The sequence below is a fragment of the Pseudomonas sp. MDT1-17 genome (assembly GCF_054898105.1).
This window is the reverse complement of record NZ_JBUBVM010000001.1, coordinates 4,060,800-4,117,431: the sequence shown is the minus strand read 5'-3', so window position 1 is coordinate 4,117,431 and position 56,632 is coordinate 4,060,800. Positions and strand designations below refer to the sequence as shown.

The following is a 56,632-nucleotide window of genomic DNA, read 5'->3' as shown; positions in this document are numbered from 1 at the left end:
CGTCTGCGAAAATCCATCTCAGTGACGAAATCGATGTGCTGCAACATCGGCTTTGGGAAAACATCAGCCTTTTAGATTCTTTTACGGACAACCGTTTGCTCAACGCCGGTACTCAATCACCTGTCAGAGGAGCCTTCTTTGAAACGGAGGAGGCGGGATTGCAGGCTGCGATAACCCTGCGCGACCAAGGCATGCTGCTCTTCCCGGTATTTTATCCAATCATTGCCAAAGGCAAAGCGATGCTGCGCTTTGCAATTTCAGCAGACCACAGTGGCAAAGACATCAAGTTATTGGGGGCTGCTCTAGGGGCTATGTCGCGCAAAGGGTTATGGACACCTGCTGCCAATGAGCTGGATCACGCCTGACTGACGATTTCTTCCAGAAATAGGCTATCGGAGGTGCAAAAAATGAAACAACAGGGACCGCTATCACAGACAGGCACGTCCAGCATTTTGCAGCCGCAGCGGGACCGGCTTGACTCGATAAATTTGCAAGTTGTCGACCTGCTATCTGAGCGAATGAAAGTGTGCATGGACATTGCCGAACTTAAAGCTGTCCATGGCATTGCGATGATGCAGCCCGGACGAATTTCCTACGTACTCGATATGATTAAGTTTAGATCGGAAACAGTAGGGTTGAGGCCGAAATACATCGAGTCAATATTCAAACTGATTATAGAAGAGACGTGTATTCAAGAAGACGTCCTGATCAATAAGCGTCTGGTCCTAGGGCGATCCTCATGAAAATATTGCTGATCGATAACTTTGACTCCTTCACGCAGAACATCGCTCAGTACTTGTATGAGGTGACAGGTTCTTGCGCGGATGTAGTTAAAAATACCCTTCCATACGATGAATTGGACATCGAAAAATATGACGCTGTAGTGCTATCGCCTGGTCCAGGACACCCTGGAGAAGAGGGGTATTTCGGTGTTTGCGGTGACGTCATCCTACATTCTCCTGTCCCGTTGCTTGGTATTTGTCTAGGGCACCAAGGCATCGCTCAAGTTCTTGGAGGGACTGTGGGACACGCTCCCAATCCTGTGCATGGCTACCGCAGTCGCATTACTCATTCAGGTAAAGGGCTCTTTCGAGATCTGCCTGAGCAGTTCGAAGTGATCAGATACCATTCGTTGATGTGTACAAGCCTACCCGCAGAACTCAAATGTACGGCCTGGACATCTGAAGGTGTGATCATGGCAATCGAACACGTCACCCGACCGGTTTGGGGTGTCCAATTCCACCCGGAATCCATCGATTCAGAATATGGCCATGCGCTATTGAGTAACTTCGTACGCATGGCGCTTGAACATAACGTCGGCGTTAGAACTCGCCTAGAGTCCGATACGGAATGTATGTCGTCAAAAGATGCATACGTCGCAGTAGGGGGGATGCTGAATATGCAGCTTAACTATCGCGAGTTTTCCGAATGCACGGATCCACAAGCAGTATTTTCTACGTTCTATGCAGATGATCGATATGCTTTTTGGCTAGACAGCGAGAAGTCAGAAAGACCTAATGCCCGCTACTCGATCATGGGTAGCGGAGAGGCTCAAGGAGCGATAAGACTTGAGTACGATGTCAACGATGAGTGCCTAAAGGTTGAGGGTCCCAAGGGTAAAAAAACCATCAAAGGAGATTTTTTTACTCTGACTGCACAGATCTTCGAAGCTGTGCAGGTGGCAACTCCTCAGCACTTGCCGTTTGTTTTTAAGGGTGGTTTTGTCGGCTACCTCGGTTACGAGTTGAAAGCACTGGCAGGCGGGAGCAAAACTTATCGTTCGGTTTATCCGGACGCTTCATTCATGTTCGCGCCGCATTTCTTTGTCTTTGATCATCAAGAAAATAAGCTCTATGAATGCATGATGACTGCGATTGGCGATGCTGTTGCTTGGCCGTCCTTACCTGATTTTCTCCATCGTAATGATGAGTCACGTCATTGCAGTTCGTTTATTCCAGGTGCCGTAGATCAGCTGAAGCTCTCGCTTGAGGACGGGCCAGATGATTACATCAGTAAGATAAATCAATCTCTCAAGTACATCACCGATGGGGAGTCGTACGAGATCTGCCTGACCAATAGGGCAAAAATGGCGTACAGCGGTGCGCCTTTGAGTGCTTATTGGCGAATGCGCCAGGCTAGCCCCGTACCCTACGGTGCCTACCTTTCGTTTGCAGGGTTTTCAGTATTAAGCGCTTCGCCAGAAACCTTTCTCAGAATCGATGACAGCGGATTGATCGAGTCCAGACCGATCAAGGGAACGAGGCCGCGTAGTAAACAATTCGCAGAGGACCAAATACTGTGCGATGAGCTACGTAACTCGGCAAAGGACAGGGCCGAGAACCTAATGATTGTCGATTTGGTGCGCCATGATTTGAATCAAGTGTGCCGTCCAGGGAGCGTTCATGTTCCTGAGATTTTCTCAGTGGAAAGCTTTTCTTCGGTTCACCAACTTGTCTCAACGATTCGTGGGCACCTTCGCTCGGATATTTCAACGATCGAAGCTATTCGAGCCTGTTTCCCCGGTGGCTCAATGACGGGAGCTCCGAAGAAACGCACGATGGAAATTATTGACGTATTGGAGGCTTCCGCCCGTGGTGTCTACTCTGGCGCATTAGGCTGGTTATCTTTCAGTGGAGGGGCGGAGCTGAGTATTGTCATCCGAACGGCAGTGCTCCAGGGTAACGAGGCGAAATTTGGAATTGGTGGCGCGATTGTTGCGCACTCCGATCCACAGCAAGAGCTTGAAGAAACTTTGGTCAAGGCTAGCGTGCCTTATTACAGTTTTGTCGTAGGGAGCGAATCATGATGAGCGACACGGTTGTCGTGTTGGGGGGAGCGGGTTTGGTTGGCTCATTGATCAGCCGCATTCTTATGCAATATGGATACGATGTCCGGGTGGTGGATCGCAGGCCTTCCGAACAGGAATGTGGCTTCTATGAAGTCGATGTCACAAGTCCGTTCAGCAATACCGGGCACATCTTCCAAGGAGCGGTGGCAGTGGTCTTTGCGTTGCCCGAAAGCGTGGCTATCCGGGCAATACCTTGGGTTGTTGGCTCCGTTTCGAACGATGTTGTATTCATACCGACTTGTTCTGTTCAGGAGCCATTTTACAGAGCATTGAAAAATGCTTCGTCCCAGCAGCCTTTAGTCGGCGTCAACCCAATGTTTTCACCCAAGCTCTCCGTTCAGGGACGCACCGTCGCAATTTGTCTTGAAGATGGCGACTCGCCTTCGACTTTCATCGAACAGCACTTGATGGGGGCTGGGATGAAGATAAAACGAATGACGCCGGTGGCCCATGATGAGCTCATGGCGCTATGTCAGGCGCTTCCCCATGCCGCAATTCTCGGGTTCGGTTTGGCGCTGGCAAGGTCTTCACTTGATCTGGAAAGTGCTCTTGAGGTGATGCCACCTCCGATGCGGACAATGATGGCGTTGCTGTCCCGGGTTCTGGTCAATCCGCCTGAAGTTTACTGGGATATACAGCTAGAAAATGATCAGGCTAACCACCAGCGCGCCGCGCTGGCGGAAGGGATGGAACGCTTGATGAATAATGTCTCTAGTCAAGATTATGACGAGTTCAGACGCGACTTACAGGGCGTTTCAAATGCTTTGGGTAGTCGTTTGAACTCGGGGGCTGTCGATTGTCAGCACGTTTTTTCATTACTGAACTAACCGAGTCCTCGACATGGAAGTGTGCTGGGTTCGTTTCACAGCGCATTGCAAAATCTCCTGTGAATTTTTTGAGGGTGATAAGGAGCTTGGCTGATGGCATTAGTAAGTAAGGCAGCACAACACAGAGCAAAATCAAAACGATGGTCAGCCCTAAGCGTGCTGATGCTGCCAGTTTTACTGGTGACAGTAGACAATACGGTGCTTGGATTCGCGTTGCCAAAGATTGCCGAGGCCCTGCGTCCGAGCGCTAGTCAGCAGTTATGGATGATCGATGCCTATTCGCTGGTATTGGCGGGATTGCTGGTGTCGATGGGCAGTTTGGGCGATCGAGTCGGTCATCGTAAGTTGTTATTGGCTGGGTCTTTGGGTTTTGTCATTGTGTCGGTGCTGACCGCCTATTCCGATACGGCTACACAACTGATTGCCGGGCGAGCTTGCATGGGGATTTTCGGTGCGATGCTGATGCCCTCAACGTTGGCATTGATACGTTCGGTGTTTGCAGATCGAGAGGAACGGAGAGTAGCTGTCGCGATCTGGGCAACAACGCTGACGGTAGGATCAGCACTCGGTCCTTTGGTAGGTGGAGTTTTGCTGGAGTTTTTCAGCTGGGAGGCGATTTTCCTATTGGCGATACCTGTATTGGTGCCGTTATTGGTACTGGGACCGGTGTTGTTGCCCGAGTCCGAGCAAGACTGTTCTGGGCCATTGGATCCTCTCAGTATCCTGCAATCGATGGTTGCCCTCAGTGCCATCGTTTACGGCATTAAACACAGCGCCAGTAACGGTCTTGACTGGATGGCGCTGACAGCATTTGTCATCGGCATGGTTGCTGGATGGATGTTTGTGCATCGGCAGTTACGTCTGCCTGTGCCGCTGATGGATCTGAGTCTGTTCCGAAGTGGCACCTTCAGCGGCTCAGTGCTGATCAATCTGATGAGCCTCGCGTTCCTCGTCGGCTTTGTGTTCTTCACCACTCAGTTCTTACAGATCGTCCTTCAAATGTCGCCCTTGAGGGCTAGCTTCGCGTTAGTACCTGGTCAGATCATGGCGATCGTAGTGGGAATGGCAGTCGTGCCTGTAGCGCGGCAAGTACGGGTGCATGTGCTGGTACCGATTCTGATGGCGTTTGTTGGGGCGGCGTTTTTGTTGGTCGCCAGCATCGGCAGCAGCCTGTTCGTTCTTGTGGTGGCTTTTGCCTTGCTGAACATTGGCGTGGGCGCGATCGCGACGGTATCCAACGACCTGATTCTATCCTCCGCACCGCCGGAAAAGGCGGGTGCGGCGTCGGCCATTAGTGAAACAGCCTATGAGGTGGGTGTGGTTTTGGGGACGACAGTGCTCGGTGGTCTCGTCACTGCCTACTATCGCGGTGCATTGCAGCTTCCGGGTTTTTTGAGCGAGGTGCAGACGATGATGGCAAGTGAGACGCTATCGGGTGCTAATCATGTGGCGGTGCAGTTGTCAGGAGATCAAGCAAGAGCGCTGATGGCGCAGGCGGGAAGTGCCTTCGAGGGTGGAATTAATCTGGTTTCGTGGGTGACGTTCGGCTTGGCACTCATGGCGATTTTAATTGCCTGGCGCGCTCTGCGGACACCGATGACGGAACTTGCTGAAGAGCAGTGATCGAGAACGGACGTCGGGCCGTTTACCACGCGGCCCGACTATTTCAGCGCTCAGCTCAAATCCGTTCGGCTCAGCTCAGGCATTGCGCGCCGGCTTTGGCGATTTGTGCGTCCTGCTCGGCTTTGACACCGGACACCCCGACCGCGCCGATCACCTGGCCGTCGACGATGATGGGCACACCCCCTTCAAGCGAGGTCAGTAATGGCGCCGACAAAAAGGCGTGGCGGCCGCCATTGACCATCTCTTCATAGCCTTTGGATTCGCGCCGACCGAGGGCCGAGGTGCGGGCCTTTTCGGTGGCGATGTAGGCGCCAATCGGAGCGCAACCGTCGAGGCGTTCGAGGGCCAGGGGGTGGCCGCCGTCATCGACAATCACGATGGTCACCGCCCATTGGTTGTTCTGCGCTTCGGTGCGTGCAGCTGCGAGGATTTGGCTGACTTCGGTCTGGCTCAGTACGGCTTTGCTTTTCATGACAATTCTCCAGTGCTCGGTGATGGCAAGGCGGCTTCGACCAGTTCGATCCAGTGCCTGACAGGGGTTCGGCCCGCACCGTCGAGGTGGGACTGACAGCCAATATTGGCCGTGACGATGACTTCGGGATGTCCGCTTTCCAGCGCGTTGAGCTTGTTGTCGCGCAGTTGCCGGGACAGTTCGGGTTGGGTCAGCGAATAGGTACCCGCCGAGCCGCAGCACAGGTGACTGTCGGGAACCGGCGTGAGGTTGAAGCCCAGGCTCGTCAGAATTGCTTCAACCGCGCCACCCAGTTTCTGCGCGTGCTGCAACGTGCAGGGGCAATGGAACGCCAGGCGCTGGTCGCTATGGATGCCGAGTTTTTCCAGCGGTTCGTCGCGCAGCACTTCAGTCAGGTCCTTGGCCAGCGCACTGACCGTTCTAGCCTTTTCGGCATAGGCCGGATCGGTGCTGAGCAGGTGACCGTAGTCTTTGATAAAAGCGCCGCAACCGCTGGCGGTTTGCACGATGGCCTCGGCTCCTTTTTCAATGCTCGGCCACCACGCATCGATATTGCGGCGAGCGCGATCAAGGCCGGCCGCCTGAGCGTCGAGGTGATAATCCACCGCACCGCAGCATCCGGCTTCTTTGCTCGCGGTGACGCTGATCCCCAGTCGATCCAGTACTCGCGCGGCGGCCGCATTGGTATTGGGCGACAGACTCGGTTGCACGCAGCCTTCGAGCATCAGCACCTGCCGGGCGTGGCGAGTGGCCGGGCGCGGCTTGGCTGGATAGACGCGGCGGGGTAACTTTATTTTCAAGGTGTTGGGCAACAACGCCCGGAACACCTGGCCGCTGCTGACCAGTCCTTTGAACAGCGCAGGATTGGGTACGACGCTGCGCAATCCCTCGCGCAATAACCGCTGGCCGAGTGGGCGCGGCACCGCCGCATCGACCACGGCCCGGCCTATATCCAGCAAGTTGTGGTAGTCGACACCGGAAGGGCAGGTGGTTTCGCAATTGCGGCAAGACAGGCAGCGATCCAGGTGCTGTTGAGTCTTTTGCGTGACCTCGTTACCTTCCAGAACCTGCTTGATCAGGTAGATGCGGCCACGCGGTCCATCCAGCTCATCGCCCAGCAATTGATAGGTCGGGCAGGTGGCGTTGCAGAAACCGCAGTGCACGCACGTGCGCAGGATGCTTTCGGCTTCTTCGGCGCGAGGCAGTTGGCGTGCGTGTTCGCTCAAGGTGGTCTGCATGAGTCAAAGCTCCGCGTACAGGCGTCCGGGGTTGAAAATCACCCGGGGATCGAGTTGTTGCTTCAAGTTCCGGTGGTAGCGCATCAGTGCCGCAGGCAACGGTTGGAACGGGCTGTCGATCAGGCCATGGCTGTAGCAGGTCACATGCCCGCCGACTTCTTCCACGATCGAGCGAATGAACGTGGCCTCTGCATCGGATTTGAGCCAGCGCTGTGCACCGCCCCAATCGATCAGCTGACGGCCAGGCAGGGAAAGTCGAGGCGTGTTGTGAGGCACGGACAGGCGCCAAAGTGCTTGGTCCTCATCGAAAAAACTCAATCGGTGCTCGTTGAGATCAAGCCAATACGAGGAGTCGAGCAACTCGCCGCCCAGTCGCTCATGAGCCGCAGCCACCGAGCCTTCGCCACCCTCAAGTCGCAGGTGCAGGCGCTGTCCATCGTGGCACGCGGCGCTGATCGGCAGCGGTTGTTGCCCCCATTCAGCGAGGCGCAGCAAGGCGCGATCACTGTCCATTTCCAGGCTGATGCTCAAGGCTTGACGCGGCTTGGGCAGGACCTTGAGCGAGACTTCGGTCACCACGCCAAGCGAGCCGTAGCTGCCGGCCATCAAGCGCGACAGGTCGTAGCCGGCAACGTTTTTCATGACTTCGCCACCGAAGCGCAAATGCTTGCCATGACCGGTGATGACGCGTGTCCCAAGGACGAAGTCCCTGACGGACCCGGACCAGGGACGCCGTGGTCCCGACAACCCGCTGGCGATCATGCCGCCGACCGTGGCGCCGTCGCCGAAGGAAGGCGGTTCGCAAGGCAGCATCTGCTGCGCTGCATCCAGCACTTGTGCAAGCTCTGCCAGCGGTGTGCCACAGCGGACGGTGATCACCAGTTCGGTCGGGTCGTAGCTGACGATGCCTCGGTGGCTGCGCGTGTCGAGGACTTCGCCCGCCACGATGCGCCCAAGAAACGCCTTGCTGTTGGCGCCTTGAATGCGCAACGGCGTGGCGTTTTGCAGCGCCTGGTTGACCTGCTCCAGCAGCGCGCCGCTGTCGTCGACATCGTGTTCACTGCGCATCAGAAACGCTCCAGTTCAGGGAAGGGCATCTGACCCAAATGAACGTGCATGGCGCCAAACTCGGCGCAGCGGTGTAGCGTCGGGATGTTCTTGCCAGGGTTGAGCAAACCACTCGGATCGAAGGCGGCTTTGACGGCATGGAACACGGTCAGCTCATCGCTATTGAACTGCGCACACATCTGATTGATCTTCTCCCGGCCCACGCCGTGTTCACCGGTAATGCTGCCGCCGACCTTCACGCACAATTCGAGGATCTTGCCGCCCAGGGCTTCGGCGCGATCGAGTTCGCCCGGTTGATTGGCATCGAACAGAATCAGTGGGTGCATGTTGCCGTCACCGGCGTGGAAAACGTTGGCCACCCGCAGGTTGTACTCGGCCGACAACGCGGCAATCGCCTGCAGCACACCGGGCAGCTCGCGGCGCGGAATCGTCCCGTCCATGCAGTAATAATCCGGTGAGAGACGGCCCACCGCCGGAAAGGCATTCTTGCGTCCGGCCCAGAAACGCACGCGTTCGGCTTCATCGCGGGCCTGGCGCACTTCGGTGGCGCCGGCCAGTTCCAGCACTTGGCGGACGCGGTCGCAGTCATCATGGACGTCGGCTTCAACGCCATCGAGTTCGCACAGCAGGATGGCTTCGGCGTCGACCGGGTAGCCGGCGTGGATGAAGTCTTCGGCGGCGCGAATGGCCAGGTTGTCCATCATTTCCAGGCCGCCGGGAATGATGCCGGCGGCAATAATGTCACCCACCGCGCGACCGGCCTTCTCGACGGAATCGAACGCCGCCAGCAGCACTTTAGCGGTCTGGGGTTTGGGCAGCAGTTTGACCGTGACCTCGGTGATGACACCGAGCATGCCTTCGGAACCGGTGAACAACGCCAGCAGATCGAAGCCCGGAGAGTCGAGCGCTTGCGAACCCAGGCTCAGGTGTTCGCCGTCGACGGTCAGGATGTCGACCTTGAGCAGGTTGTGCACGGTCAGCCCGTACTTCAGGCAATGCACGCCACCGGCGTTTTCGGCCACGTTGCCGCCGATGGAGCAGGCGATCTGGGAGGAAGGGTCCGGCGCGTAATACAAGCCAAACGGCGCGGCTGCCTGGGAAATCGCCAGATTGCGCACCCCCGGCTGAACCCGAGCCGTGCGGGCGGCGGGGTCGATGTGCAGAATATTATTGAAACGCGCCATCACCAGCAGCACGCCTTTTTCCAACGGCAATGCACCACCGGACAAACCGGTGCCGGCACCGCGGGCGACAACCGCGACACGCCGCTCATGGCAGAGCCGAAGCACGCCTTGCACCTCGTCAATGTGGCGCGGCAGCACCACCAGCATGGGCGTGGTGCGATAAGCAGAAAGTCCGTCGCATTCGTACGGTTTGAGCTCTTCCTGTTGATGCAGGACTTCCAGATCCGGCCACTGCGTGTGCAGGGCCTCGAGCAAGGCAGCTCTGTCGACATCAGGCAGGACGCCGTCGACGCGTTCATCGTAGAGAATGTTCATAGTCGGTTGACGACCCTCAGTTGTTTTTATTGGAGGTCTGTGTCCGGTAACCACTGACTTGTATCATTGGCCCGAGGCGCTCTACTGTCTATGTGTTGTTTGATCGGTCGAACCCGTTTTTTATTCGGTGGTTCGGGCCACGCTGCGACTTGAGGGGGGCGTAAAACCTGCTGGTCAATTAAGGAAGTCTTGAGTCAGTGAGAGCTCTGTGGCGAGGGGGCTTGCCCCCGTTGGGCAGTAAAGCATTGCCACCATGCCCAGGCATTAAACCCGGGCATGGCTGACAGGTTTGCGTCAATCAATGCCCGCCGACAACCATACTGCTGAACGGCTCCACATACGCCTGCAACGTCACCAAACCACCGACCAGAATGGCCAGGATGATCGAGTGGAAAAACACGTAACGCAGGATTTCCCCTTCATGGCCGTACCAGCGGGTGGCGGTGGATGCCACCACGATTGACTGGGCGTCGACCATCTTGCCCATGACCCCGCCAGAACTGTTGGCCGCGGCCATCAACACCGGGCTGATTCCCAGCTGCTCGGCGGTCACCCGTTGCAAGCCGCCGAACAGCACGTTTGACGCCGTATCCGAGCCGGTCAAGGCCACGCCGAGCCAGCCGAGCAGGGTGCCGAACATGGGGTAGAAGATGCCCGTCGCGGCGAAGGCCAGGCCCATGGTGGCGTCCAGCCCTGAATAGCGAGTGAGGAAACCCAGGGCGAGCATCGCGACGATGGTGATCAGCGAGTAACGCACGACCCAGATCGTTCGCAGGTACTGGTGGATCAGTTGCGGGATGGAATAACCCATCAGCAGTCCGCCGAGGATCGCCGCCAGCAGAATGCCGCTACCGGTACTGGTGAGCCAGGTGAACTTGTAGACCGCTTCCTCGGTTTTAGAAACGGGCACCACGGGCGGGACCTTCTCGATCTGCTGGTGAATTGTGGTGAACGTCAACACCGGGGCGAAGATCGGGTTCGCTTCGCGCATCGGTTTGCCCTGAGGGTCGAGCTTCGCTGAGTTCGTTGCCGGATCAATCGCCGGGCGGGTATCGAACATGTTTTTGAAGCCCTGGGTGCCCCAGGCGAAGACGAACACCGTGAGGATGATCCACGGCATCCACGCGCGCATCACCGCAGGTTTGGTATCGCTGGCAAAGGTCGCGCTGGCAACGGGTTTTTCGTCATGCTCTTCGGCTATTTTGGAGTTGTCGACGCGCCCGGACAGCGCGGCGGAGGTATGCACGGTGGCCGGTTTCCAGACCTTGAGGAAGCCGGTCAGGCAGGCCATGGAAATCAGTGCGGCGATCACGTCCACCAGCATCGGCCCGTGGTAGTTGGACACCACGAACTGCGGCACGGCGAAACTGACCCCGGCCACCAGAATCGCTGGCCAGACTTCCAGCATCTTGCGCCAGCCGGCGAAGGCCCAGATCAACCAGAACGGCACGATCACCGAGAAGAACGGCAATTGCCGGCCGACCATCATCGACAGCTCCATTTCATCCAGCCCGGTCACCTTGGCCAGGGTGATGATCGGCGTACCCAGCGCGCCGAACGCCACAGGCGCGGTGTTGGCGATCAACGCCAGGCCAGACGCGGCCAGAGGCGAGAAGCCCAGCCCGATCAGAATCGCCCCGGTCACCGCCACCGGCGTGCCGAAACCCGCGGCCCCTTCGAAGAAAGCACCGAAGCAGAAAGCAATCAGCAGTAATTGCAGGCGTCGATCGTCGGTGATGCGCGCCAGGGAATCCTGCAGCACTTTGAACGAGCCGTTCTCGGTTGTCAGCCGATGCAGGAAAATGATGTTGAGCACAATCCAGCCGATCGGCAGCAAGCCGTTGGCGGCGCCGTAAAGGGCGGCCGAGCCGGCCATGTTCGCCGGCATGTCGAAAGCGAAAATCGCGATCACCAGTGCCGAGGCCAGGGCCATCAACGCCGCCAGATGCGCCTTGATATGGAAAAACGCCAGGGCTGCCAGCATCACCACGACCGGCACTGCTGCCATTAGGGTTGAAAGTATCGGGTTGCCGAATGGATCGTAGATTTGCTGCCAGACCATGTTCCACCTCTGCTTTTTATTGTTGGGCGTGCAGACCCCGTGGGGGCGGTGGCGTCTAGTATAGGTGGCATTACGCCGCTGTCCTGGCAGGCCGTTTAGTGGGCTGCACTGAGCTAATATGGCCCCTAGGTAAATGCGCTACTCGGACTTCAACGACGGGAGAAATGCAGCCATGACTGAACGCCATATGTCCCACAAGGAAACGCTGTCGAACGGATGCAAGATAGAGGTCAAAGCCGAGATATTGAGGGACGGCTCGCTGAAGATGTTCATCGGTGTTTACCGGCCGGACGGCACGGTCATCGAGGAAGATAACAATCCATCCCCGCATCTGCTGGACATGGAAGACGCCTTTGAGTGGGGAATCAAAAACGCGAGGGACGTCGGGAACGGTCAAAGAACCCTGTAAGACGAGGCTTTGCACACCCTCATGAAGGAATGGAAGTGGCGGGGGGGAGTGTGGTCACACGCCGGAATCATCTGCACCGGTGAGACGTACAAGCATGAAGGCGCTCATTCTTGCTGCCGTCGCGCCTCGACACGAGCGGCCTCTCGCACCCAATCGGCTGAATGAGCGGCCCAGCCCTTGACGAGATGACCGCTATCGATGTCTCTCGTCATGAGCTTTAATCTTAACGAGCCCATTAATCCGCAACGCATCGGTCAGGCCGTCGGCAAGTACCGCTGGACTATTTGCGCGCTGCTGTTTTTTGCCACCACGGTCAATTACCTGGACCGGCAGGTGCTCAGTCTGTTGGCGCCGGATCTGTCGACGCAATTTGGCTGGAGTAATACCGATTACGCCAACATCGCTTCCGTTTTTCAGTTTGTGTACGCGATTTCCATGCTGTTCGCTGGCCGTGTGGTCGACAGGATCGGCACCAAGACCGCGTTTGTGTTGGCCATCGGCATCTGGTCGACCGGCGCGATCATGCACGCCTTTGCGGTGCCGATGGGTGAGGGGATCGGCGCCATATCCAGCGCGCTCGGCATTGCCGTCATACCGGTCTCGATCGCAGGCTTCATGCTGTCGCGTGCCGTGCTGGCGATAGGCGAAGCGGGTAACTTCCCGATCGCCATCAAGGCCACCGCCGAATATTTTCCGAAGAAGGAACGTTCCTTTGCCACCGGTATTTTCAACTCCGGTGCCAATGTGGGCGCGATCCTGGCGCCAATCTGCGTGCCGCTGATCGCCGGCCTGTGGGGCTGGGAAGCGGCTTTCATCGTGGTCGGTATGTTGGGCTTCGTTTGGCTGGGCGTATGGATTGCGCTGTACGAAAAGCCGGAGCAGCAGAAACGCCTGTCGGCGCAAGAACTGGCCTACATCCGCAGCGATCAGGGCGCGCAAGCGCTCACCGGCACAGACTCGGAAGCCGCCGCCAAAAAAGTATCGTGGTTCAAGTTGCTGACCTACCGCCAGACCTGGGCCTTTGCCTTCGGCAAATTCATGACTGACGGCGTGTGGTGGTTCTTCCTGTTCTGGCTTCCGACCTATCTGTCGGCGCAATACGGCATGAAGGGCCAGGCTATCGTGTTGCCGCTGGCCGTGTTGTACAGCATGACCATGGTGGGCAGCATCGGCGGTGGCTGGTTCCCCAGCTATTTCATGTCACGCGGCGACGCGCCGTATGACGGCCGTATGAAAGCCATGCTGGTGATCGCCTTCTTCCCGCTGTTGGTGTTACTGGCGCAGCCATTGGGTTACCTCAGTTTCTGGGTGCCGGTGCTGTTGATCGGTGTGGGCGCATCCGCGCACCAGGCGTGGTCGTGCAATATCTTCACCACCGTGTCTGACATGTTTCCGCAAAAAACCATCGCTTCGGTGGTCGGCATTGGTGGTTTGGCAGGCGGCCTGGGCGGCGTAGTCATGACCAAGACCGGCGGTTGGGTGATCGATCATTACAAACTGATTGGCGATATTCATACCGGCTACATGATCATGTTTGCCATCTGTGCGGTGGCCTATCTGGTGGCGTGGAGCGTGATGAAGACGCTGGTGCCACGCCATAAGGAAATCACCGATCTGTAAACGACTAACACGACCCTGTGAGCCGAAAAGCGGGGGTATGGGTCGACTATTGTCGGCGTGTACCCCAGGTGACGGCGCTCGGCATTTGACCCAGAGAGGTGCGTCACTGGCGATAGCATTTTTCCATCCTGCCACGCTTCCCCCAGGTCAAAATCGTTCTAAAAAAGCCCGCCTTGCGCTTCGGACTTTGTACTACTCTTCAAGGTGTAGGTGAAGACGCAGACTGATGCGCAAGCGGATGGCGAGGAAACGTGGGGCGCGTTCCGAAGGGTACACGGTTAGAAAGATCTCCGCGCTGAGATCCAGCCCTTATGCCGTGTGAAGCAGGACAGCACAAAACTGTTCTGTGGGAGTCCTGATAAACCTTGTAAGCCGGAGACCAGCACCGGCCACCTACTGATTTACAAAGCCCGCCTTGTGCGGGCTTTTTCGTGTGCGCAGGTTCCGCTTGTATCGGAACGTATCCGGCGCGGCTGCAGCTAACTTCGCATACAAATCCAGGGCATTGGCGACACATGCGCGATACACGGCGGCCTCTGAATAGAGCCACCGCATCCGCGGCAACCTGCGCGCGACTTTCCGCGCACATATTGGAGAAATGCCATGTCCCGTTTCAACCACCGTATCAGCGCTGGCATGCTCGGCGTCGCCGTTGCCGCGGCACTCACCGCCTTCGCGGGCCTCGCTCAAGCTCAAGAGGCGCCTCCGGTAAAAAGCTGGCAGGCGGGTCTTCACCGCACCGATCTGCTGCGCCAGGATCTCGACGTCGCCGGGCGTGAGGTGATTCAGGTTCGCGTTGATTTCGAGCCGGGTGTGGTATCCCCCAAGCATTCTCATCCGGGGGTGGAAGTGGCCTACGTCATTGAGGGCACGTTTGAATATCAGCTCGAGGGGCGGGCACCGATAACGCTCAAGGCTGGCGATTCCTTGTACATCCCCGCCGGCACTGCGCACGTCGCAAAGAACATCGGCGCGAGCAAAGCGTCGGAGCTGGCGACGTACATTGTGAAGAAAGACACGCCACTGGTCGTGCTGGAAAAGTAAACGCCGTGTCGGGTTACCGGCGGTTATGACGCATGGCCAACGCGCGGCTTCCCAGCGCGATGGCCAGTGCGACAGCGACCAACACTAGCGCCACGGCGAAGGTGATTCGCATACCGCCGGCAACCGCTTCGGGTCGCGCTGTTGCAATGTCGACAGCGGCCGATGCGAGCGCGAACACCGCGCCCAAGGCGGACGCACCCGTGATCAGCCCCAAATTGCGCGACAGGTTGAGCATGCCGGAGATGACGCCCCGTTGGTCTGGCTGAACACCCGCCATGACCGCCGTGTTGTTGGCTGTCTGGAACAGGGCATAGCCGATAGTCACCACGACCATGGGCAAAAGGTAGCCGCCGATGCCGAATGTCTCGGGCAGTACCGATAACGTGAAGCAGCCGGTCGCCATGGCCGCGAGCCCGGCGAGGGTCATGCGTTGGGCGCCAAAGCGGTCAGCAATACGGCCTGCGGGCACACCGGTCAGTGCCGCGACAAACGGCCCGACCGACAGGACCAGCCCCACCAGAACGGCATCGAGGCCGAGTCCCTGCGCGAGATAGAAGGGCCCGACCACGAGCGTCGCCATCATTACTGTCGCAACGAGCAGGCTCATGGCGAGGCTGCCACTGAGCACCGGATCACGGAACATCGCCAGTCGAATCAACGGTGAAGTGGCGCGAGCCTCGGCGAACACAAAGAGGCCGACGCCGACGCCCGCCGCCAACAGCAAGGCGATGTTGAGCGGGCCGAAACTGCCTCGCCCAAGGGTCATGGCCAGCGCGTAAGCGGCGAGTGTCAACGCCAGCAGCAGTGTGCCCAGCGGGTCGAAGCTGGCACGCTCGGTCTTGGGTTTCTGGCGATCGGCGGGCAAGTAGCGATGCGCGAGTACTAGCGTCAGCAAGCCCAGCGGTACGGTGATGAGGAAGATCGCCCGCCAGCCGAACCCGCCAATCAGCAAGCCGCCGAGCGACGGTCCCATCGCGGTGCCGATCGCCGACATTGTCCCGAGCAATCCCATGGCGCTGCCGGTTTTTGCCTTTGCTACCGTCTCGCCGACAAAAGCGATGGTCAGCGCCATCATGATTGCCGCACCGAGTCCCTGCAGTGCCCGGGCGCCTATCACCATCCACAGCGTGGACGCTAAGCCGCACAGAGCCGACGCCAGCGTGAACACGCCGATGCCGGTCAAGAGCAGCCGCCGACGGCCCGTTATGTCACCGAGCCGACCGACGCTGACGATCAGGGTGGTGATCGCGAGAAGGTAGGCGAGGACGACCCACTGCACTTCCTGAAAGGAAGCATTGAACACCTGGGCCAAGGTTGGCAAACCGACATTGGCGATACTGGTGCCCAGCGAGGACAACAGCATCGACAGCGAAAGACTGGCCAGCGCCCACCGAACGGACGGTGCCCGTTGCGCATGCTCTGCGACTGCACTGATTGATTTCATGCTGTTCCTCAATTCTGGCCGCTCCCGAAGTGGAGCTACCCGAAATCTACGCCCCGGCCTAACATGGCGGAAGGCGCACCCTTTGCACTTTATTCGTGCGTTCAACGCCATATCACTTTGCCGCGGGGCGATGCATGTCCACTCCCGATCTCAACTTGCTGATCACCCTTGATGTGCTGCTCGCCGAAGGCAGCGTTGCGCGCGCCGCCAAACGCTTGCGGCTGAGCCCGTCGGCGATGAGCCGGGCGCTGGCGCGATTGCGTGAAACCACCGGCGATCCGCTGTTGGTCCGGGCCGGACGTGGTCTGGTTGCCACCCCACGAGCGCTGGAACTGCGCGAGCGGGTCAGTCAGCTGGTGCAAGACGCCGAAGCGGTCCTTCGGCCTGCCGAGCAACCCGATCTCAAACAGCTGAGCCGCACGTTCACGTTGCGCACCAGTGAAGGTTTTGTCGAGAATTTTGGCGCGGACCTGATTGCGCGCGTCGCCGAGCAAGCCCCTGGCGTGCGGCTGCGCTTCATGCACAAACCTGACAAAGACAGCACGTCACTGCGCGACGGGACGGTCGATCTGGAGACGGGTGTGGTGGGCAAGGACGCGGGCCCGGAGTTGCGTATGCAGGGCTTGTTCCGGGACCGTTTCATTGGCGTCGTGCGAAAGGGGCATCCACTGAGCCAGGGCGAGATAACCCCCGCGCGTTATGCGGCGGGCAGCCACATCAGTGTCTCTCGGCGCGGGCTCGACAAAGGGCCCATCGATGAGGCCCTTGAGCCCATGGAACTGGAGCGGCAGATAGCAACAATCGTCGCAGGCTTCTCCACTGCGCTGGCACTCGCCCGGGCCACCGACCTGATCGCCAGCGTTCCCGAAAGGCACACCGCCAACCTTCGAGCCGGCATGCACAGCTTTCCGCTGCCGCTGTCTCTTCCGGGATTCTCCGTCGCCATGCTCTGGCATCCGCGGTTGGATGCTGATCCGGTGCATAGATGGTTGCGTGGTTGCCTTCGGGATGTTTGTGCGGATTAAAAAGTTGTCAGATCTGAGATAATGTTCATTGTTGAAAAATACATGTTTCACTTGTGAAACTATCCAGTCTTGTTGTTTTGTTGTTCTGGTATATGGAGTGATTTTGATATAAGAAGTCGTTGAACTTATTGATAGGAGTGCGGTATTGGGCGCGATACGTATTGTTGCTGAAGGACTTTATCGTAGATGGGAATTAACCGCTAATGCTATTAAATGTCGCAACGCGATCAATGGTGGCAATTAACCAGCAGTGAGCATAGTTGTAATGTTTGAGTTGCTAAGTATGGGTAATCACATGAAATATAAATAAATATGTTTGGTGGATGAGCCGTGACGCAGCGCGGTGGACACAGCGGGATTCCGTTAAAGTTATTGACGAAATTTTGGCACTCGACCTGTCAAAAAATAACTTCACAATAAAGCTGACGCTTTTCTAATGCGGTGTTAGTGTTTGTAACTCCTTTTAACCGCGCTTGTCTGTCCGCAGAGGCCGTGCGACATGCCGACTCCAACTCCACGGATTGCGATACTCGGTAATAGAGTTCCAAGCTTGAATCTTCCGGAGCTTGAACACTTCGCCGACGTGGGCAGCTTGTTGGCTGCACCCGCATTTGATGTCTTGCTGCTGGATCTGCCAGCGGCTTTTTCCGGGCGGGTGCTTCGAAAGTTGCGATCGATTCCCCCTTATCGCTACACCCTCATTTTTTGTTGCCGTGATCAGAATGACTGGTGTGAAGCCTTGGGTGACGGTGAGTGCCCTGTCGAATCCAGCGAAATCAGAACCCTCTGGGGGGTATGGCAAGAACGCTACCGGCTGTTCAATCAGGGCTCCGCTCCCGAGCGTTTTGAAAGTCGGGTGCTTTCCTGGTTGTGGTTGCGCGACAACTCCCACGTCTATGCCCTGCGAGACCCGGAGGTGCCTCAGCATTATCGCTATCCGTTGCTGGACGCCCTGGCTGATAACGAGCAAGTCAATTCGTTTGTCTGGCTCAGTTTGATGGTGCAGCAGGACTGGCTGGAAGAGGGGGTTCTGGTCGATCGTGTTCGCCTCTGTTCGGACTGTGGTTCGGGCCGGCTCAATTACATTGATGTGTGTGCCGAATGCCAGGCCCTGGACATTTCACGGCAGCCTTCATTGCACTGCTTTACCTGTGGGCACGTGGGGCCACAGGAATCCTTTCTCAAAGACGGGGTGTTGTTGTGCCCCAACTGCTTGAACCGGCTGCGCCATATCGGCAGTGATTACGACCGCCCTATGGAGAATTATCGCTGTCGGTCATGCCAGGCGTTTTTTGTCGATGCCGAAGTGCAGGCGCGCTGCCTGGACTGCGGCCTGTCACACACGCCTGACAAGTTGCGAGTACGCGAGGTCAGAGATTTCCGCCTGGCCGAGGCCGGACGTTTCCGCTGCCGCCAGGAGTTCGGCGACCAATCGGTTCAGCACTTCGGTCGACTCACTCTGTTGGGCGGCAAGGATTTTTATGATCTGCTGACCTGGCAGATGCAAGTCGTGCGCCGCTACCCGATGCCTGCCTTCTCACTGATCGGTCTGCGCTTCATCAACCTGGCCAGTACGTTGTCTCGCCTGGGCGAACACCACGGCCATGCCTTCATCGACAGTGTGGCCGATCGTTTGAAAGAAACCGTCAGGGAAACCGACCGCTGCTCTCGAAGTACGGAAGAGTACTTGTGGATCATGCTTCCACATACCGATGGCAAGGGCCTGGAAAGCGTCAAACAACGCTTGAGCCGGGTCGCCGAGTTGTTTTCAGCACCGGAGGTCAGTGACATTTCACTGCGTGTCGTCAGCATCACGGCGCCCCATGATCTTCTCGAGCAGGAAGATGGCGAATTACTACTGGCCCGTCTGGCCAGTGAGTTGGTGTGAGACGCCATGAGCCCATTAATGGAGCAACTCTTCAACGCACTCAGCGCGTTCATGGGGCCGGATGGATTGAGCCGGTTGTTTTTGATGCTTTTCCCCTTGTTTCTGATCTTTGAATTGCCCCTCATGATCATGGTGCTGCTGGGTGTATTGCGCTGGTTTACGCGTCGACGCACTCGTATACCGAAGATCAGCGTCTATCGCCCCAAGGTCTCTTGCATCATTACCTGCTACAGCGAAGGGATGGATGTTCAGACCACGCTGTTAAGCCTGTGCGAGCAGACGTACCCCGGCCACATCGAGATGATTCCGGTGGTGGACGGGGCCACGGTGAATCAGCCGACGTTGAGCGCCGTTCGCAGTTTTAAGGTGGATCCGCAGTTGTACCCCAGGCGTCATTTGCGCCCGATCGCCAAATGGCAGCGGGGCGGGCGGGTATCGTCATTGAACGCAGGTCTGTCGCTTGCCAGCGGTGACATCGTGATGGCGCTTGATGGTGACACGTCTTTCGACAACAACATGGTCAGCTCCATCGTGCGCCATTTCGAGGACCCTTCGGTACCTGCGGTCGCTGGTAGCCTGCGTGTGCGCAATGTCTGGGGTTCCTGGGTCACCGCGATGCAGGCGCTGGAATACCTGTTGTCCATCCACATGTCGAAAATCGGTCTGGCCGAATGGAACCTGGTCAACAACGTCTCGGGGGCCTTCGGGGCATTTCGCCGCAGCTTTCTGGTGAAAATCGGTGGCTGGAACACGCACACCGCGGAGGATCTGGACCTGACGTTGCGCATCAAAAGTTACTTCAAGCGACATGACTTGAGGATTCCCTTCGAGCCGGAAGCGATTGGTCACACCGATGCACCGTCGACGCTTAGTCAGTTTCTGATGCAGCGATTGCGTTGGGATGGCGACCTGTTTTTTCTGTACGTCAGAAAGCACAACCACAACATTAACCCGAACTTATTGGGCTGGCCGACCTTTCTGATGATCCTGCTCAGCGGCTTCTTTTTTCAGCTGGTGCTGCCGTTCATCATCTTCAGCTACACCTTGCTGGCGTTATTTATTCTGCCGGGCAAGACGCTGTTGTTTCTGTTTGTACTGATCTACGCGCTGTACCTGATGATCACCACACTGTTGTTCGGCGCCATGTTGTTGATGGTGTCCGACCGACCTCGAAAGGACATGATCCTGGGGTTGTTGGTGCCTTTCTTTCCGCTGTTCATGCTATTTCTGCGGTGCTGGAGCGCAGTGGCCATGCTCAACGAGATGTTTCGTCGGGGCCATGAAGAAACCTCGATGGCGCCGTGGTGGGTGCTTAAACGAGCCACGAGGTTTTGATATGCGATCGATACTTCTGCTCCTGACGCTGTCGTTGCCAACGACAATAATGGCCGCACAACCACTGCCGCTTCAGGCGGCGGGGTCGCAGTCGAGCCAATGGTCCCAGGCCAGTTATGTCTGGGACAGCGAAGCATTGCTCGATCCCGATCAGCGTAAAGCGGAGCTTGAGCAACTGCGTAAAGCCGGGATGGACAAGATCTACCTTGGCCTCAAGGCCGCCCAGTTGAAAGACCTTGTCACGACACGCCAACGGCTGAAGCAATTGCTGCAGGACGCCGCAGGCGAGGGGGTGCAAGTCAGCCTGTTGCTCGGCGATTCGGCCTGGATCGAGCCGCAGGGACGCCATCAGCTCACCGATTTATTGGCGAAGCTGAAGGGGCTTTCATTCGCCAGCCTGCACCTGGACCTGGAAGTCGAGCAGTTGGGCGTACCGGTCCCGGATCAGCGTTTGAAGGACTTGCTGGACACCTTGCGCGCGGCCTCCGCTGCGAGCCCCTGGCCGGTAGAGATTTCCAGCCATCATCGCTGGTTCGCTGAGGCAAAACCGGGAAAAACCTGTCTGCCGTGCGCGCTGCCCGACGCGGGCGTGCGTCAGGTCAGCCTGATGATCTACACCCGCAACCCGCAAAACAGCGCACGAATGGCAGAGCAGATCGCTCAACGCTGGCCCGATCTGCAGTTTCGCCTGGCGCAAAGCACCGAGCCGCAATTGGATGCCACGGAATCCTGGGCCGGCGCGTCGACTGAGCAGTTGCAGCACCAGACCCGTGCCTGGCGCGAACAGCTGCAACCACGAGGAATTGCCGGCATTGACTGGCAAGCCTGGCGAGACTTTCCAAAACGGTGAGCCGTCATGAAGATTCGATTCGATAGTCGTAAAGAACTGAACCCCACTCAGGAGCAGGGTTTGAGTGTGCTCTACGCTCCGGGCAAGCGCATGGCGTTTCGCGTGCGTTGGTATTTGATCTTGTTCCTGGTCGCGAGCCCCTTGATCTGGCTGGGAGGAAAGCTGACCTACGGCATGCTGATGATCGACGCGCCGGCGCAATTGCGCCTGCCGATTCTCGAGGTGCGCGCGCGGGATGCCGGTCGGGTCGATCAGCTGTTTGTCATGGCCGGGGAACAGGTACAGGTCGATCAGCCGTTGGTCAGTCTCGATAATCCCGAATGGCGTGCGCGGCTAATGCAGCTCGCCGCGATGCCGAAGAACACGGTGCGCGCCGCCAGCACCAAATTGGACACTCGGGAGCGTCAGTTGCTCAGGACTCGAGTGAGCAGGACCGAACAACGCGTGCAGGTGCTTGAGGACCTGGTTTTATCAGGCGCTGTCTCTCGTGGAGAAGTGCTGGCCGCCCAGTCCGAACTCGACGCTTTTAAAGCAGACCTGTTGGCGTTCGAGCGCCGCGAACAACTGGCTCGTCAGTCGCCGTTGAGCGTTGAACGCGAGATTATTCAACAGAACGCCGAGCAACAGTGGTTGAAAACGCGTCTCGCCGCGTTGTCGGTCAAGGCTTCGCAGAGCGGTCGGGTTGCGGAGGTATTGGTCACCCCCGGCGAAAATGTCGGTGCCGGTACGTTGTTAATACGCCTTGAACGGCTGGAAGAGCCCCTGCTGTGGATTTATCTGGAACCGCTGAACATCAGCTACGCCGCGATTGGCCAGCCGTTGCGCGTTCGCATGCCCGATGGCGAGTGGTTGGCGGCCCATGTTGTCCAGGCCGTCGACAGCGCCGGCCGCACGCCGACGGTGTTGCGTGGGCCGTTCGCTGCCAGCGAAATGGGCTTGCAGGTCGCCGCCCGGTTTGATCGCCCCCTGTCGCCGCGCTGGAGAATCGATCAGTTGCCGTTGAATGTTCGCTTTCCGACCGACTGGCAACAAATGCTCACTGACAGTCGTGAGCTCTTCGAGCAATTAGGCGACTTCATTGCGATGGATCGAACACCCACCAACCGCACCGGGGAGTAAATAAATCATGACTGCTGATCGAATTCTTGTGACGGGCGGTGCCGGCTTCATTGGTTCGCACCTTGTCGAAGCACTGCTTGAAGACGGTTATAGCGTTCGGGTTCTGGACGATCTTTCCAGTGGAAAATTGTCGAATCTGCCGATTGATCGCTGCCATTTGACTTTGGTAGTGGGGGATGTCGCCGACGCGCCGACCGTGGAGCGGGCGATGAAAGACTGCAGTGCGGTGGTTCATCTGGCTGCGGTGGCCTCGGTGCAGGCGTCGGTCGAAGACCCGGTCGCTACTCACCAAAGCAACTTCGTCGGTACGCTGAATATCTGCGAAGCCATGCGTCAGACAGGCGTTAGACGGGTGGTTTACGCGTCCAGTGCGGCGATCTATGGCAACAATGGCGAGGGCATGGCGATTACCGAGGACACGCCCAAAAATCCGCTGACGCCGTATGCCGCCGACAAACTGGCCAGCGAACATTTCCTCGATTTCTATCGACGTCAGCACGGTCTTGAACCTGTCATTCTGCGTTTTTTCAATATATACGGACCGCGCCAGGACCCTTCATCGCCTTATTCCGGTGTCATCAGTATTTTCAGCGAAAGGGCCAAAAAAAATCTCCCCATCACGGTTTATGGTGACGGGGAGCAAACAAGGGATTTTGTCTACATAGAGGACCTGGTAAAGGTCCTGGTCCAAGCGGTCAAAGCGTCAAAACCGAGCATCGGGCCGGTCAACATCGGGTTTAATCGATCCACCAGCCTTAACGATCTGGCGGCAGCGTTAAGCGAACTCCTGGGGCGACCCCTGACGTTGAACTACGACGCGCCGCGTTCCGGTGATATCAAGCATTCGCGCGCCGACAACAGCCGACTGCTTCAGTGCTTCTCCCCGAGCACGCCGACCTGTTTTGCCGAGGGCCTGGGGCAACTGCTCAGAAGTATTGATTCCGGCGGGCGGTAGAAGAGGCGAGCTCAGTCGCCAGCAAATGCTCGACCAGTACATCATTCAAGAAACGGAACTGATCATTGAGCCCGACCACTTCATTGTTGAAGTGGTTGGCGGCTGCCGGCATCAGTAACGCCTCGAAGTTTTCGTCGAACACCGGTTTTTGAGCGGAAGGCATTCGCGGCGATGGTGAATATCGACATAAGTGATGGACGGTTCTCAACCCCGAGCGAACAATCACCGACACCTATACTCAAATCAATAGGGCTTTGAACACCGGACATTCCGTTCGGGCACGTCTGTAGGGAACCGCGATCTTGAACCTGCGTTCGCTGATCGTCGCCGTGTTGGTGGTGTTGGCGGGATGCGTCACGCCTGCGCCTGCCCCGGTGGAAGTGGCGCCGCCGGTGGTGATTTCCCAAAGCACCTGGCAGCGGGTGGATCGTGAGATTGTCGCGGCATCGCAATCGGCCACCGAGCAGACCAAAATCTATGCGCGCGGCGCCATGGATTACTGGCGAACGCGCGTCTATCAACTGACCGAAGAGAACTTTATTCCCTGGTTCAGCAGCTACTGGACTCAGGAATGGCTATCGGTGAAGGTCAGCTGGTACACCCTCAGCGCCAAGGGCGAGCAGGATGCCTCGGCCAAGCGCCTGGCGGCCTATCTGTTGGAGCAATACCAAAAGCGTGTGCTGGCGCCGGTCGCAGTGGAGATCGATCCTGACGCGATTCTCGGCCTGGCAGCGGCGTTCTACGTGGACATTCTTCAGGAAGAACTGCAGAAAATCTCCCAGCGCCACGGCGTGCCGATGGCTCAGATCAACGGCCGTATCCAGAAAATTCCCGCGATTGCCCTGGGTCCGCCGCCGGCCCGGAATGCCTCGCTGTATCAAGTCGTGCACACCCAACCGCTGAACACGCTGCCGGCCTACGCGGCGCTGATCGACAAGATCCACAAGGCAGGTGGCGACCGAGGCGTGGATTCGACCGACACCGCCATGGCGCCGGTGGCCAAGCGCGCCAGCCAACGGATGGAAGCCGAAATGGTCCCGCGAGGTGCGGCCAGTGCAGTGGCCGCCGCAGCGGGCAAATTGGCCGGGGGCTTGATTTCCGTGGGTGTGGCGGGGATTCGCGCGATCATTCAGGCCAATGACCGGCCTGACAGCGAGGCACTGATTCGCAGCAGTCTGGGCAACACGTTCGACAAGGCCTGGCTGAAGCTGGTGCAGAACCCGACCACCGGGGTGATGGCTGGAACGTTGTACATGGCGGCGCAGATCGAGGGCAACCTGGCGGGGAGCGCCGAAGTGCCGTCGGTCAGTTCGGGCAGCGGATCTGTCGATTGGGGCCCGTCGGAATCGACTAACCAGCAGATCGACTCTCTACCCCCAGCAGGAGAATGACCATGTCCTACGTTGATGGCTTTATCGCAGCCGTACCTACCGCTAACCGTGAGAAATTCAAGAAACACGCGGAAATCGCCGCTGCCATTTTCAAGGAGAGCGGCGCGCTCAGCCTCGCCGAGTGCTGGGGCGACGATGTACCCGACGGCAAGGTGACCTCGTTTCCCATGTCAGTGAAACTCAAGGAAGACGAAACCGTGGTGTTTGGCTGGATCATTTGGCCAGACAAAGCCACCCGCGATGCAGGCATGCAGAAAATGATGTCCGATCCGCGGATGCAACAGGATGTTAATCCGATGCCGTTTGATGGCCAGCGCATGGTGTTCGGTGGTTTCAAAATGATCGTGCAAGCCTGAAACCAGCGTCAGGATCACTCCGGTGTCGGCGTGATCCTGCAACTCTTGCGATGACGAATCTCGCTGTCTGTCGGCCGCTCTTTGACGAACTCGAAGCGCGGCTCACCTTCGTTGTAATGAACCAGCCAGCCCCATTCCAGCTCGGACTCATTCTGACCGGGTTTCGGTGGCACCGCCCACCATGGCTCCTTGCTGATGATCTCTCGCATGGCCCCCTCCAGTTGAATCGTTTGCATGAACTATAACGTGGATGTCAGGAGGTGCCAGGTATGAGTGACGAATCCCATGAGCCGTTAAAACGACTGTTTTTTGCCCTGAACTGCGCACCCGAGCAACGTCGGGCCATTGCCCAGTGGCGCAGCGCGCTTGGGCTCAGGAGCGGGCGGCCGGTGCCGGCGGAAAACTTTCATGTGACGTTGATGTTTTTGGGCGCGGTTGGCGTGGCACAGATTGCCGATATCTGCACGGCCGCCGCCAATATTCGAACGCCGGGTAGGCCTTTGAGGGTTGCGCTTGACCGGCTGGATGTCTGGCGCAGGGCAGGGGTGTTGGTACTTGCTCCTGAGCAGGCGTCACCGGAGTTGCTGCGTCTGGTGTATGCCCTGGAACAGGCAATACTGCCGTTCGGGTTTGAGGATTCACCCAGGGAATACCGCCCGCATTTGACCTTGATGCGCGACTACCGAGTGCCGGTGCCTGAGTCCGCGACACCGCCCGAGTTTTACCTGCGAGCCGATCACTTCACCTTGTTCGAATCCCATAAGGGTCGTTATCGAGCGCTGGCCGAATGGCCACTCGTTCCATTATAAAAAAAGGCGCCCGAGGAGGGCGCCCAAACTCACCTTAACCGAGGAAGCCAGGTGAGGCCGTTCTGCAGATAGGAGTGCAGCGGTGGTAAGGCGCTGCGTGAACGGAAAATCAGAATTCAGGGGGGGGCCATAACCCCCTGTAGGAGCTGTCGAGTGCAACGAGGCTGCGATCTTTTGATCTTGTTTTTCCGGATCAAGATCAAAAGATCGCAGCCTCGTTGCACTCGACAGCTCCTACAGAAAGCGGATTTTCGTGGTTACTTGCCGAGCTTCACCCGCGTCCAGCCCCGGGTCATCACCCGCTGAACACCAATCGGCATATCCGGAATGGCATACAACGTTGCCATCACCGCTTGCGACGGATACGAACCCGGATCATCCCGAATCGCTTCATCCACCAAGGGCGTCGCCGCCGAGTTGGCGTTGCTGTAGCCGATGTTGTTGGTGATCTCGGCGATGATGTCCGGGCGCATCAGGAAGTTCATGAACAGGTAGGCGTTTTCCACGTTCGACGCGTCCCGTGGGATGGCGACCATGTCATAGAAACTGCCGGCACCTTCTTTCGGAATGCTGTAGTCGACCTTCACTTTGTCGCCGGCTTCCTTGGCGCGAGCCTTGGCTTGCAGCACATCGCCGGAGTAACCGACGGCGACGCAGATGTTGCCGTTGGCCAGGTCCGAGATGTATTTCGACGAATGGAAGTACGCCACCGAAGGACGGATTTTCATGAACAGCGCTTCAGCTTCGGCGATCTGATTCTTGTCCTGCGAGTTCACCGGATAGCCCAGATAGTGCAGGGCGGCCGGGAGCATCTCGGTCGGCGAATCAAGGAAACTGATGCCGCAGGCTTTCAGCTTTTCAGCGTTTTCCGGTTTGAACAGCAAGTCCCAGGAGTTAGTCGGCGCATTGCTGCCGAGTACTTCCTTGACCTTGTCCGGGTTAAAGCCGATGCCGATCGAGCCCCACATGTACGGGAAGGCATGACCGTTATCCGGGTCGCTGGCGGCGGCGTTTTTCAGCAGGACCGGGTTGAGGTTTTTCCAGTTCGGCAGTTTCGACTTGTCCAGTTCCTGATAGACGCCCGCCTTGATCTGCTTGGCCAGGAAACTGTTGGACGGCACGACGATGTCGTAGCCGGATTTGCCGGCGAGCAGCCGTGCCTCAAGGGTTTCGTTACTGTCGAACACATCGTAGGTCACGCGGATGCCGGTCTCGTCTTCGAACTTCTTGACGGTGTCCGGGGCGATGTAATCCGACCAGTTGTAGACGCGCAGTACCTTGTCATTGGCCTGGGCGCCTGTCGCGATCGCGCCCAATAAGGACAGTGTCAGCAGAGTCCTGCCAAACATTTTCATCGGTACAACTCCAATTCTTTTTATTCAGATCAAAACGCAAAGCTGTGAAACGCGACGGCACTAGGCCGTCGCTTCTACCATGGGCTTTTTCGGTTGCTGCCAGGATTCGCTGGCGGTCTGGTCCATGGCTTCCTGGATCGCGCGTTTGCGGGTGGCTTCGGCGCGGCGGCTGAAATACCAGACCATCAAGGTCACGATCGATACCGCCAACAGAATCAGGCTGGCCACGGCGTTGATCTCAGGCTTCACACCCAGACGTACCGCCGAGAACACTTCCATCGGCAGGGTCGTCGAACCCGGACCGGACACGAAGCTTGCCAACACCAAATCATCCAGCGACAAGGCAAACGACATCATGCCGCCGGCCGCCAGTGACGGCGCGATCATCGGAATGGTGATCAAGAAAAACACCTTGAACGGCTTCGCGCCCAAATCCATCGCCGCTTCTTCGATGGACAGGTCCAGCTCACGCAAACGCGCCGAAACCACCACCGCTACATAGGCGGCACAAAACGTGGTGTGGGCGATCCAGATGGTGAAGATGCCACGTTCCATCGGCCAGCCGATCAACTGCGCCATGGCCACGAACAGCAGCAACAGCGACAGGCCGGTGATCACTTCCGGCATCACCAGCGGCGCCGTCACCAAACCACCGAACAACGTACGACCCTTGAAGCGCGTCACCCGAGTCAGCACAAACGCCGCCAACGTGCCCAGCGCCACCGCAGCAATCGCGGTGTAGCAGGCGATTTCCAGCGAGCGCAGCACCGAGCCCATCAGTTGGCTGTTGTCGAGCAGGCCGACGTACCACTTCACCGACCAGCCGCCCCACACCGTCACCAGTTTCGAGGCGTTGAACGAGTAGATCACCAGAATCAACATCGGCAGGTAGATAAACGACAGGCCGAAAATCAGCATGAACTTTGAAAATCCGAAGCGTTTCATCCCCGACCCTCCATCTCTTTGGCCTGACTACGGTTGAACAGCAGAATCGGCACAATCAGGATCAACAGCATCACCACCGCCAGGGCAGATGCCACCGGCCAATCGCGGTTGTTGAAGAACTCTTGCCACAGCACACGACCGATCATCAGGGTCTCCGGGCCGCCCAACAGTTCCGGGATCACAAACTCACCGACCACCGGAATGAACACCAGCATGCAGCCAGCGATGATCCCGTTCTTGGCCAGCGGCACGGTGATTTTCCAGAAGTTGTTGAAGTTGCTCGAGCCCAGGTCCGAACCGGCTTCCAGCAGGCTTTGATCGTGCTTGACCAGGTTGGCGTACAGCGGCAACACCATGAACGGCAGGTAGGCGTAAACAACTCCTATATAAACGGCCGTGTTGGTGTTGAGGATCTCGATCGGGTGCGAGGTCAGCCCGGTCCACATCAGAAATCCATTGAGCAAGCCGTTGTTGCTGAGAATGCCCATCCACGCGTAGACGCGGATCAGGATCGCGGTCCAGGTCGGCATCATGATCAGCAACAGCAGAACGTTTTGCGTTTCCCTGTTGGCCTTGGTGATCGCGTAGGCCATCGGGAAACCGAGCGCCAGGCACATCAGCGTGCTTAAAAACGCGACCTTCAACGAGCCGAAGTAGGCCGAGATGTACAACTCATCTTGGGTCAGCAGCGAGTAGTTGCCGATGTTCAGCAATAGCTGAAATTTCTGCTCGGCGAAGGTGTAGATCTCTGAATAAGGAGGAATGGCCAGCGCCGCTTCCGAGAAGCTGATCTTCATCACCAGGACGAACGGCAACAGGAAAAACAGGCACAGCCACAGGAACGGAATCCCGATGACGAGCTTTCGACCACTCGGCATCAGCCGCATAAACTGCTGATTGAGTGTTCTCATGAGCGCAGTACCACGCCGCTGTCGTCTTCCCACCACACGTAGACCTTGTCGTCCCAGGTCGGCCGTGCGCCACGGCGTTCGGCGTTGGCCATGAACGACTGCACCACCTTGCCGCCAGGCAATTCCACGTAGAACACCGAGTGACCGCCGAGGTAGGCGATGTCATGCACTTTGCCTTCGGACCAGTTGTAGCGGGTATCGGGTTTAGTCGTGCTGACCAGCAGTTTTTCCGGGCGGATCGCGTAAGTAATCGACTTGTCCTGCACCGAGGTGCTGACGCCGTGACCGACGTAAATCTTCTGCTCCAGATCCGGGCTGTGAATGATCGCGTGCCCCTCGAGGTCTTCCACAACGGTGCCGTCGAAGGCGTTCACGTTGCCGATGAATTCGCAGACCAAGCGGCTGACTGGCGCCTCATAAATGTCCACCGGGCTGCCGATCTGCGCGATCCAGCCGAGGTGCATGATCGCAATGCGTTGGGCCATGGTCATGGCCTCTTCCTGATCGTGGGTCACCATCACGCAGGTCACGCCGACGCGCTCGATGATCTCGACCAACTCCAGTTGCATCTGCGAGCGCAGCTTCTTATCCAGCGCACCCATCGGTTCGTCGAGCAGCAACAGCTTCGGACGTTTGGCCAGGGAGCGAGCCAAGGCCACACGCTGACGCTGACCGCCAGACAGTTGATGCGGTTTGCGCTTGGCGTACTGGGTCATGTGCACCAGTCGCAGCATCTCTTCAACGCGGGCGTCGATTTCGCTGGCGGACAGACGATCCTGCTTCAGGCCGAAGGCAATGTTCTGCGCCACCGTCATGTGCGGGAACAAGGCGTAGGACTGGAACATCATGTTGATCGGCCGTTCGTACGGCGGCATGTCGGTGATGTCGACACCGTCGAGAAAAATCCGTCCTTCGGTCGGGCGCTCGAAGCCTGCGAGCATGCGCAGCAGGGTCGATTTACCGGAGCCGGAACCGCCGAGCAGGGCGAAGATTTCGCCTTGATGGATCTCAAGCGAGACATCGTCCACCGCAGTGGTTTCGTCGAACTTCTTGGTGACGCGGTCGACTTTCACCAGCACCTTTTTCGGTGACTGGTGACCTTCAAGAGCCTTCCTGTAGATGCTGGAGGCGTTTGCCATGTGAAACTCCCAACAGGTTTCAGTCGTCGGGCCAACGCGGCCTGACTTAATAGTTGATTGCAAGCCAGCACTGAGCGGGCTTATTCGGCGCCGCCGTCCTGGCTGCCTGGTGGTACTTGTTGTTATCGCGTTTGTTGTTGTCGTGAGGGACCGGCGCGCAAAGGCACGCCCGCCTGACTCACGAGGGCAGTAAATGGGTTGATCGCGTGTCAAGTCAGCGCGTATTGCGCAGCGCCGCCCGTTGCCGGCACGCCTCGCCAAACGCCTGGAAAATACTCAAATAAGGAGGGTTCGAAAGCACCTGCCATTCCGGGTGCCATTGCACGCCGACGGCGAAAGCCTTGCTGTGCTCGACCGAAATCGCCTCGATCAAACCATCCGGCGCGACCGCTTCGGCGCGCAGGCCGGGAGCCAGCCGGTCGATGCCCTGGCTGTGAATCGAATTGACCTGGAACACCTGCGGCAAATCCAGCGCATCGAACACACCGCCCGGTTGAACGTTGACCGCATGAGCCGCTGCGTACTGCACGGCCAGGTCCGGATGATTCGCTTCCCGGTGATCCAGCATGCCGGGCAGTTCGTGGACCTTCTGATGCAGGCTGCCACCAAACGCCACGTTCATTTCCTGAAAGCCCCGGCAGATGCCGAGCACCGGCACGCCGGCCGCAATGGCTGCACGCAATAAAGGAAGGGTGGTGGCATCCCGTTGCGGATCGTGATCCGTACCGGGGGCGCTGTCGGGGCCTTGATAGTGGAAGGGTTCCACATTCGAGGGCGAGCCGGTCAGCAACAGACCGTCGAGCTGCGCGAGCAGGTCCTCGATTTCGGTCAGATCGCCTAAAGAAGGAATGACGACCGGCAGCCCCAACGCCGCGACGCTGACAGCACGCAAGTACTTGTCGCCGCTGACATGGTAGGGGTGCAGGCCAATCTGTTTGACGCACGCTGTAACGCCGATTAATGGCTTGAGTGCCATTTTTATCACCTCGAAGTTTCACACTTGAACGAGCTTTTCCGGAGCTTAGCCTTGTTGATTTTAATTAACAACTCTCATGTAAAAAATTCTAAACGCCGCACGTCTGATCTTCAGGATTTACGCGGTGCGCAAGACTTAATTGGCACTCTCGTGCCCATAAATGGCCAGAAAATAAAGGATGAGAGGCTGGGTGTTCGCTATTGACTTCACTTTGCCGTTCGGGTTGACTGGGCTCGTCAAACCGTAGTGAACATAATAATTAACAGCTAATAGGTGCAAAATGTCGGTCCCTCTGCGTGCCGTTCAACTCAACGAAGCAAACGCATTCCTTAAGAAATATCCTGAGGTTTTGTACGTCGACCTTCTGATTGCGGATATGAACGGTGTGGTGCGCGGTAAGCGCATCGAGCGCACCAGTCTTCATAAGGTCTACGAAAAAGGCATCAACCTCCCGGCGTCACTGTTTGCTCTGGACATCAACGGTTCTACGGTGGAAAGCACCGGCCTGGGTCTGGACATCGGTGACTCAGACCGAATCTGCTTTCCCATCCCTAATACGCTCAGCATCGAGCCATGGCAGAAGCGCCCAACCGCGCAACTGTTAATGACCATGCACGAACTCGAAGGCCAGCCGTTCTTCGCTGACCCTCGCGAAGTGCTGCGTCAGGTCGTGAGCAAGTTCGATGCAATGGGCCTGACCATCTGCGCCGCGTTCGAACTCGAGTTCTATCTGATCGACCAGGACAACGTGAACGGTCGTCCGCAATCGCCACGCTCGCCGGTCTCCGGCAAACGTCCGATGTCGACCCAGGTCTACCTGATCGACGACCTGGACGAATACGTCGATTGCCTGCAAGACATCCTCGAAGGCGCGAAAGAGCAGGGCATTCCTGCCGACGCCATCGTCAAGGAAAGCGCCCCGGCGCAGTTCGAAGTGAACCTGCATCACGTCAACGACCCTATAAAGGCCTGCGACTACGCGGTGTTGCTCAAGCGTCTGGTGAAGAACATCGCCTACGACCACGAGATGGACACCACCTTCATGGCCAAGCCGTATCCGGGCCAGGCGGGCAATGGTTTGCACGTGCACATTTCGATTCTCGACAAAGAAGGCAACAACATCTTTGCCAGCGAGGATCCCGAGCAGAACGCCGCACTGCGTCACGCGATCGGCGGTGTGCTCGAGACCCTGCCGGCACAGATGGCGTTCCTCTGCCCGAACGTTAACTCGTACCGTCGCTTCGGCGCGCAGTTCTATGTGCCGAACTCGCCAAGCTGGGGCATCGACAACCGTACCGTGGCAGTACGTGTGCCGACCGGTTCGTCGGACTCCGTGCGTATCGAACACCGCGTGGCGGGCGCTGATGCCAACCCGTATTTGCTGATGGCGTCGGTCCTGGCCGGTATTCACCACGGCCTGACCAACCAGATCGAGCCGGGCGCACCGGTCGAAGGCAACAGCTACGAGCAAAACGAGCAGAGCCTGCCGAACAACCTGCGCGATGCACTGCGCGAGCTGGACGACAGCGAAGTCATGTCGCGCTACATCGACCCGCTGTACATCGACGTGTTCGTGGCGTGCAAGGAAAGCGAGCTGGCCGAGTTCGAGAACTCCATCTCTGACCTTGAGTACAACTGGTACTTGCATACCGTCTGACGGCTGGTGGTAACCCTGTAGGAGCTGCCGAAGGCTGCGATCTTTTGATCTTGATCTTAAAAAGCAAAGTCAAAAGATCGCAGCCTTCGGCAGCTCCTACAGGGCATTCATTCCAACGATCACTTACTCCTCTGCGTCGAGTCACAACCATGACAAACACTCGCAGCGACTGGGAGCAACGCTTCCAGTCCTTATCCATCGAAGGCCGCGCATTCATCGACGGCCAATACCGCGCAGCACTCAGCGGCGCCACCTTTGAATGCATCAGCCCGGTCGACGGCCGCTTCCTGGCCAACGTCGCCAGCACCGACGAAGCCGACGCCAATGCGGCAGTCGCCGTCGCGCGCCGTGCCTTCGAATCCGGCATCTGGGCGCGGTTGGCGCCGGCAGAACGCAAACGCATTTTGATCCGCTTCGCCGACCTCATCCTGGCCAACCAGGAAGAACTCGCCCTGCTCGAAACCCTCGACATGGGCAAGCCGATCAGCGACTCGATGAACATCGACATCCCGGCGACCGCAAACGCGATCCGCTGGAGCGCCGAAGCCATCGACAAGATCTACGACGAAGTCGCCGCGACACCGCACGACCAGCTCGGCCTCATCACCCGTGAACCTACGGGCGTAGTCGCCGCCATCGTGCCGTGGAACTTCCCGTTGATCATGGCCAGCTGGAAGTTCGCCCCAGCCCTCGCGGCCGGCAACTCGTTCATCCTCAAACCTTCGGAAAAGTCGCCACTCACGGCGATCCGCATTGCGCAATTGGCGCTGGAAGCCGGCATCCCGAAAGGCGTGTTCAACGTCCTGCCGGGCTACGGCCACACCGTCGGCAAGGCGCTGGCGTTGCACATGGACGTCGACGTGCTGGCCTTCACCGGCTCGACCGCGATTGCCAAGCAACTGCTGATCTACGCCGGGCAAAGCAACATGAAACGCGTCTGGCTCGAAGCAGGGGGAAAGAGCCCGAACGTGGTGTTCGCCGACGCGCCGGATTTGCGCGCGGCAGCACAAGCAGCGGCCGGTGCGATTGCCTTCAACCAGGGCGAAGTCTGCACCGCCGGTTCGCGTTTGCTGGTGGAACGTTCGATCCGCGAGCAGTTCATTCCACTGCTGGTGGAAGCGCTGCAAGCCTGGAAACCGGGTCACGCCCTCGATCCGCAAACCACCGTCGGCGCGGTCGTCGATCAGCGTCAATTAGAGAACGTCCTGCGCTACATCCAGATCGGCAAAGACCAGGGCGCGCAACTGATCGCGGGCGGCAGCCGCACCCTCGAAGACACCGGTGGCCTGTACGTGGAGCCGGCGATTTTCGACGGCGTGACCAACGCCATGACCATCGCCCGTGAAGAAATCTTCGGCCCGGTGCTGTCGCTGATCACCTTCGACACCTTCGATGAAGCGCTGGCGATTGCCAACGACAGCATCTTCGGCCTGGCCGCCGGCGTGTGGACCAGCAACCTGAGCAAAGCCCACACCTTTGCGCGCGGCTTGCGCGCCGGCAGCGTCTGGGTCAACCAGTACGACGGCGGCGACATGACCGCACCGTTCGGCGGGTTCAAGCAGTCGGGTAACGGTCGGGACAAATCGCTGCATGCGTTCGACAAATACACCGAACTCAAAGCGACCTGGATCAAGCTCTAACACTTTTACAGCGGCGGTCGCCGGCAGATGCCGGCGGCCATCGGAGAAACGTATGAAACAAACAACACATGTAAACAGCTACTACGCCGCCACCCGCAACTTCACCGGTGACTTCCCGGTGCTGGAACAAGCGGTGGACTGCGACGTCTGCGTGATCGGCGCCGGCTACACCGGTTTGTCCTCGGCGCTGTTCCTCGCCGAAGCGGGTTACAGCGTGACCGTGCTCGAAGCCGCCAAAGTCGGTTTCGGCGCCAGCGGTCGCAACGGCGGCCAACTGGTCAACTCCTACAGCCGCGACGTCGATGTCATCGAAGAACGCTACGGCGACAAAACCGCCGAAGTCCTCGGCAGCATGATTTTCGAAGGCGCCGACATCATCCGTCAGCGCATACAACACTACGACATCCAGTGCGACTACAAGCCGGGCGGCATCTTTGCTGCGCTGAACAAGAAGCAGCTCAAAGGCCTGGCCGAGCAGAAAAGCAGTTGGGAACGCTACGGCAACAAGAACCTGAAAATGCTCGACGCGGCTGACATCCAGCGCGAAGTGGGTTGCGACAACTACGTCGGTGGCCTGCTCGACATGCAGGGCGGCCACATTCACCCGCTGAACCTGGCCCTCGGCGAAGCCTCGGCCATCATCGGCCTGGGCGGCAAAATCTACGAGCAATCCGCTGCGGTGGAAATCACCTACGGCGAACCGATCACCGTACGCACCGCCAAAGGCGTGGTGCGCGCCAAGTACCTGCTGATCGCCGGCAACGCCTACCTGCCGCAGGGCCTCGACAATCGCGTGACCAGCAAAAGCATGCCCTGCGGTTCACAAATCGTCGTCACCGAACCGTTGTCCGAAAAGGTTGCGCGCAGCCTGATCAAAAACAACTACTGCGTCGAAGACTGCAACTACCTGCTCGACTACTACCGCCTCACCGCCGACAACCGCTTGCTGTACGGCGGCGGCGTGGTCTACGGCGCCCGCGAACCGGACGACATCGAGCAACTGATCAAACCGAAAATCCTCAAGACCTTCCCGCAACTGAAGGACGTGAAGATCGACTACCGCTGGACCGGCAACTTCCTGCTGACCATGTCACGCATGCCGCAATTCGGCCGCATCGAGAAAAACGCCTACTACATGCAAGGCTACAGCGGCCACGGCGTCACCTGCTCGCACCTGGCCGGCAAACTGATCTCGGAAATGATCCGCGGCGACGCCGAACGCTTCGATGCCTTCGCCTCGCTCCCGCACATGCCAATGATCGGCGGCCGCACCTTCCAGGCCCCCCTCACCGCCATGGGCGCCGCGTACTACGCACTGCGCGACCGGTTCGGCATCTAAGCCCGGAGCAGATAATGTAGTAACACCACAGATCAAATGTGGGAGCGGGCTTGCTCGCGAAGGGGCCCTGTCAGTCGCCATTGAAGTGGCTGACACACCGCTTTCGCGAGCAAGCCCGCTCCCACAGTAGATCTGTGGTGTACACAAAATTTGTGATCGACCGGGACCAACCTGTGGGAGCGAGCCTGCTCGCGAAGACGGCAGCACAGTCAGCATTAACACCGCCAGACACACCGCAATCTCGAGCAGGGACTAACGGTGTGCACAGGCTCAGCAAACACCGCCGATCAAATGTGGGAGCGGGCTTGCCCGCGAAGAGGCCATACCAGCCGCCATCAACATCGCCTGACCCACCACCAAAGGCCTTTTTACCCACCCATACATCGAACCTGCTGAGCAACACCACCAAACGTGATTTAATACCCGCCTTTCAAATTTCCGGGACAGGGAAGCGGTGTTTTTCGCGGCCAAAAGTCGCCCGCCATCCACCCCCATAACCCTTAAGTATCTTCGCATAAGGCTGTCATGGACACGGGCTCACGACTCAAACTAGTACGCGAAAGCTACAAACTGTCCCAGCGCGAGCTGGCCCGGCGTAGCGGCGTCACCAATGCCACCATCTCCCTGATCGAACAAAATCGCGTCAGTCCCTCCGTCAGCTCCCTCAAAAAACTGCTCGAAGGCATCCCCATGTCCTTGGCGGACTTCTTCACCTTCGACCAACCGCCCCGCGAGCACCAATACGTGTTCCGCGCCAATGAGCAGCCGGATCTCGGCCGTCATGGGCTGCGGTTGCTGCTGATTGGCGCTTCGGTGCCGAGTCGGCAGATGCGGTTGTTGCGCGAGCAATACGCGCCTGGGGCGAGTTCGGGGGAAGAGCCGATTGTGCACTCGGAAGGGGAGGAGTGTGGGCTCGTCACACGTGGGACGGTTGAGCTGACGGTTGATGGGCAGATTAGTGTGCTCAACGCTGGGGATGGGTATTACTTTCCAACGACACTGCCGCATCGGTTTCGGAATATTGGGGCGGATGAGGCTGAGATTATTAGTGCGAATACGCCGGCGAACTTCTGATGCTACGACGGCTTCGGTGGCTGCCTTGTTAGCAAAGCAGCCATAAAGATGAACAATTCTTTTTGTGGTCGCGTTACCTTCGACGCAACTCTAATTAGCTCAGTGCTCTTGCATTATGAGCTGGTTATTTATTTGTCTTCTGGCAACCCAGCCTTATGAATTAGCTTCATGGGGTCATGCTTTGTCATTTTTAAAAGTTCGTCGAGGGTACTAGGGAATATAAACGAATAGTACGGCTCTCCACGCTTATTAATGTGTCTAGTTAAATTGTCCTCATCGAACACCAGGAGCGCGCCGTTTGGCAGTTTTATTTGCAGTTCAATCAATTCGGTTTTTCTTCTGAGATCGCCCACCTCAGAAGCTGTAAAACCCTTTCGAGCATCACTAGCCCAGTTGTAAAGTTGGACTATCATGGTGCTGTTTAATAAGTCCAACACTGAGACTATTTGCCCGTTTCCTTTCCACTGTCTACTTGTTCCAGACACTTTAACCGGTTTAAACTCGGTGTGTGCGTCCAAAATTTTCCCTTTGAGGAAAACAGTGTTTAATGTTGCGAATTCGTTGAGGTTGAAATTCGGTATTCCTTTGAACTTAAGATCATACCACATGCATGGGTTGTTAATTTCTATCGTTAAATCATATGCGTACTTAGGGCTTATGGAGTAATCAAAGTTACTGGTGTCAATAGCGGACTTAAAAAAAATAATAGAGGTATCCTGACTGCATGTAGCTTCAAGAAAGGCTCTATTAGCTCGGTTTTCTGAAGTCGGCATTGATTGCGAGCCGAAGCTGGTTTTCAATAGGCTAATTTTATTTTTTAATGAGGTGTCGAACTTTTTAGCAAGATTTTCAGATGCTTTTTCTAATGCTGAAAGGAACGGAGTTATAGTTTTTAACTTTAAGTCTGGCCTTAGACTGATAGAAATTACAAGGGGGGAGAGTGGGGTAAGATTTCTATTTGCATTTTCAAGCAATAAGTTGTTCTGTTGAAGTAGTTTTATGCTTTCTTCTTCATCTTTTGCGTCGCTTTGAAGCTGTAGAGCGCCAGATGTAGCTGCGCAAATAAGTATTCCGAAAATGCATATCCAACCATGGAAAGATACCTTTTTATTGGTTGTTCTTAAGTTGAAGAAACTCCCATAAACCCCAAGCATGGCTGCAATGACTAACGAAGCAAATTTTATGAATTCTAACATTGTCTTGAGCTATTCAGTTAAAAGAAAAAGTCATCGTTTTTTTGTCCGTTTTTCCGCGAATTACTTTAAAGCCGCTTCCTTGTATTTTTAACAATCGAGCAGCTTCCGACTGAGTGGGGAATATAGCTACGACGCGATTTGATACTATTTCTATCAATGCCCATGAGATAGTGTCGCTACTTTGGCTTTTAGCAATAGATTGAGAGATGGCTAAACGGTCAGTCATAAAGGCTTCTTGTAATAGCGACATTTCGACGAAATAAGCAAGCGTTTGCTTCTTTTTTGGAAAAAATTTCCGCCTCGCTTTCCTGCTACTTCATATATTGTCAAAAATGAGAGGCGGTTATCGCGTAAGTTTTGCTGAAAATATAAATTTGTCAACTTTTTTGTGGGGGGCGGAATCCACCAATGTAATGAATGCTCGGCGCGGAACATCAAGTTTCACGCCTGTATCGTATCTCAGTTTATCCAGCAGCCCTCACTAGCGGAGTCGAAGAAGTAAATTTCTCGAATCCCAATCCCGCTCAAAGTTTCTTCAACTCGCTGTATATAAGCAGCATCATTATTTCTAACTGATACTGCAACACGAGATACGTTTGATCGCTGTAATTGGCTGAGTATATGTTGATCTTGTATTGAAAGATTCCAACCGTAGATAACTAGTGACTCCTCGAGCGAAGGCATAACTTCCCGATAAACACGTTGAAGATAAGATGAACTTTCGATAGCCGACTTTTTGTGCTCCGCTGTTCCTTCGCATACAAATAAGGGAATTGCGCCACGCCCTTCCCATCTTTGTAAAATCACGTCTAGTAAGCGCTCATCACCACCGGCCAATTTTACCTCGCTGCCCTCTGGGGTACGGGTGAGAATCAAATTGCCGTGAGGATAGAAAACCAGGGTTGCTCTTTCGGCGCCAAATGGTTCTCTGAGTGACTCCCAATCATCGCGAAAGGTAGCAGGCATGAAGCCATCTTTGAACCAACGACCCAATGTCCTGTTACCGAACATGATTGACCAATATACAATTAAGTCGTAATTCAACGAGATGACAGAGTCAAATCTTTTGAGAAACCGATAAATATTAGGCAAATGATCTTCAGCATCCGCATATGTCACGTGTGTTTCGCGCACGGTCTGAATCAACGCAGTACGAACCTGTTGATAGGCTTGTTCAACAGCGCCAGGCTGATTCCCAAATGCTTCATTGACCAGTGAGGTATACCAAAGTCGCCTAAGAACCAATTCAAAGTCAAAGGTATTGAACTGTTCAAAAACCGTACGAACGGGTCCATCAAGAAACCCCAACTGGTTAGCAGCATCATACAGCGAGCCGTATCCAAAGTCAGGATGGACAGCCATGCTGGCTCCATTCCCTAAAAGAACCGTGTGGTTAAAGTTTTCGCGAATCTCTCGCCATTCAACAATATTAGGCATGACCTTTCCCTAGTAGGATCGTGGAGTCAGAACGCTATCAGCCCTATCAAAGCCTGTCCATAATCCCGCATTGCAAATAACTGCAAAGGGGACTGTTTTAATTCTACTTTGACCTGCAGTCTAGAAGGACGCGTCGCGGCCAAAAAATAAATGTCAACTATTTTGGTTCTGCTTTTTATGCCGGGTAGGATTAATGTTTAGTTTTATTATTGAATAAGGTAACAGGTTTCTGAATTAAATAAACCTATCACCTTTTTAACGTGTCGATTAAAACTCACGATTACTAATGCCTTCAAAAAAATATTTGAGAATGTAGATTTCGAAATAAGTCAGGTTTTCAGTATGACTTCTGATTTGTGACAATCCTAATTTATTGAACTCATCTATTGTTTGATGGATTGTGAGATCTTGTGTTTCAAAATCCAAAACTCCCGATTGATGGAGCTTTTTGGAAATCATTCTTGGTAATCCATACTCTTCAAGTTGATAGACTATCGAAGGTAGAAAGGCATGTGCAACCTTTGAGGCGAAGGGGGAAATATCTATGTTTGCCTTTTTCAGTATTACTTTTTGCAAGGTGTTAACATCTTTCAGTAGCGATGAGAGTTTGAATGTCGCATTTTTTTCTAATTTAAAGAAAAGGTTAACATCTATTCTGTGTTTTTCCAGTTCTTTGAGTAGTTGCGGGATGCTCCTGCTCCAGTTTTTTGAAAGGACTTGTACGAAGGCTACAAATCTACTGTGCTCAATTTCCCAGCTACCAGGTTGAAATTTTATCAGCTTATACAAATACGGCTCCCATGCATGAGTCTCATTGGAGTTTAAGTAAGAGAGACCACGCCAATCATTGGGGTGTTCATATATGTCAGTTGCAATAGCTTTCACTATTGAACCGCTACACTGGAGTGAATTGTTATTCTGAAAGTTTTCAAAGTTACTTGTGCCTATGATTTCGGATAGTTCTTCTCGATAGGCGATAATTTTCCCTATTTGCTCTTTCGTTAAATCACCTTTGTAGTCCTGTTCGTTAATGTCGCTGAGAAGAGCTTCCGGCAAAACTAAATCTAGAGAGGTATCAATTGATTCAGGAGGTTTTTCTAGGATGTAGACATGACCTATAAAATGCTTAAACATTCGACCGCTACGACCAATGATATTCTTATAGGTAAAGTCATTCAGCTTAGAGCTGCCGTTTTTATTTCTCCAAATAACTACGTTTTCCGCCGATGTGTTGACGCCTTCAATAATTGAAGACGTGGAAATAATATTTTTAAGTCCCTTTGGTTCTTCGAATAGCTTAATTTGAATTTGACTTAAGGAACGATGCAGCTGCCCGTTATGAATGCCAGTAGATTTTTTGATGAGTTCGACGAGGATCCAAGAACTAGAATAGTTCTTCGAGACCCATTTTGAGAACTGGTCAAGTAGTTTGCTTTCTGTCTCGGATAGAGCACTAATTGTTAAGTTAGACACTTTGTCTATGTCTGCATACGTCCCCGCGTATATTAAAGTTTTTCCAGTATTGTTTTTTAGTATTTTTCTTAAGGCCTTGTTTTTTTCTAGTTCGCTATCGATATCTTTGTATAAGTCATGCTTTTCCAGGAATACCGTATTGAAATCAAAAGAAACGAACCGCATGCCTTTCGTGAACGGGTTTTCGGTAAGCTTTGATATGTTGGGGGCCAAAAAATATCGCTGTTTTGAAATTGCACCGAGATTTATTATTGATTTTATCAGTGCAGCTGACCGTTCCTTGTCGAAAGTTGCACTTGCCTTGTAAAATTCATCAACTACTAAAATGTCAATTTCTTGAAGCTTCGGGATATAAGTAATTGCACGTTCTTGTGGGAATATGAATATATTTTTCTCGCTAGGAGTGGCCTCAGTAGTGGTTATTATTTTGTATTCATTTGAAAACTTAGTATGGAGCCTGCGACGGGTTTCGTCAGTAAGAGCAATGGTTGGTACAATAATTACTACATTTTTTGGTCTCTTGAGCGAAATAAATGAATCGATGACGAAGCTTTTTCCAAAGCTGGTCGGAGCGCTAATGGCCAAGCTTTCTCCATTCAGTAGAGCCTTGAGTAGGTATGACTGCTCTCGATGCAAAGTAAGAGGCGTTGCAGCGCCTGTATCTACCTTAAAGGCCTCATATATATATCTATCCTGCCAAGTAGCTGTTTCTTGTTTTATGTATGGGTAAAGCCCTGTAGATCGTATCAAATGATTTACTAGTGGGCTGTAGTCAATGTCGTTTGCTTCGTGATAAGCCAAAAGTTTTATAAGTGAATTTCTCGCATCGTTTTCACGATTTGAATTGATTAAATCGTTGATGTCGGAGCAGTGTGTGAATATGTCCATATTACTGTTCCTTGTAATGTTTTACATTGGATAAGAATTTGTCGACTATTTTTTTCTTTGAGGGCACAGGGAATAGAATGATGTGAAAACAGATTTCGCTATATTTATGGGAGCTCTGCATTTTTAATAATTGTTTTTTAAAGTAAGCAGTAGCTCTTTCTTTCTGGTGCTGTATTATACTGTTCTTGTAGCTTTGATTCATTTCTGTCTGTGCATTGGTAATGTTGCATTCATATAATAATAAGATGGGTATATTTATTTTGCTTTTCAGGGAGTCGATCGACTCTTGGGGGGACAACGCCTCCCTAATGCGTGAGCACATAGGCTTGTCGTCGATGATAAGGTCGATATCATTGACGTTTATAATTATTGAGTTTTCTTTTTTTAACTTGCCTGTTTTTATGGAGTTGGCTACTGAATCAACAATTCTGTTGAGGTTAACGTCTTCTATGCTGGTATAGAATTTCGCTTCTCCAAACCAAATAGTGAAATCATCTTTGGTTACTACAATGTGTACGCTGTCCGCCCCTTTCGCGTTGTCTTGAGGATTCTGTTTATAAAATATTTTTGGGACAACTGGTAAAGCGTTAAAATGATGTTTCATCACGCCATACAGAATAATTTCTGCAAGCTCACTACCTTCACCTATTTTATCTTTGTCAGTTAGCCTAAGATTTTGTGCTGCAGCAGTGAGTAAAGAATGATTAACTAGACTGTCGCGCTCTCTTTGAGAGAGGGCCGTCTCGGCAATATTGTCCCAAATAAAGTTTTGAAAGTGAGAGAATCTCCATTCGCCATCTTCAAAATTATTCAAGAGCCCAAGAACTTTTTTATTCTCTATAGGGGTTAAGCCTACATCCAAGTTGAAGCTTTCGAAAAAATCGTCAATTAGGATTTCGAAATTCAATTTCTTTTGAATTTTTTTCATTTTATGCTCGTTGCAGACTTGCTTAAGGTTAAGCATATCCGGTCTAGCAATAATGATTCGACCGACATCGACTTATGTTTAGTGCTATAAGGGTTATTTTGGCCTAGTTTTGGCTGAGGAAAGAAGGGTTTTTGCGAAGCGCTAGCGGCGAAGAGATATGCGTGATTTTCGTAACTTAGACCAGTGTTACTAAAGCTAGGTGATACGCTTGGGATGCGTGAGTGGGAATGGTTCTCAAAACTATTCATGTGACGTAATGCTAGGGGTGGTTTTTCATTGAAATATTCTTCTAATCCATTCATAAGCTAAGTCCTTTTCCCCCAATGAAGACCGTAGAGCTTCGCTCGTTCGGATCCGCACCATCATAGCGTCATGACACTATGATATCACTAGCCGAATCGTATGCCTGCGAGAGCCGCGCTTTTACCCGAAAGCTGCAAGCTGCGATCGACCTATCCTGCCCCCGAAGGTCAAAAAAAATAAAAGGAATGGTTTATTTTAAAAGCAGATTTATTTTTATCAAAAAACGGTTGAGAAACCGGCAATAAAAAACCCGCATCAATCAGACTGTGTGAAAACGCAGTTCGCAGCGGCTTAAAGCAAATGCCCCGACTTGTCGGGGCATTTGCTTTTCTGGAATGTAAAAAACAAAGGGCCTCTCAGCCCATCAGCGCTATCAGCTTCCGTGCTCCCAGCACCTGGATAGCCCTTCTCAAGTTGTAGGCCTGTACCGCCAGCGCCATTTCTGCGCGAGTCCCCTTCAGCTGGCGCAGCAAAAACCGGCCGTTGCCGAAGATCCAGTGCTTCAGGTTGCCGAAGGGGTGTTCAACGATGGATCGGCGATAGACCATCATCTCGGGATGGGCCTTCATCCGCTGTTCCATTCGCTCAAACGCCGCTTCATGGGCATGGCGCATCAGATAGCGACGCTTAGCCTTGGTGCAGCGGCTTTTCAGCGGGCATTTCCCGCAGTCGCTGATGGTCGCTTGGTAGATTCGATCCCCTTTGTTCAGTTGTTTCAGTGTCAGTGGTTTGCCAGCGGGGCACTGATATTGATCGGTATCTTTGTTGTAGCTGAAGTCTGTCCGGTCAAAATACTGCTCCTCACCACTGGTAGGGTTGTTGGCTCTGTTGGGCGGAACAAAAGCGGTGATCGCCGCGTCCTCGCACGCCTGGAACTGGGCGCCATTGGAATAACCTGCATCCGCTGTGACGCAGAGTTTTGATTGCTGCAGCTCGTCTTTAGCGGCCTTGGCCATCGGTTCGAGTTGGCGGTTATCGGTGCCTTCCTGAGTGACTTCGTGGTGCAAAATCAGGCAGTGCTTCGCGTCCACAACACTTTGAACGTTGTAAGCCACCAGCGGGACGGAGGCCGTTCGCATTTTTTGCGCATCGGACTCGCCAACAACGTGTTGAGCCAGACCTTGAGCTTGCATCAGCGCTTGGCAGGTCTGGTTATTGGCCTTTTTTACCTGCAACTCGGCCAGCGCGGCCTGTACCGCTGAGCGGTCGATCGACTCTGCTTCTTCGTCGCGATCCGCTTCATCGAGTTGCGCCAGGTAACGCGCAATCTTCTTGTCGAGCGCCGCTTCCCGGTGCTGGAGTTTTTTCGGTGTCAGGTGTTTGCGGCTGGAAGCGACCGCCTGAAACTTGCTGCCGTCGATGGCCACCAACTCTCCGGCAATCAGACCAGCCTGGCGGCAGAATCGAACGAAGGCACGACAGGTTGCGGTGAACGCGGCACTGTTGTCGCGCCGAAAATCAGCAATGGTTTTGAAGTCAGGTGCCAGTCGGCCCAACAACCACATGACCTCCACATTGCGCCGACACTCGGCCTCAAGTCGCCGCGAAGAACGAATGCGCTGAAAATAGCCGTACAGATAGAGTTTGAGCAGATCGGCGGGATCGTACGAGGGGCGCCCAGTGGCCTTGGGTCTGGCTTTATCAAAGCCCAACTGCTCAAAGTCCAGAAGAGCAATGTAGGCTTCGATCACCCGTACCAGATGATCGTCGGGAATGAGCTCGTCCAGCGAGAGTGGAAAAAGCGCGCTCTGGGAGCGGTTTTCACCTTGGATATAGCGCATAAAAAAATGCCCGTATCTTGCGATACGGGCATTTTCTTCAACCGGTGAGCAGATTGCTAGGTTTTCACACAGTCTGAACAATGCGGGTTTTTTCGGCTGAAATGTCGTCACTGACCCTTAGGCGAATCAAACCCCCGTTGCTCAATCACTTGAAACACATCGCTCACATCCTGGACCATGATCCGGGCGATGTTGGTGACGGTGTTAATGTCGTTTTCGGCGTAGTCGGGGAGGCTGGTGCAGGCCATGAGGTGCAGGTATTTAAGGACGGCGTTGAGGCGTTCGCTGACGCAGTTGTGGAGTTCGCGGAGCGGGGCGTCACTGTCGATGAGGAGGACGGGGTAGTCGGTGGCGAACTGGGACATGGGGGTGAACCGGCGAGGCGGGTTGTTCATTGTCATTGGATAAGATTCTTTATGAAGGAATGAACTGCCACCTTTTTGCTGCGAAACAAAATGGGTGGCAACTGTGCGCGGGTTCGCAGACCAGGAAAGAATCAAACCCGGCAGACTCGAAAGTCTCCCACGCACAGCCGCCATAAACTGCGACGCAGGCGAAGCTCGCCTGGGTGTCTTATGACGGTGCCGGCTGATTCTATTCTGTAGGGCTGCGAAACCCAATCGCTAACTGCGGTCAGCGACGCGTCGAATATAGGCGTCGATTTTGGTGGCTGCAAACGGGTGTGTAGGACGTAAATTCGGGTTTTGTGGCTGATGGCGGAGCCTGTATTCGGCAGAGAAACAGTCGGGAATCAGAGGTTGTTTAGTGTCAGGTGGACCTTGCGTGGCGGGTTTGCGGCTGCTGCGCAGCCGGACGCAGGCTTCGCCAGCTGCTACAGGGGTTGGGTGTTGTTTAACTGATCGGCAGGGTTTGGGTCGGCTTCGCCGCCCAGCGGGAGCAAGCTCCCTCGCCACAGAGGGCGGTTTCCTACAAGATTTTCGGATCGGAAGATCAGAAGATTTTGTCTTTCGGTGGCTTCCACGCTGATCGAATGCTTGGAAACAACAAAGCCCCGAATCTTCGGGGCTTTGTTCTTTGAGTTTGCGCAGTTCCAAAATCCTTACCGCACACCCTCCGACGTCATTGCCTGGCCTGCGGTGAATGCGGGTTGTGGTCGGTGTGTTTCGGTCCCGCCAATGCCCACGCTATCAGCCCGAACAGCGGTACAAAGACGATTACCACCATCCATACGAGTTTGTTGCTGGATTTGCCTTCGGCTTTTCGCACTTTGTTGATTGCCCATAACTCGACCAGCACAAGAATTGCGGCGAGTACGATCCAGATGGTTTCGGTTTGCATTAGTCACCTCCTGATAGTCATTCAGTTAGGTGGGCAGGTGTGGGCGGGGTTCATTAAATTTGGGAGCTTTGTGGAGATGGCGGGCAAAGCGAAAACGGGCTTGCTCGCGAAAGGTGTGACAGTCGACATGGATGTTGAATGTCATGGCCTCATCGCGAGCAAGCCCGCTCCCACAGGGATTTAGGGGTATTCAAAATCTTCGTTATTCGCTGATTGATAGCAGCATTCGCCGCAGTATTTCATCGCAGCCGTTCAGTTGATCGAGGCTGACGAATTCGTCCGGTTTATGGCCCTGGTCCATGCTGCCGGGGCCGCAGACGACGGTGGGAATGCCTGCTGCGTTGAATAGGCCGCCCTCGGTTCCGAAGGCCACGGTACCGAACTCCCGTGAGCACGAAAAAGCGGCGATCAATTCAGCGGCTTCGCTGTGTGCGTCGGTCGCCAAACCGGGGTACGCCGACAATTCGCTGAAGCGGATTTCGCTCTGTTCACTCACGGCACGCATGCGCGGCAAAACCTGCAGTTCGGCATAGGCCTTCAGCTCCTGCGCAACCTCGCTCGGATCATGCGAGGGCAGGGCGCGGATTTCAAAGTCGAAGCGGCAATCGGCGGGGACGATGTTCAACGCCTTGCCGCCGGAAATCGCGCCGGTTTGCACCGTGCTGAACGGCGGATCGAAACGCGCGTCGTGATGTTCCGGCGCTTTGAGCCGGTTGCCAATCCGCCCCAGTTCACCGATCAGTTCAGCGGCGTATTCAATGGCATTGACCCCGAGTGGTGCGTACGCCGAATGGCACGCTTCGCCATGAATATCGCAGCGCATCGCCAGTTTGCCCTTGTGACCGAGCACCGGTTTGAGCTCGGTCGGCTCGCCAATGATGCACAGCATCGGTTTAACCGGTCGCTGTTCCAACTCCGCCAGCAACGAGCGGACGCCCAGGCATCCGACTTCCTCATCGTAGGACAGCGCGATGTGCACCGGCAGCCGCAGCGCGGCCATCACCAGCGACGGGACCAGGGCGAGTACGCAGGCGATGTAGCCTTTCATGTCCGCCGTGCCGCGCCCGTACAGTTTGCCGTCGCGCTCGGTGAGCTCGAACGGCGCAACGGTCCACGGCTGGCCGTCGACGGGCACCACGTCGGTGTGCCCCGACAGCACGATGCCCGGCCGATCCGCCGGGCCAATGGTCGCGAACAGGTTGGCCTTGCTGCGCTGATCGTTGTAGACCAGTTCGCAAGGCACATCGAAGCGTTCGAGGTAGTCGCGGACGAACTCGATGAGGTGCAGGTTTGATTCGCGGCTCGTGGTGTCGAACGCCACCAGCGTTTTCAGCAAATCGAGGCTGTTGCTCATCGATCGTCTCCAGCGACACCGTAGCCAGGGGATTTGTCGGGGGCGAGGGCGCGGTCGATGTAGTCCTGAACCTGTGGGCGATAGGCGTTCCAGAGTTTCTCGAGCTGGCCGATTGGATCGTGATCCGCCCAATCCACCCGCAGGTTGATGATCGGCCAGGTCAACTCGCCGACCACCACCACCGCCGCCGAATGCACCGGCCCGGCTTCGCCGCCCGCCGCGATGGCGGCTTTCATTGCGGCCAGCAAGCGGTCGGTCAGTTGACCTTCGCCATGCTCGAACGCCTGGACCATGGCCTCGATCACCGACCGATCCGCCAACATGTTGTGTTGCCGGCGGCCACGCATTGCTCGCCCGACACGGCGTTGTGGTTGCCCAACGTTTCCGAGCCGCTGAAGTGCGCGGTGCGGCCGAGATGGTCAATCGCGGTGATCTGGCGATATTGGCTGTAGCCGTTGCGGGTCAGGACTTTGTCCAGCGCCTCGGCAGGCGCGAGGCCTTGCTCCATGAGGGCGAGGGCTTCCGGGCCGAGCGACGGCAGGGTGATGTTTTGTGTGGAGACGGCGCCGACACCCGGCAGCAGCCAGGGGCAGCGTGCGCCGACGGCGATGCTCGAGGAACTGATCGCAATGCCGAACTGACCGGTTTCGGGGCAACGGACGGCGATGGAGAAGGTCATGGTTTTACTCCTTGGTTTGCCTTGGCAAATGAGGTGTCTGGGCGGGCCCCTTCGCGAGCAGGCTCGCTCCCACATTTGATCTGTGTCGCTCACATATTTTGTGTTCGCTGAAGATCCCCCTGTGGGAGCGAGCCTGCTCGCGAAGGCCGCGCCTCGGTCTACTTCCTTACTCAGGAATCACCGCAATCACATCAATCTCCATCAACCACTGCGGCTGACCCAGCGCCGAAACCACCAACCCGGTCGAAATCGGAAACACCCCTTTAAGCCATTTGCCAACTTCCTGATACACCGGCTCGCGGTAACGCGGATCGATCAGGTAAGTGGTGGTTTTGACGATGTGGCTGAGGTCGCTGCCGGCCTCTTCCAGCAACTGTTTGACGTTGCGCATGGCTTGCTCGGTTTGCGCGCGCGGGTCACCGAGGCCTACCAGTTTGCCTTCGAAATCAGTGCCGACCTGACCGCGAACATAAACGGTGTTGCCTGCCCGAACGGCCTGGCACAGGTCGTTGTCCAGGCTCTGGTTCGGGTAGGTTTCTTTGGTGTTGAACATGCGAATACGGGTATGGGTTGGCGTGGACATTTGAAGCTCCTGAAAAGTCTTAGGCGCTGACAGTGGTTTTATGGGCGACCGGGGCGGATTCAGCCTCGCGTTGCGCCGAATCGTGGTAGTCGAGGTACGAACGCTGGATGGCGATGTGATCAGCCACGTACTTGGCATCGTGCCAAACGCCCCAGATGAACGAAGAGCCGCGCCGCGACTACCACGGCAGGCCGAGGAAGTACACGCCAGGCTCGCTCGACACGCCGCGCTGGTGCTGCGGCTTGCCGTTGTCGTCGAAGGCATCAACCTTGAGCCAGCTGTAATCCGTGGCAAAACCGGTGGCCCAGATGATCGAAGTCACGCCGGCCTTGGCCAGGTCGAGTTCAAGAATCGGGTTGGTCACGCACTCCGGATCCGTGAAGGTGTGGCGCGCTTCAGGCTCTTCCGGCAGGTCCAGGCCGTTGCGCTCGATGTAGGCATCGGCGGCATTGAGCAGCGCCAGATAGTTCTCATCGCCGCGAGCGAGGTTGTCGGCAAGGTTCGGCTGAAAGGTCGCCACGGCGCCGTTGAACGATTGGGTCAGGCCAACGAGCGTCATGCCGCGATGGGCGAGACCACGGAAGTCCACCGTGCGGCCGCCATGCGCACCGCTCACCGCGATGGTGACGTGTTCCCGGCCGGGTTTCATGGCCGCCTGATCCCATTCACCCAGCACGCCCAACCACCAGCAGAAATCACGGTTGCGATAAGCGCGGGGAGGGCGATCGTGGGCGCCGACCGAGAGGTAAACCTTCTTGCCGGCACGCTGCAATTCATCGGCGATTTGCACGCCCGACGAACCGGCGCCGACCACCAGAACAGCACCTTCGGGCAGTTGCGCGGGGTTGCGATAGCCGGCGGAGTGGATCTGCAGGAATGGCTGATCTTTCGGCGCGATGGGCGGGATGACCGGACGCTGGAAAGGTCCGGTAGCGGCAACAACGCGGTTGGCCTCGATCATGCCTTCAGAGGTCTCGATGGTAAAGCCCCGCCGACCGACATTGCGCTCAACCTTCAGCACGTCCACGCCGGTGCGGACGGGGGCGTTGAATTTCTTGGCATAGGCTTGTGTCGCGTTGAGTCACGGGATCAATGCCAAAGCAGCTATAAAACCTGTAATAAGCTATCCGTGATTATTCCCGAAAAAGTTGTCTCTACCGGTCCGATGAGAAAGACAGGACCCACGCCATCCCATTGAACCGTTACGGTTCCGCCATCACATTCAACCTCAACGGAATGGTCTAACAAGCCACGACGAATCCCATTAACAGCGGCGCCACAAGAGCAGGAACCTGAACCCAGCGGAATACCGCCCCCGCGCTCCCAAATGCGCAATCGAATGTGATTTCGGTTAATGATCTGGACGAAATGCACGTTCGTCCTGAGGGGGAATAGGGGGTTGGTTTCGATTGTCGGTCCGTTTGTCGCTATATCAACGGCTGTTAGATCATCGACAAAATAGGTGCAGTGCGGATTTCCCATGCTGCAAGCTGTTGGGTCACCGGCAAGGGGCAAAACAGCAGTATCCAGTTCCAGAGCCAGGGGAATATCCGACCAGCCGAAAAGTGGCTCTCCCATGTTGACGGAAATTGCGCCGGTTGAGGTTCGTTCGCAAGTGAGTAGACCGCGGTTGGTTCGCAGCGCTATCAAAGTCATATTTGATTCGCGCATCAGCCTATCTGCGGCGCCCCGCGTTGCGCTGCCACAGGCATCCAGCGTGGAGCCATCTGCATTCCAAAACATCAAGCGCGCATCTGCATCATCGCAATCGAGCACCACCGCGAGTTGATTGAATCCGATGCCTCGGTTCCGATCACCCATTCGCCGAGCCATGAGACTTGTCATTGGATTGGCCGAGTTTCGCGAGTCCACAATAACGAAGTCATCGCCATTGGCGTGCATCTTATGAAAACTCAGCGGCATAAATAGATCCTGGCGACGAGACATGCGGTGAATGTTTAAAGGCGATCAAGCCGCATTCGCCTAACTTTTGCAAGTTGGGGCTGGACGCTCAGGCGGGTCGGATGCTGGCGGTGCTGGCGGTGCTGAAGCTGAGCGCAGGACTTGAAAACTGTAACCGGCAGCGGGGAGATGAGCCCGGGTGACACATGGTCACTCACCCTTCAGCAACTGCAGCCGATAACTTGATATGCAGCCGACTTGCCTCAACGACCAGCGGGAATCCATGTCGAACAATCTCCCTTCTATCCCCCGCACACCGAGCGATCGTTCAAGCGTATCGCTGGCACGCGCTTCTCTGTTCAAGTTTGCGGGTCTCTTGGCGGGCGTTTTTTTCCTTGCCAGCTATTCACTGGTTTATCTTGCGCATGATTTAGACCGAACGGAGGAGGTCGAAAGTGCTTTCTACACGAAGAAGGCCATGCAATCGCTGGAAAAATCGCTGCGGTCGACCGTCAAGGATTACGCATTTTGGGGTGAAGCTTACAAGCACCTGCATGTTGAGATGGACGCTGACTGGGCGTACGTACGACAAAACGTCGGGACAACGCTTTACACGGATTTTGGATTTCCGGGCTTGTTTGTCCTCAACGACGTCAATCGCACTGTTTACTCTGTGCTCAAGGGTGAGTTGAAATCGGTTGAAGTCGAGGAGTGGCTCGAGCAGTCCATTGACGCGATTCTCGTAAAGGCCCGTGAAGGCGCGGAAACGGAAACGCCGACAACCGCCTTCATTCTCGTTGGAGGCGTTCCAGCCTTGGTCGCGGCCGCGGCGATTACGCCGGGAACTGACCCGACAGTGGTACCTGATGACAGGTCGCCGTCGGTGTTGATGTTCGTCGACATTCTGGACAGCGCCAAACTCGAGACGATAGGCAGGGATTACGGGGTGAATGGCCTGCACATTGCCACTTCTGACGAAATCGGCAAAACGTCTGTCTTTCCATTGGGCGAGAACGGTACTGCCGGTAGTGTGCACTGGCGTCCGTCCAGGCCAGGTCTGCGGTTATTGGGACTAGGGTTGCCATTGATCGGCATCGCCGCGCTCTTGGTGTGGCTGATGACCTGGGCCATCTTGCGTCGCACGACCGCGGGTGCACAGGCGCTTGACACCAGCTACACATCACTGCAAAGCAGTCAGGCTGCCCTCGCCACCAGCGAAGCGCGCTTTCGCGATGTCGTTGAAGCCAGCTCGGACTGGGTATGGGAAATAGACGCCGATTGGCGTTTCACCTATCTATCCGAGCGATTTGAGGATGTCACTGGGCTCGCCAGGGACGCTTGGATTGGTGCGGCAATGGATGATCTGCTGAGCACCGAATTAGGCACGTTATCTCAGTGGCTCAGCATCCCGAACCGTCGCGCGGATATCAGTGTTCAGTGCCGCTACGTCGATACTAAAGGCCAAGAGAGAATCACGCGTCTTTCGGCGCGAGAAATGGCCGGTGGAGGATTCCGGGGTACTGCAACTGACGTCACCGAGGAAGTCGAAGCCCGTCGCAGAATCGAATTTCTCTCACAGCATGACGCGCTTACCGGGTTGCCTAACAGGACACGGCTTCAGGAGTTTCTTGACGGTAAACTCAAGGCTTTGCCAACGGTAAAACAACCGCTGGTCATGCTCAGTCTGGACCTGGATCGATTCAAGCCGGTGAATGACCTGTTCGGACATGCGGCAGGTGATCTGGTACTCAACGAAATATCGAGTCGCCTGGCTGAACGCGTGCGCCACGGGGACCTTGTCGCCCGGGTCGGGGGTGATGAGTTTGTCCTGATCCTGACCGATGTGAGCTCCCAGGAAGAAGTCGAGGCGCTATGTCGCCGCCTGATCGAGTCCATCGAGCGACCTATCGAGATCGAAGAGCAGGAAGTGTTTGTCAGCGCCAGTATTGGCATCGCAATGGCGCCAAATGACGCTCGCGAGGCTACGGAGCTGCTTCGCTATGCGGATATTGCGTTGTACGAAGCCAAGGCCGGCGGTCGTAATACATGGCGCTTTTACGCAGGCGATATGAACGCGAAGATCATTGAGCGCCGCCGTTTGGAAAGCGACCTGCGTTTTGCGATCAAACACGGAGAGCTGCGGTTGCATTTCCAACCGCGCTATCGCATCGCTGACGGTCAGATGGTCGGTGCCGAGGCGTTGGTACGCTGGCAACATCCTGAGCGTGGTTTGATATCACCCGACAGGTTCATCCCCATTGCGGAAGAAAGCGGGCTGATTCTTTCCTTGAGCAACTGGGTCATCGATACCGCCTGCAGGTACGCCGCGCGGTGGCCGGAAAGTCTGTTCGTATCGATTAACCTTTCGCCCATCGAATTCAAGCGAGGCAATTTGGTAGAGCGCCTCCAGAAAATACTCTTCGACTCTGGAATCGCTCCCGCCCGAGTAGAGCTGGAAATTACCGAAAACGTCATGCTCGAAGATGCTGAAGGTGCGCTTGAGATAATGCGTACGCTCAAACGCCTCGGCGTGCGCATATCCATGGACGACTTCGGAACGGGATATTCTTCGCTGAGCTACCTGCGGGCCTTCCCATTCGATGGCTTGAAAATAGACCGCAGCTTTTTAAACAGGCTGGGTGAAAGCGAGGGTGACAAGTCGATCATCCAGGCCATTGTGGGCTTGGGCCGCGCGTTGTCGCTCACCGTTACCGCAGAGGGCATTGAAACAGCCGAGCATCTGAAGTTACTGAAAGCGGTGTCGTGTGACGAAGGTCAAGGCTATTTCTTGAGCCGGCCGCTCGATACTTGCGCGTTCAACACTTTGGTGGGGAGCTTAGATGATCGGGTGGTGTTTTCTACCTCCGCTTCAAATTTGACAAGCCAGCCCTCCACCAACACTATCTGCCTATGACCTACACACCCCGCATGCACATGATGCATTTCTCCATGACCGCTTCTGGCGGGCCATGAGGTCATGCGTGCTTAGAATCTGACGTATTACCCAAGGCCCCGCCAGAAATGGACGGGGCTTTTTAGTTCTCCGTCCGCCACTGGCTAACGGAGATTGAAATGTTAGAGATTAAACGAGCCCGTCACGGCGATTGCCGGACGGCATTCGACATTCGCCTTCAAGCGATACGGTATCAATGCATCGGCGCCTATACCCCGCAGCAACTGGAGGTCTGGACGTCAGGGGCAGCCGAGGACGGATATTGCGACCTGATGGAAAAACACTTTTATCTGGGGTGTATTCAAGGGGAACCGGTGGCGACAGGCATGCTTGATCTGGAGAGGCGCGAAATCGGCGCGATCTTTGTCCTGCCTGGCTTTATGCAGCGAGGCGTCGGCAAACGCATTCTCGATTACCTTGAATGCCTGGCACGGGATTTTGGGCTGGTGGAAGTTAAACTGGACGCTACGTTAAACGCTGCTCAGTTTTACCGGCGATGCGGTTTCGTCGGTGAGCAGACGGCTATTTACCACTCGCCCTCCGGCCTGCAACTCGCTTGCATTCCAATGGTGAAGGGGCTGTTGCGTTCTTGAACAGCTACTTCGCTTTCCAGTGACCACCGCCCGACTCGCAATCAATCTTCGCCTGACTCAAATGCTCAGCGTTGTAGTAATACGTAGTCACTTGAGCATTGTCGGGAATGTTGAGCGATTTGCTATTCTTGTCCTTGCTGGTTGAGTGAGGGTTGGCCAGCGATTCTTGCGTCAACGTCGCGATACACGTGGCCTGAGAATGACCGGCGCACTGTTCGACTTTTTTCTTGGTGCTGGTCAGCATTTCCTTGCTCTCGTTGCTGCATGACCAATCGATGGCGTTCACCGGCATGCCTTCGTACTCATAGCAACTATGAGATTCCACCACCGGAACGGAAGGGCTTTGAGAGCGGGTCAGCACGTCACAGCCTTCAGCCATGACCAGGGTGGGACTGAGGCTGGCAAGCAGAAACAGCAGTCTACTGTTCATCGGGATTTCCTCTCCAATGGCGCCTTGTTTGATTAAAGATCAGCGCTGATAGGGTTTCGAAAACACGATGAGGCGCCGGGTTCAATTCCTTTTTTAGATCCGCTGTTGGAGGGGGCGCAAAAAGCGCAGACCCGATGGTATGCTCGCCGCGCCACACGCTGGCAATCCAGGGAACACTCTTTAAGGAAGGGGATGGCGGATGATCGATTTCAACAACAAAGGCTTTTTCAAACTCAAGCAAAACAACGAGTACGCGGAGCGAGTCACCGCGCTGCTGTTGGACGGCGAGCAGGTTATTGATGCCTATAAATCCATGCGCGACGGCGTGGTGTTTACCGATAAACGAATCATCGCGGTCAACGTACAAGGCATCACCGGCAGCAAAAAAGACTTCACTTCTTTACCTTACAAAAACATCGTCGCCTACTCCGTGGAAACCTCGGGCACCTTCGACCTGGACTCTGAACTGGAAATCTACTTTTCGGCGCTGGGCAAAGTGAAGTTTGAATTCACCGGTAGGACGTCGATGGTCGAAATTTCGAAGCTCATCTCAATGCATCTGTTGGGCTGAGTTTTTAGGCTTCGTGGCAATTTTTCAGAGGTAACAATGGAAGCATGGACACTGCATTGGCTGGAAGCCTCAGGAAGCCTTGCCGAACTTCGTTCTGATTTGATCAGCGAATTTGACGCCGCTTACAAGACGGTCTCTCGCCTGATTACCCCTGCGCGACTCGATGTGTTGATTCAAAGGCTCCCTGGCGAGACCATTCCTGAAATGGGCCTCATGGGACGAGCTTATCGAAGCTCAATGTTTACGATGACCATCGATCCGGACAACCCGAATTTGTTGGCAAGCCTGCGCACGGGCACGCTGCATCGACAGATTGTCCATGAAGTCCATCATTGCTTGCGCATGGCGGGCCCTGGCTACGGTTGGACGTTAGGAGAAGCCTTGGTCAGCGAGGGACTTGCCGGACAGTTTGTCCGGCACTTGCTCGGTAATGACCCGGAGCCTTGGGAGTGTGCCGTCACCTGCGCCGATCTGCTTCGCTCACCTGTAGACCTGAAGACCCTTGAGTCCACGAACTACAATCACGCAGAGTGGTTCTTCGGTTTTGGTGCTCACCCGAAATGGCTTGGCTATACGCTCGGTTATGAGATGGTTGGGCGCTGGCTTGCGTCAGTGGGCGAAATCGAGGCGTCAACCTGGATCAACGTACCCGCACAAAATATTGTCGCCTCAGCGCTTGAGGAAGGCCTTGTGTTGCTCAAGCCCAACGACCGTTAAAGCATTCAAGCCTGGGAACTTCGAGATGATTCAAACACTGGAACGCGCCATTGCCATCGCCGCCACCGCGCATGAAGGGCAGGTCGACAAGGGCGGAAGTCCTTACATCCTGCATCCGCTGAAAGTCATGTTGAGGGTTACGACGCTGGAAGAACGCATCGTCGCCGTGCTGCATGACGTGGTCGAAGACTGCGGCATCAGCCTCGATGACCTGCGCAAGGAAGGGTTCAGCGAAGCCGTTCTGACGGCGATCGAATCGCTCACCAAAGTGCCGGGTGAGTCCTATGAGGCCTTCGTCGAACGCGCGGCGCAGAATCCCATTGGCCGGGTAGTCAAACTGGCGGACCTTGAAGAGAACAGCGATCTGTCACGGATTTCGCAGCCGTCGTGGGAAGACCTGGAGCGCATTGAAAAGTATCGACGGGCGATCGGCGTGCTGCGCTCGTAACGAGCCGAACAAATAGATCGGTCGCCATTTCCAATCTAGACCGTTTGATCGTTTCTGGATTGCCCTCTCCCGCACGGGAGAGGGCACGTGCCAGCCTAGGTGTGATGAATGTCCCGATCCTTGGTTTCCGGCAGGAAGAAGATGCCAAGAATCGCCGTCATCACCGCGATGACGATGGG

At 55.7% G+C, this 56,632-nt stretch carries 52 protein-coding genes and 2 pseudogenes (2 of these 54 only partly in view); 26 read left to right on the top strand and 28 right to left on the bottom strand.

Going from position 1 to position 56,632, the window contains the following annotated elements; translation table 11 throughout:
• The 5 genes from ACYZTX_RS19060 to ACYZTX_RS19040 all read left to right on the top strand — a co-directional run.
• Positions 1-365: the end of an aminotransferase class I/II-fold pyridoxal phosphate-dependent enzyme gene (locus tag ACYZTX_RS19060; protein ID WP_462035386.1), read on the top strand. The gene continues 907 nt to the left of window position 1, outside the view; only the last 365 of its 1,272 coding nucleotides appear in the window; its start codon lies off the left edge, out of view; its stop codon occupies positions 363-365.
• A 42-nt stretch (positions 366-407) separates the two neighbouring features.
• Complete coding sequence (locus ACYZTX_RS19055) at positions 408-743, top strand: chorismate mutase (protein ID WP_462035385.1); 336 nt, start codon at positions 408-410, stop codon at positions 741-743.
• A complete protein-coding gene (gene pabB, locus ACYZTX_RS19050) occupies positions 740-2,806 on the top strand; it encodes an aminodeoxychorismate synthase component I (RefSeq protein ID WP_462035384.1) in 2,067 nt (688 codons plus the stop codon). Before ACYZTX_RS19055 ends, pabB begins: the two co-directional genes overlap by 4 nt.
• Complete coding sequence (locus ACYZTX_RS19045; RefSeq protein ID WP_462035383.1) at positions 2,803-3,675, top strand: prephenate dehydrogenase dimerization domain-containing protein; 873 nt, start codon at positions 2,803-2,805, stop codon at positions 3,673-3,675. Before pabB ends, ACYZTX_RS19045 begins: the two co-directional genes overlap by 4 nt.
• Positions 3,676-3,768: 93 nt before the next feature.
• Positions 3,769-5,298 (top strand): MFS transporter, encoded by a 1,530-nt coding sequence (locus ACYZTX_RS19040; RefSeq protein WP_462035382.1) that lies wholly within the window; start codon positions 3,769-3,771, stop codon positions 5,296-5,298.
• A gap of 70 nt (positions 5,299-5,368) precedes the next feature.
• On the opposite strand, the gene ACYZTX_RS19035 is transcribed toward ACYZTX_RS19040, so the two are convergent.
• The 5 genes from ACYZTX_RS19035 to ACYZTX_RS19015 form a co-directional block, all read right to left on the bottom strand.
• Positions 5,369-5,770 carry a heme-binding protein gene (locus ACYZTX_RS19035; RefSeq protein ID WP_462035381.1) on the bottom strand — a complete coding sequence of 134 codons (402 nt, stop codon included), beginning with the start codon at positions 5,768-5,770 and terminating at the stop codon, positions 5,369-5,371.
• Complete coding sequence (gene glcF / locus ACYZTX_RS19030; protein WP_462035380.1) at positions 5,767-7,008, bottom strand: glycolate oxidase subunit GlcF; 1,242 nt, start codon at positions 7,006-7,008, stop codon at positions 5,767-5,769. Before glcF ends, ACYZTX_RS19035 begins: the two co-directional genes overlap by 4 nt.
• A gap of 3 nt (positions 7,009-7,011) precedes the next feature.
• On the bottom strand, positions 7,012-8,076 hold the full coding sequence (gene glcE, locus ACYZTX_RS19025) for a glycolate oxidase subunit GlcE (protein WP_462035379.1): 1,065 nt from the start codon (positions 8,074-8,076) through the stop codon (positions 7,012-7,014).
• Positions 8,076-9,575, bottom strand: coding sequence for a glycolate oxidase subunit GlcD (gene glcD / locus ACYZTX_RS19020; protein ID WP_462035378.1), 1,500 nt, complete (start codon positions 9,573-9,575; stop codon positions 8,076-8,078). Before glcD ends, glcE begins: the two co-directional genes overlap by 1 nt.
• Positions 9,576-9,873: 298 nt before the next feature.
• Positions 9,874-11,637, bottom strand: coding sequence for an L-lactate permease (locus ACYZTX_RS19015; protein ID WP_462035377.1), 1,764 nt, complete (start codon positions 11,635-11,637; stop codon positions 9,874-9,876).
• Between the two features lie 172 nt (positions 11,638-11,809).
• On the opposite strand from ACYZTX_RS19015, the gene ACYZTX_RS19010 reads away from it, so the two are divergent.
• The 3 genes from ACYZTX_RS19010 to ACYZTX_RS19000 all read left to right on the top strand — a co-directional run bounded on the left by ACYZTX_RS19010 (position 11,810) and on the right by ACYZTX_RS19000 (position 14,710).
• Positions 11,810-12,046: a hypothetical protein gene (locus tag ACYZTX_RS19010; RefSeq protein WP_462035376.1), complete on the top strand. Its 237-nt coding sequence runs from the start codon at positions 11,810-11,812 to the stop codon at positions 12,044-12,046.
• A gap of 210 nt (positions 12,047-12,256) precedes the next feature.
• Positions 12,257-13,666, top strand: a complete 1,410-nt coding sequence (locus tag ACYZTX_RS19005) for an MFS transporter (RefSeq protein ID WP_462035375.1) — start codon at positions 12,257-12,259, stop codon at positions 13,664-13,666.
• Between the two features lie 603 nt (positions 13,667-14,269).
• On the top strand, positions 14,270-14,710 hold the full coding sequence (locus ACYZTX_RS19000; RefSeq protein WP_462035374.1) for a cupin domain-containing protein: 441 nt from the start codon (positions 14,270-14,272) through the stop codon (positions 14,708-14,710).
• 13 nt (positions 14,711-14,723) lie between these two features.
• On the opposite strand, the gene ACYZTX_RS18995 is transcribed toward ACYZTX_RS19000, so the two are convergent.
• Positions 14,724-16,154: an MFS transporter gene (locus ACYZTX_RS18995; protein WP_462035373.1), complete on the bottom strand. Its 1,431-nt coding sequence runs from the start codon at positions 16,152-16,154 to the stop codon at positions 14,724-14,726.
• A 134-nt stretch (positions 16,155-16,288) separates the two neighbouring features.
• On the opposite strand from ACYZTX_RS18995, the gene ACYZTX_RS18990 reads away from it, so the two are divergent.
• The 6 genes from ACYZTX_RS18990 (at position 16,289) to ACYZTX_RS18965 (ending at position 23,326) form a co-directional block, all read left to right on the top strand.
• The gene (locus ACYZTX_RS18990) at positions 16,289-17,179 is read left to right on the top strand and encodes a LysR family transcriptional regulator (protein WP_462035372.1); all 891 of its coding nucleotides are present in this window, start codon (positions 16,289-16,291) and stop codon (positions 17,177-17,179) included.
• Positions 17,180-17,729: 550 nt separating this feature from the next.
• Positions 17,730-19,067 (top strand): TackOD1 domain-containing metal-binding protein, encoded by a 1,338-nt coding sequence (locus tag ACYZTX_RS18985; RefSeq protein ID WP_462035371.1) that lies wholly within the window; start codon positions 17,730-17,732, stop codon positions 19,065-19,067.
• Positions 19,068-19,073: 6 nt separating this feature from the next.
• Positions 19,074-20,402: a glycosyltransferase family 2 protein gene (locus ACYZTX_RS18980; protein ID WP_462035370.1), complete on the top strand. Its 1,329-nt coding sequence runs from the start codon at positions 19,074-19,076 to the stop codon at positions 20,400-20,402.
• A 1-nt stretch (position 20,403) separates the two neighbouring features.
• Positions 20,404-21,252 (top strand): hypothetical protein, encoded by an 849-nt coding sequence (locus tag ACYZTX_RS18975; RefSeq protein WP_462035369.1) that lies wholly within the window; start codon positions 20,404-20,406, stop codon positions 21,250-21,252.
• A gap of 6 nt (positions 21,253-21,258) precedes the next feature.
• Entirely contained in the window at positions 21,259-22,371 is a 1,113-nt protein-coding gene (locus ACYZTX_RS18970; RefSeq protein ID WP_462035368.1) for an HlyD family secretion protein, read from the top strand.
• Positions 22,372-22,378: 7 nt separating this feature from the next.
• Positions 22,379-23,326, top strand: coding sequence for an NAD-dependent epimerase/dehydratase family protein (locus ACYZTX_RS18965; RefSeq protein ID WP_462035367.1), 948 nt, complete (start codon positions 22,379-22,381; stop codon positions 23,324-23,326).
• Here the strand turns inward: ACYZTX_RS18965 and ACYZTX_RS18960 are convergent.
• The gene (locus tag ACYZTX_RS18960; protein WP_462037138.1) at positions 23,298-23,489 is read right to left on the bottom strand and encodes a hypothetical protein; all 192 of its coding nucleotides are present in this window, start codon (positions 23,487-23,489) and stop codon (positions 23,298-23,300) included. The genes ACYZTX_RS18965 and ACYZTX_RS18960 overlap by 29 nt on opposite strands.
• A 139-nt stretch (positions 23,490-23,628) precedes the next feature.
• Between ACYZTX_RS18960 and ACYZTX_RS18955 the strand changes: the two genes are divergently transcribed.
• Both ACYZTX_RS18955 and ACYZTX_RS18950 read left to right on the top strand, forming a co-directional pair.
• Complete coding sequence (locus ACYZTX_RS18955; RefSeq protein WP_462035366.1) at positions 23,629-24,717, top strand: hypothetical protein; 1,089 nt, start codon at positions 23,629-23,631, stop codon at positions 24,715-24,717.
• A gap of 2 nt (positions 24,718-24,719) precedes the next feature.
• Positions 24,720-25,073 carry a DUF1428 domain-containing protein gene (locus ACYZTX_RS18950; protein WP_462035365.1) on the top strand — a complete coding sequence of 118 codons (354 nt, stop codon included), beginning with the start codon at positions 24,720-24,722 and terminating at the stop codon, positions 25,071-25,073.
• A 14-nt stretch (positions 25,074-25,087) separates the two neighbouring features.
• Here the strand turns inward: ACYZTX_RS18950 and ACYZTX_RS18945 are convergent, their stop codons facing one another.
• Complete coding sequence (locus ACYZTX_RS18945) at positions 25,088-25,282, bottom strand: hypothetical protein (RefSeq protein WP_462035364.1); 195 nt, start codon at positions 25,280-25,282, stop codon at positions 25,088-25,090.
• A 60-nt stretch (positions 25,283-25,342) separates the two neighbouring features.
• Between ACYZTX_RS18945 and thpR the strand changes: the two genes are divergently transcribed.
• A complete protein-coding gene (gene thpR, locus ACYZTX_RS18940; RefSeq protein WP_462035363.1) occupies positions 25,343-25,882 on the top strand; it encodes an RNA 2',3'-cyclic phosphodiesterase in 540 nt (179 codons plus the stop codon).
• A 257-nt stretch (positions 25,883-26,139) separates the two neighbouring features.
• Here the strand turns inward: thpR and ACYZTX_RS18935 are convergent, their stop codons facing one another.
• The 5 genes from ACYZTX_RS18935 to ACYZTX_RS18915 all read right to left on the bottom strand — a co-directional run bounded on the left by ACYZTX_RS18935 (position 26,140) and on the right by ACYZTX_RS18915 (position 31,208).
• Positions 26,140-27,237 carry a polyamine ABC transporter substrate-binding protein gene (locus ACYZTX_RS18935; protein ID WP_462035362.1) on the bottom strand — a complete coding sequence of 366 codons (1,098 nt, stop codon included), beginning with the start codon at positions 27,235-27,237 and terminating at the stop codon, positions 26,140-26,142.
• A 60-nt stretch (positions 27,238-27,297) separates the two neighbouring features.
• Positions 27,298-28,182, bottom strand: a complete 885-nt coding sequence (locus ACYZTX_RS18930) for an ABC transporter permease subunit (RefSeq protein WP_462035361.1) — start codon at positions 28,180-28,182, stop codon at positions 27,298-27,300.
• Positions 28,179-29,060 (bottom strand): ABC transporter permease subunit, encoded by an 882-nt coding sequence (locus tag ACYZTX_RS18925; protein WP_462037071.1) that lies wholly within the window; start codon positions 29,058-29,060, stop codon positions 28,179-28,181. Before ACYZTX_RS18925 ends, ACYZTX_RS18930 begins: the two co-directional genes overlap by 4 nt.
• A 29-nt stretch (positions 29,061-29,089) precedes the next feature.
• Entirely contained in the window at positions 29,090-30,232 is a 1,143-nt protein-coding gene (gene potA, locus ACYZTX_RS18920; RefSeq protein ID WP_462035360.1) for a polyamine ABC transporter ATP-binding protein, read from the bottom strand.
• A 214-nt stretch (positions 30,233-30,446) separates the two neighbouring features.
• Positions 30,447-31,208, bottom strand: coding sequence for a gamma-glutamyl-gamma-aminobutyrate hydrolase family protein (locus ACYZTX_RS18915; protein ID WP_462035359.1), 762 nt, complete (start codon positions 31,206-31,208; stop codon positions 30,447-30,449).
• A gap of 280 nt (positions 31,209-31,488) precedes the next feature.
• Between ACYZTX_RS18915 and ACYZTX_RS18910 the strand changes: the two genes are divergently transcribed.
• The 4 genes from ACYZTX_RS18910 (at position 31,489) to ACYZTX_RS18895 (ending at position 36,918) form a co-directional block, all read left to right on the top strand.
• Positions 31,489-32,865 carry a glutamine synthetase family protein gene (locus tag ACYZTX_RS18910; RefSeq protein WP_462035358.1) on the top strand — a complete coding sequence of 459 codons (1,377 nt, stop codon included), beginning with the start codon at positions 31,489-31,491 and terminating at the stop codon, positions 32,863-32,865.
• A 149-nt stretch (positions 32,866-33,014) separates the two neighbouring features.
• Complete coding sequence (locus tag ACYZTX_RS18905; protein ID WP_462035357.1) at positions 33,015-34,505, top strand: aldehyde dehydrogenase; 1,491 nt, start codon at positions 33,015-33,017, stop codon at positions 34,503-34,505.
• A gap of 52 nt (positions 34,506-34,557) precedes the next feature.
• Entirely contained in the window at positions 34,558-35,844 is a 1,287-nt protein-coding gene (locus ACYZTX_RS18900; RefSeq protein WP_462035356.1) for an NAD(P)/FAD-dependent oxidoreductase, read from the top strand.
• A 525-nt stretch (positions 35,845-36,369) separates the two neighbouring features.
• A complete protein-coding gene (locus ACYZTX_RS18895) occupies positions 36,370-36,918 on the top strand; it encodes a cupin domain-containing protein (protein WP_007895886.1) in 549 nt (182 codons plus the stop codon).
• Positions 36,919-37,046: 128 nt separating this feature from the next.
• Here the strand turns inward: ACYZTX_RS18895 and ACYZTX_RS18890 are convergent, their stop codons facing one another.
• From ACYZTX_RS18890 to dapF, 13 genes and pseudogenes are all read right to left on the bottom strand, one after another.
• Positions 37,047-38,114 (bottom strand): hypothetical protein, encoded by a 1,068-nt coding sequence (locus tag ACYZTX_RS18890; RefSeq protein WP_462035355.1) that lies wholly within the window; start codon positions 38,112-38,114, stop codon positions 37,047-37,049.
• 13 nt (positions 38,115-38,127) lie between these two features.
• On the bottom strand, positions 38,128-38,340 hold the full coding sequence (locus ACYZTX_RS18885; RefSeq protein WP_462035354.1) for a hypothetical protein: 213 nt from the start codon (positions 38,338-38,340) through the stop codon (positions 38,128-38,130).
• 233 nt (positions 38,341-38,573) lie between these two features.
• A complete protein-coding gene (locus ACYZTX_RS18880) occupies positions 38,574-39,551 on the bottom strand; it encodes a DUF4917 family protein (RefSeq protein WP_462035353.1) in 978 nt (325 codons plus the stop codon).
• A 267-nt stretch (positions 39,552-39,818) separates the two neighbouring features.
• Entirely contained in the window at positions 39,819-41,912 is a 2,094-nt protein-coding gene (locus ACYZTX_RS18875) for a DEAD/DEAH box helicase (RefSeq protein ID WP_462035352.1), read from the bottom strand.
• A 1-nt stretch (position 41,913) separates the two neighbouring features.
• On the bottom strand, positions 41,914-42,840 hold the full coding sequence (locus tag ACYZTX_RS18870) for a HamA C-terminal domain-containing protein (protein WP_462035351.1): 927 nt from the start codon (positions 42,838-42,840) through the stop codon (positions 41,914-41,916).
• A gap of 659 nt (positions 42,841-43,499) precedes the next feature.
• The gene (locus ACYZTX_RS18865; protein WP_462035337.1) at positions 43,500-44,924 is read right to left on the bottom strand and encodes an IS1182 family transposase; all 1,425 of its coding nucleotides are present in this window, start codon (positions 44,922-44,924) and stop codon (positions 43,500-43,502) included.
• 107 nt (positions 44,925-45,031) lie between these two features.
• Entirely contained in the window at positions 45,032-45,325 is a 294-nt protein-coding gene (locus tag ACYZTX_RS18860) for a fructose-bisphosphate aldolase (protein ID WP_462035350.1), read from the bottom strand.
• Positions 45,326-46,004: 679 nt separating this feature from the next.
• Positions 46,005-46,223: a PLD nuclease N-terminal domain-containing protein gene (locus tag ACYZTX_RS18855; protein WP_150657405.1), complete on the bottom strand. Its 219-nt coding sequence runs from the start codon at positions 46,221-46,223 to the stop codon at positions 46,005-46,007.
• Positions 46,224-46,425: 202 nt separating this feature from the next.
• A complete protein-coding gene (argE, locus tag ACYZTX_RS18850) occupies positions 46,426-47,577 on the bottom strand; it encodes an acetylornithine deacetylase (RefSeq protein ID WP_462035349.1) in 1,152 nt (383 codons plus the stop codon).
• Positions 47,574-48,256 (bottom strand): annotated as a pseudogene (locus tag ACYZTX_RS18845) (DUF1028 domain-containing protein). Before ACYZTX_RS18845 ends, argE begins: the two are co-directional and overlap by 4 nt.
• Positions 48,257-48,422: 166 nt before the next feature.
• Positions 48,423-48,839, bottom strand: a complete 417-nt coding sequence (locus ACYZTX_RS18840) for a RidA family protein (protein WP_201202981.1) — start codon at positions 48,837-48,839, stop codon at positions 48,423-48,425.
• Positions 48,840-48,858: 19 nt separating this feature from the next.
• A pseudogene (locus ACYZTX_RS18835) lies at positions 48,859-49,908 on the bottom strand (flavin-containing monooxygenase); the annotation flags it as partial.
• 35 nt (positions 49,909-49,943) lie between these two features.
• Positions 49,944-50,762: a diaminopimelate epimerase gene (dapF, locus tag ACYZTX_RS18830; protein ID WP_462035348.1), complete on the bottom strand. Its 819-nt coding sequence runs from the start codon at positions 50,760-50,762 to the stop codon at positions 49,944-49,946.
• A gap of 262 nt (positions 50,763-51,024) precedes the next feature.
• Between dapF and ACYZTX_RS18825 the strand changes: the two genes are divergently transcribed.
• Entirely contained in the window at positions 51,025-53,655 is a 2,631-nt protein-coding gene (locus ACYZTX_RS18825) for a bifunctional diguanylate cyclase/phosphodiesterase (protein ID WP_462035347.1), read from the top strand.
• A 158-nt stretch (positions 53,656-53,813) separates the two neighbouring features.
• Positions 53,814-54,287 carry a GNAT family N-acetyltransferase gene (locus tag ACYZTX_RS18820; RefSeq protein ID WP_462035346.1) on the top strand — a complete coding sequence of 158 codons (474 nt, stop codon included), beginning with the start codon at positions 53,814-53,816 and terminating at the stop codon, positions 54,285-54,287.
• Positions 54,288-54,291: 4 nt separating this feature from the next.
• On the opposite strand, the gene ACYZTX_RS18815 is transcribed toward ACYZTX_RS18820, so the two are convergent.
• Complete coding sequence (locus tag ACYZTX_RS18815) at positions 54,292-54,717, bottom strand: hypothetical protein (RefSeq protein WP_462035345.1); 426 nt, start codon at positions 54,715-54,717, stop codon at positions 54,292-54,294.
• Positions 54,718-54,916: 199 nt separating this feature from the next.
• Here ACYZTX_RS18815 and ACYZTX_RS18810 point away from each other — a divergent pair, with 199 nt between their 5' ends.
• Genes ACYZTX_RS18810 through ACYZTX_RS18800 form a run of 3 tightly spaced genes read left to right on the top strand, consistent with a single transcriptional unit; the run spans position 54,917 to position 56,453 of the window.
• Positions 54,917-55,288 carry a PH domain-containing protein gene (locus tag ACYZTX_RS18810; RefSeq protein WP_449646159.1) on the top strand — a complete coding sequence of 124 codons (372 nt, stop codon included), beginning with the start codon at positions 54,917-54,919 and terminating at the stop codon, positions 55,286-55,288.
• 36 nt (positions 55,289-55,324) lie between these two features.
• Positions 55,325-56,005 (top strand): DUF2268 domain-containing putative Zn-dependent protease, encoded by a 681-nt coding sequence (locus tag ACYZTX_RS18805; RefSeq protein WP_462035344.1) that lies wholly within the window; start codon positions 55,325-55,327, stop codon positions 56,003-56,005.
• 25 nt (positions 56,006-56,030) lie between these two features.
• On the top strand, positions 56,031-56,453 hold the full coding sequence (locus ACYZTX_RS18800) for an HD domain-containing protein (RefSeq protein ID WP_462035343.1): 423 nt from the start codon (positions 56,031-56,033) through the stop codon (positions 56,451-56,453).
• A 95-nt stretch (positions 56,454-56,548) separates the two neighbouring features.
• Here the strand turns inward: ACYZTX_RS18800 and ACYZTX_RS18795 are convergent, their stop codons facing one another.
• Positions 56,549-56,632, bottom strand: the final stretch of a protein-coding gene (locus ACYZTX_RS18795) for an MFS transporter (RefSeq protein ID WP_462035342.1). The gene runs 1,593 nt beyond the window's last position; the window shows 84 of its 1,677 coding nt (coding positions 1,594-1,677); its start codon lies off the right edge, out of view; it ends in the stop codon at positions 56,549-56,551.

What these genes read in the sequence shown, in the direction of transcription:
- ACYZTX_RS19005 (WP_462035375.1), top strand. Translation starts at nt 12,257, where the DNA reads ATGAGCTTTAATCTTAACGAGCCCATTAATCCGCAACGCATCGGTCAG.
- glcE (WP_462035379.1), bottom strand. Translation starts at nt 8,076, where the DNA reads ATGCGCAGTGAACACGATGTCGACGACAGCGGCGCGCTGCTGGAGCAG.
- ACYZTX_RS18970 (WP_462035368.1), top strand. Translation starts at nt 21,259, where the DNA reads ATGAAGATTCGATTCGATAGTCGTAAAGAACTGAACCCCACTCAGGAG.
- ACYZTX_RS19010 (WP_462035376.1), top strand. Translation starts at nt 11,810, where the DNA reads ATGACTGAACGCCATATGTCCCACAAGGAAACGCTGTCGAACGGATGC.
- potA (WP_462035360.1), bottom strand. Translation starts at nt 30,232, where the DNA reads ATGGCAAACGCCTCCAGCATCTACAGGAAGGCTCTTGAAGGTCACCAG.
- ACYZTX_RS18915 (WP_462035359.1), bottom strand. Translation starts at nt 31,208, where the DNA reads ATGGCACTCAAGCCATTAATCGGCGTTACAGCGTGCGTCAAACAGATT.
- ACYZTX_RS18840 (WP_201202981.1), bottom strand. Translation starts at nt 48,839, where the DNA reads ATGTCCACGCCAACCCATACCCGTATTCGCATGTTCAACACCAAAGAA.
- ACYZTX_RS18945 (WP_462035364.1), bottom strand. Translation starts at nt 25,282, where the DNA reads ATGCGAGAGATCATCAGCAAGGAGCCATGGTGGGCGGTGCCACCGAAA.
- ACYZTX_RS18990 (WP_462035372.1), top strand. Translation starts at nt 16,289, where the DNA reads ATGTCCACTCCCGATCTCAACTTGCTGATCACCCTTGATGTGCTGCTC.
- ACYZTX_RS18905 (WP_462035357.1), top strand. Translation starts at nt 33,015, where the DNA reads ATGACAAACACTCGCAGCGACTGGGAGCAACGCTTCCAGTCCTTATCC.
- glcD (WP_462035378.1), bottom strand. Translation starts at nt 9,575, where the DNA reads ATGAACATTCTCTACGATGAACGCGTCGACGGCGTCCTGCCTGATGTC.
- ACYZTX_RS18860 (WP_462035350.1), bottom strand. Translation starts at nt 45,325, where the DNA reads ATGACAATGAACAACCCGCCTCGCCGGTTCACCCCCATGTCCCAGTTC.
- ACYZTX_RS18865 (WP_462035337.1), bottom strand. Translation starts at nt 44,924, where the DNA reads ATGCGCTATATCCAAGGTGAAAACCGCTCCCAGAGCGCGCTTTTTCCA.
- ACYZTX_RS18950 (WP_462035365.1), top strand. Translation starts at nt 24,720, where the DNA reads ATGTCCTACGTTGATGGCTTTATCGCAGCCGTACCTACCGCTAACCGT.
- ACYZTX_RS18820 (WP_462035346.1), top strand. Translation starts at nt 53,814, where the DNA reads ATGTTAGAGATTAAACGAGCCCGTCACGGCGATTGCCGGACGGCATTC.
- ACYZTX_RS18900 (WP_462035356.1), top strand. Translation starts at nt 34,558, where the DNA reads ATGAAACAAACAACACATGTAAACAGCTACTACGCCGCCACCCGCAAC.
- ACYZTX_RS18995 (WP_462035373.1), bottom strand. Translation starts at nt 16,154, where the DNA reads ATGAAATCAATCAGTGCAGTCGCAGAGCATGCGCAACGGGCACCGTCC.
- ACYZTX_RS18895 (WP_007895886.1), top strand. Translation starts at nt 36,370, where the DNA reads ATGGACACGGGCTCACGACTCAAACTAGTACGCGAAAGCTACAAACTG.
- ACYZTX_RS19055 (WP_462035385.1), top strand. Translation starts at nt 408, where the DNA reads ATGAAACAACAGGGACCGCTATCACAGACAGGCACGTCCAGCATTTTG.
- dapF (WP_462035348.1), bottom strand. Translation starts at nt 50,762, where the DNA reads ATGCCGCTGAGTTTTCATAAGATGCACGCCAATGGCGATGACTTCGTT.
- pabB (WP_462035384.1), top strand. Translation starts at nt 740, where the DNA reads ATGAAAATATTGCTGATCGATAACTTTGACTCCTTCACGCAGAACATC.
- ACYZTX_RS18870 (WP_462035351.1), bottom strand. Translation starts at nt 42,840, where the DNA reads ATGAAAAAAATTCAAAAGAAATTGAATTTCGAAATCCTAATTGACGAT.
- ACYZTX_RS18960 (WP_462037138.1), bottom strand. Translation starts at nt 23,489, where the DNA reads ATGCCTTCCGCTCAAAAACCGGTGTTCGACGAAAACTTCGAGGCGTTA.
- ACYZTX_RS19045 (WP_462035383.1), top strand. Translation starts at nt 2,803, where the DNA reads ATGATGAGCGACACGGTTGTCGTGTTGGGGGGAGCGGGTTTGGTTGGC.
- ACYZTX_RS18805 (WP_462035344.1), top strand. Translation starts at nt 55,325, where the DNA reads ATGGAAGCATGGACACTGCATTGGCTGGAAGCCTCAGGAAGCCTTGCC.
- ACYZTX_RS18890 (WP_462035355.1), bottom strand. Translation starts at nt 38,114, where the DNA reads ATGTTAGAATTCATAAAATTTGCTTCGTTAGTCATTGCAGCCATGCTT.
- ACYZTX_RS18855 (WP_150657405.1), bottom strand. Translation starts at nt 46,223, where the DNA reads ATGCAAACCGAAACCATCTGGATCGTACTCGCCGCAATTCTTGTGCTG.
- thpR (WP_462035363.1), top strand. Translation starts at nt 25,343, where the DNA reads ATGAGTGACGAATCCCATGAGCCGTTAAAACGACTGTTTTTTGCCCTG.
- ACYZTX_RS18810 (WP_449646159.1), top strand. Translation starts at nt 54,917, where the DNA reads ATGATCGATTTCAACAACAAAGGCTTTTTCAAACTCAAGCAAAACAAC.
- ACYZTX_RS18925 (WP_462037071.1), bottom strand. Translation starts at nt 29,060, where the DNA reads ATGCCGAGTGGTCGAAAGCTCGTCATCGGGATTCCGTTCCTGTGGCTG.
- ACYZTX_RS19040 (WP_462035382.1), top strand. Translation starts at nt 3,769, where the DNA reads ATGGCATTAGTAAGTAAGGCAGCACAACACAGAGCAAAATCAAAACGA.
- ACYZTX_RS19015 (WP_462035377.1), bottom strand. Translation starts at nt 11,637, where the DNA reads ATGGTCTGGCAGCAAATCTACGATCCATTCGGCAACCCGATACTTTCA.
- ACYZTX_RS18910 (WP_462035358.1), top strand. Translation starts at nt 31,489, where the DNA reads ATGTCGGTCCCTCTGCGTGCCGTTCAACTCAACGAAGCAAACGCATTC.
- glcF (WP_462035380.1), bottom strand. Translation starts at nt 7,008, where the DNA reads ATGCAGACCACCTTGAGCGAACACGCACGCCAACTGCCTCGCGCCGAA.
- ACYZTX_RS18975 (WP_462035369.1), top strand. Translation starts at nt 20,404, where the DNA reads ATGCGATCGATACTTCTGCTCCTGACGCTGTCGTTGCCAACGACAATA.
- ACYZTX_RS18965 (WP_462035367.1), top strand. Translation starts at nt 22,379, where the DNA reads ATGACTGCTGATCGAATTCTTGTGACGGGCGGTGCCGGCTTCATTGGT.
- ACYZTX_RS18815 (WP_462035345.1), bottom strand. Translation starts at nt 54,717, where the DNA reads ATGAACAGTAGACTGCTGTTTCTGCTTGCCAGCCTCAGTCCCACCCTG.
- ACYZTX_RS18880 (WP_462035353.1), bottom strand. Translation starts at nt 39,551, where the DNA reads ATGCCTAATATTGTTGAATGGCGAGAGATTCGCGAAAACTTTAACCAC.
- ACYZTX_RS18825 (WP_462035347.1), top strand. Translation starts at nt 51,025, where the DNA reads ATGTCGAACAATCTCCCTTCTATCCCCCGCACACCGAGCGATCGTTCA.
- ACYZTX_RS18800 (WP_462035343.1), top strand. Translation starts at nt 56,031, where the DNA reads ATGATTCAAACACTGGAACGCGCCATTGCCATCGCCGCCACCGCGCAT.
- argE (WP_462035349.1), bottom strand. Translation starts at nt 47,577, where the DNA reads ATGAGCAACAGCCTCGATTTGCTGAAAACGCTGGTGGCGTTCGACACC.
- ACYZTX_RS19035 (WP_462035381.1), bottom strand. Translation starts at nt 5,770, where the DNA reads ATGAAAAGCAAAGCCGTACTGAGCCAGACCGAAGTCAGCCAAATCCTC.
- ACYZTX_RS18980 (WP_462035370.1), top strand. Translation starts at nt 19,074, where the DNA reads ATGAGCCCATTAATGGAGCAACTCTTCAACGCACTCAGCGCGTTCATG.
- ACYZTX_RS18935 (WP_462035362.1), bottom strand. Translation starts at nt 27,237, where the DNA reads ATGAAAATGTTTGGCAGGACTCTGCTGACACTGTCCTTATTGGGCGCG.
- ACYZTX_RS18875 (WP_462035352.1), bottom strand. Translation starts at nt 41,912, where the DNA reads ATGGACATATTCACACACTGCTCCGACATCAACGATTTAATCAATTCA.
- ACYZTX_RS18885 (WP_462035354.1), bottom strand. Translation starts at nt 38,340, where the DNA reads ATGACTGACCGTTTAGCCATCTCTCAATCTATTGCTAAAAGCCAAAGT.
- ACYZTX_RS18930 (WP_462035361.1), bottom strand. Translation starts at nt 28,182, where the DNA reads ATGAAACGCTTCGGATTTTCAAAGTTCATGCTGATTTTCGGCCTGTCG.
- ACYZTX_RS19000 (WP_462035374.1), top strand. Translation starts at nt 14,270, where the DNA reads ATGTCCCGTTTCAACCACCGTATCAGCGCTGGCATGCTCGGCGTCGCC.